We start from the raw sequence: 44761 nt of genomic DNA on the forward strand, positions 1-44761 counted from the left end.
CCCAGCATCTCGCCGCTTGCGTCCCTTCATCATGATATTCCACTTTTCTACGATGGCTCCGTATCCGTCAGCGAGTCCGGTCAAGAGGTGAGCTCGTCTTGTAAGGTTCTGAAGCCAAAATGTGGTTTGACCATAGACAAGGCAGCCATCGAGATACTCGATCGCCAACTTATCGGTGGTTCGCAGAGGTTCATCGCGAGCCTGTCATTCTCGGAGGGTGTCCCACTCGAATTCGAACTTCCTTTCGAACTCGCCTCGACGGGGACGATCGATAACACCGCTGCTAGCTAGCCACCGCTTGGACTGGATCTTTAATCAAGCCGCATAGCGATCCAGTTTTGGATATCGTCTTCTGCCCAAGCCACCGCATATCCACCCAACTGTACCGGCTTCGGAAACTTGCCCTCGCTCATCCAGCGGTAGATCGTCGATCGACCAAGCCCGACGCGGTGCTGGACTTCCTTGAGACGGATCAGTCGCGTCACCCGCTTCGGTTCGGGAACACTGTCCGGTGCCATCTCAGCCATGACGACCTCCCGCTCCCAGAGTGTCGCCAAGGAGCGCGTCCTTGCGTTCGAGCTCGTCGATATGATCGGCAAGCAGCCGGGCGACGCGGTGGGCGGTGCCCTTGGCCCAGCGCGGTTTCACATCGTGGACCTGGTTGCCGAGCACCCGCTCGAGCGCTCCGGGCAACTCCCCGATGAACTCCTCGAAGAACTGCGCGATGTCGGTCTGCAGCCAGCGCGTGGTGAGATCGCCGCCGGCACCGAGGAACAAAAGCAACTGGGCGTGCGGCGACATGCCGGCCGAAGCCAGGATGCGCAGCGCTTCGCCAACAGTTGGGCTGCGCTCGCCAACAAGAGTCCGGCGCAGCGCGTCCTTATGAATCTCGGCCTCGCGCGCGATTTCGCAGCGATTGCGGCCGCTCAGTTCAACGGCCGTATGCAGCAGCTGGGCGAGGTCACGCCTGATCTGGGTCTCGCCGAGCATTGCCATGTCGATCATTGGGTTCCTCCTGTCTTTGCATGATCGACTCGCCTGGTAAGCCCAGAGGAAGGGTGTAGGAAAACGAAAAGAACAAAAAAGGAACAGATAGGACAAGGCGAATCACCGCTGCCAGACGATTCGCGCAAAATCGGGTCAGCCAATCGCGCTAACCGGCTTGCCTGGCGCGATATCCGGCCGAATTGGCGCTCAGCGCGGCACGGTCCGCGCAGAACCACGCACTGACCGCCTCCAATGTCGCTTTTTGCTTGGCGACGGTTCCCAAATCGCAGCGCGGCATTTCCTACAGGGGCGGTCGCAGGACACCAAGAACAGACAGCGAACGGTTTGCCGCTTGCTGCTTCTTCAACCCTTGGAGTTCCTGCCCATGAATACCCCTCTGCAGCTTGCCCGGCGTCCCCGGCTCAAGGACTACATTGTCCCCGCCCTGGTCGCGCTGGCTTGTGCCGGTGCGGCCTATGCCGGCGCCGATACCACCTTCGATCCCGCGCTCACCAAATTCACGGATTTCCTGGAGGGTTCGGGCGGCAAGATCATCACCGTGCTGAGCCTCGCGGGCGGCCTCATCGGCCTCGCCTCGGGCCGCTTCACCCTCGGCCAGATCGCCGTCCCGGTGGGCGTCGGCATCGGCGTCGGCACTGGCGTGCCGATCGTCACCTCGGTCGTGACCGCGGTCATCTGAACAGCGGATCCGGTCACGCAACTGGAGGGCGGCACGCATGGCCGACAGGTACCTCGTTCCCCAACGCCTCGACGACCCGGAGCTCATCGGCTTCTGGACCATCGACGAGTTCGCGGGGCTTCTGGTCCCCTTCACCTGGGGGATCCTGGCGCAGCACATCTTCATCGGGATCGCTCTGTCCTTTGCGACCTGGTTCGTCTTGCGGAAGGCGAAATCCGGAAATGCGGGCTCGGCGCTGGTGCATGCTGCCTACTGGTACCTGCCGGGTGGTCTTCTCGGACTGAAGGCCACGCCGCCCTCCCACTGCCGCCTGCTGGCCGGCTGAGGGAGACACGCGATGCGCGCAGAATTCGCTTACGAGGAGGCGCAGAAGTACCTGCGCCAGCGCAACCAGCTGGCCCTGGTCGCCGGGGTGCTTGCGGTCACCACGCTCTTCGGCGTGGGGGCTGCCGCGACCCGGGACCGCGAGCTGGTTCTGGTGCCGGTCACCAGTGAACGGCTGGCGCTGTCGAGCGCCGGACCCGACGCGCACTACCTCGAGCTCGTCACCCGCGACACCGCGCTGATGCTGCTTAACCGGAGCCCGCAAGGCCTCGACTACTGGATGGCCGCGATCCTGGGGATCGCCGACCCGGCAGCGCATGGACGCCTCAAGGCGGAGCTCGTCAAGATCGTCGACGAGCAGCGCGGCTCGGACATCAGCCAGGCCTTCGTCATCCGCAAGATGGAGGTGGATCCTGCCGGCCTGACCTCAACCGTCACCGGGACCCTCAAGACCTTCGTCGGCGCCCAGGTGATCGCCAGCAACGATCGCAGCTTCCGCTTCCGCTGGACCAAGCGGGGCCTCGCCCTCGCGCTCTCCGGCTTCGAGCAGCTGCAAGACCCAAACCAGAAGGACTGACCCATGGCCCCGAGCTCTCTCACCCCATGCCTATCACCCGCGCTTGGCGCCGGTCTCGCCTGCTTCGGCCTTGGCGCGGCGCGCCGGATCGACCCCGGCTTCAAAGCTTTCGGCGCGGCGCTGTGCGTCCTCGCCTTCACAGCGAACCCGGCCTTTGCCGACCAGTTCGTCGAGGCGGCCGATAACGCCAAGGTCGACTGCGTGCTCTCGCGCGGCGAACTCACCCGTATTGCACTGGTCGGCGACGGCTTCGCCAATGTCTCGAAGATCGCCAGCGCTTACCCCTACAACGATTTCACGGTCACCCATGAGCCGGTGCGCGGTGACATCTACATCTCGGTCCCGCCGCAGTTCGCCGCCGACCGGGTGAGCTTCTTCGCGACCAGCAAGGCGGGCTACGTCTACAAGTTCGCCTGCAAGACCGCAGCCCAGGAAGCGAGCCAGATCTTTGTCACCAACCCGGCGCTCAAGGCGCACGAGGCGGGCGACTGGGAGCAGGCCAGCGGCCCCGAGGATGCGGCGCTGCGGCTGATCGAGGCGATGGCGGGCGATGCGGTGCTCCCCGGCTTTTCGGCGCGGACCGAACTCGGGCTGCCGCGCAAGACCGGCGGGATCGAGGTCCAGCTGGTCGCCGAATATGTCGGCGCCGAGCTCACCGGCCAGCGCTTCGTGCTGCGCAATCTCGGCAAGGAACCGCTCGATCTCGCCGCCGACCACGAAGGCCCGGCCGGCACGATCGCCTTTGCCTATGGCCGCGACACGCTCGGCCCGAACGAGGCAACCAGCGCCTTCCTGGTCTTCCGCAAGGGAGGGCTCGAATAATGGCCAACGATCCCAAACCGGCCCAGGCCGAAGTGTCCGCCGAGCAGGTCGAAGCGGTCACCACCCCGGAAAGCCGCCGCGAGCAAGGTCGGCGCAACCTCAATCGCCAGATCGCGCAGCGCCAGAAGCTGCTGCTCGTGGGTGTCGGCGGACTCGCGCTGATCGGCGGGGCGACCTTCCTGTTCAGCGGCGATGACGCCAAGCATGCCGGTGCCGCGGGTGATCCCGTCACCATCGATACGGGCGGCCTCGTCAATCGCAATCTATCCGAGCGCGAGTTCGTCGCGACCTACGGCAACCGCGCCGATGCGCAGGACCGCGAAATCAAGGCGCTCAAGGACGGCCAGGTTCCCCGGCCCGAGCTCGAACAGCAGCTCGCCGCGCTCAAGAGCGAGAACGCGCAGATGCGCACCGATGGCCAGCACGCGATCGATGCGATCTCGGCCGAGAACGCAGCGCTCAAGGCCCAGCTCGACCAAGCGGCGCGTGCGCCAGCGACACCCCTGCCGCCGCCGCCCGCCTATGGGCCCGGTGCTGGCGTAGGTGCCAGTGCCCGCCCGGCGGGTGCAGGACCAGGAAACGAAGAGCAGAAGGTCAGCCTGATGAGCTTCGAGACCGGCAATGCCGGCCCCAAGAAGCCCGCCACTGACAATGCGGCCCCGCAGCTGCTGCTGCAGGATAGCCCCGATTACCTCCCGCCCAACTCCTATGCCCCGGCGCGGGTAATCGTCGGGGTCGATGCCTCGACCGGCGTTGCCAGCCAGACCGACCCGCTTCCGGTTGTGCTCAGGATCACCGGCCCGGCGCGCTCGGTGATGCGCGGCGGCCGGGTGCTGACCACCGACCTCACCGGTTGCCTCGTCAACGGCGCGGCGCGCGGCGACCTCTCGAGCGAGAAGGTCTACGTCAAGCTCGCCCGGATGACCTGCGCGCAGCCCGATGGCCGCTACGCGGTCAGCGAGGTCAAGGGCTTCATCAGCTTCGCCGGCAAGTCGGGCGTGCGCGGCCGGGTCGTCAGCCGCGAGGGCAGCCTCGTCGGCCAGGCGCTGATCGCCGGGATCGTCGGCGGGTTCGGTCGAGGCTTCTCGGCCAACGCCAACTCGGTCTTCACCCAGACCACCGGCGCGGACGGCAAGCGCCAGGCGCTCTCGCCAACCGACATCCTCGCCGGCGGCTTCGGCCAAGGGGCGGGCGAAGCCGCCGACACGGTGAGCAAGTACCTCATCGAGAGGGCCGAACAATACCAACCCGTCGTCGAGATGCCGACCGGCATCGAGGTCGAGATCGTCTTTCTCGACGGCGTTCACGTCAGGAGCAATACGAAATGAACTACATCGAATTCCAACCCGGGCTCAAAGCCCGGGCGGCTACCGCCGCGCTCGCGCTTGCCGGAACCTTGACCGTGCTCGGTCTCGGGCTGGCGACACTGACCTCTGAGCCCGCGCTCGCGAGCGAAATGACTGCGGATGTGCGCGCCGCGCTCGCCGCGCGGCTGCCCAAGACGCCGATCGATGCGCTCAATTGCGAGGGCTTCGGCGGCCTTTGCGAAGTGGTTTCGGGCAAGACGCTGTTCTACGTCGACCAAGCTGCCCGCTACCTCGTCGTCGGCCGGCTCTACGACATGGAAACGCGCCGCGATGTCACCGCCGCGCGCCTGCTCGAGCTCAACCCTGACCTCATCGCCGCGGGCGCGGCGCGCGCAGGCAAGGACGCCGCCGAAAAGGGTGACGAGCCTGGCCCGGCGGTTCCCACGCATGTCGACCTCAATTTGCTGCCGACCGATGGCGCGATCCATTGGGGCAATCCCGCTGCTCCCAAGGTCGTGGTCTTCTCCGATTTCCAGTGCGGCTACTGCCAGCGCCTGACCGGCGAACTGGCCAAGGCCGGAGTTCGCGTCGAGGAACGCCCGATCTCGATCTTCGGGGCCAAGAGCCGGGCCTTGTCCGAGGCGGTGCTCTGCGCGGCCGATCCCGCCGAGGCGCTGCACCGGGCTTACGCAGGTCAGGCCCCGGCTCCGCGCAAGAACTGCAAGGCCAAGGGGCTCGAGGCCAACGAAGCTTTCGCCAAGGCGAATGGCTTCAACGGCACCCCTGTCATGGTCCGCCCGAGCGATGGCGCGGTGCTCCAGGGCTACCGCCCCGCTGCGGAAATCCGCCGCTTCCTCGGCCTCGACCAGAGCAAGGGAGACCGCTGATGGGCAAGATCGCCATCCATCGTCCGCTGGCGCTCGCCGCGCTCGTGCTTGCCAGTTCCGGCTGCGCTATGCTCGGCGGCAACGTCAAGGGCAGCTTCACCTGCAAGGCGCCAGCAGGCGACTGTGCACCGACCTCGGTGATCGACGAACGCGCGATCCGCGCAGCCATCAACGAGACGGTGACAACGCTCGCCGAGCACCGGGCCGACCGCCCGGCCGACCGTGGCCCTGGCGCCGACCGGCTCAAGGTCGTGCTCGCCGCCTTCCGCGATGCACAAGGCCGCACCCACGAAGCGCGGGTCGTCGAAGTGCCGCTGCCCGATCCGATCGGCAAACACTTCAAGGATCCGGCGAGCCGGCGCGAAGTCGCCCGGGCGCTCGCCCGTGTGGTCGCCGCCGCGCGGCAGCCGCAGGACCAGGCCGTTCCAGCGCCCGATCCCGAACCCACCATTTCCGCCTTGCCGGACGTGCTGACTGCCCCCTCGCAGCACGCTCCGGCCGGGGGACCCGGCCCCTCCCTCAGCCCCAGCCGGGTCCCCCACCTTGAACACCAGGCCGAAGCGCCGGTCGCAACCGAAAGTCCGAAGCCATGACCTATTCGCTCGCCAAGGCCCGCGACGCGCTGATGGGCTCGCTCTTTGCCGACACGGCCGCTGCCGAGAAACCGCGCGCGGGATTTGCGCTCGACATGCTCTCCGACTGGCTCCCCTACCGGGTCTACGACGAGAGCGCCGGGCTCTACCGCAATGCGCGTTCGAAAGGCTTCATCCTCGAGGTCACCCCGCTGATCGGCGCCGACGAACGTACCGGCGAGATCCTCGGGCAGTTCTTCTCCGAAGGGCTGCCCGAGGGAGCCTGCCTCCAGGTGCTCAACTTCGCCAGCCCGCGGATCGGCCAAGTCGTCTCGCCGTGGTTCGCCCCGCGCTACGAGCAGGGCGGGATCTACGAGGCGATCGGGCGCGAGCGGATCGCGCGGTTCTACGATCTCGTTTGGGAAAGCGGCTCGGTCCATGCGCCGTTCCATGTCCGCAGCACCCGGCTGATCGTCTCGCTCGGGGTGCCCGAAGGCAGCAAGGTCAGCGACGGCGAACTCGGCGAATGCCGCGAGGGCCTGCTCGGGCTGATCCATTCGCTCGGGCTCGAAGCCCATGCGCTCCGCCCTTCGGCCCTGATTGGCCTGGTCGACGAGCTCACCTCGCCGACCACGGCGCGCGAGCCCGAGCCCAGCCACTGGAACCCGCTCGAGCAGATCGACGTCCAGGCCATCCGCCGCGACATCGAGATCGAGGTCGAGGACGACCGCCTGGTCCTGCGGACCGAGCGGTTTCGCGAAGTGGGGCGCGACAAGACTGGGCACCCCCAGGTCGGCGAGTGCCTGCCCGACAGCTTTGACTTGCGCCATTTCGCGGTGCGCTCGTTTCCCGAGCGCTGGGCGCCGTGGGAATGCGCACGGCTGATCGGCGACATGTTCACCGACAAGCTGCGCTTTCCTTGTCCGACCGCGACCATGTTGTGCCTGGTCTATCCAGACCAGGAAGCCGCTTCGGCGCGCGCGGGCTACAAGTTCATGCGCACCACCAGTCTCAGCCAGACCAAAAGCGCGCGCTTCCTTCCCAAGCTTGCCGACCAATCGGCCGAGTGGCGCCACGTCCAGAGCGAGATCCAGGCCGGCAAGAAGCTGGTCAAGCTGTTCTACGGGCTCACCAGCTATTCGCCGCTCGGCCAGGGCGACGCGCATGAGCGGGTGATCAAGGCGATCTTCAAGGCCGCGGGCTGGGATTTGGCTGACGAACGATTCCTCCAGCTCCAGGGCCTGGTCGCGGCCTTTCCGCTGAGCCTCGCTGACGGGCTTGCCGACGACATGCAGCGCCTGAAGCGCATGCGGACCATGCTCTCGACCACGGCGGCGAACATTGCGCCGATGCAGGGTGAGTACCTCGGCCGGGCGGTGCCCCATCTCCTGCTCGTCGGTCGCCGCGGCCAACCATTCTGGTGGTCGCCGTTCGAGAACGGCGCGGGCAACCACAACATCGCGATTTGCGGCAAGTCGGGATCGGGCAAGTCGGTCCTGCTCCAGGAACTCTGCGCGGCGCTGCGCGGGGCGGGCGCCAAGGTCGTGGTGATCGACGACGGCCGTTCGTTCGAGCACTCGGTCAAGCTCCAGGGCGGGCGCTTCGTCGAGTTCACGCTCGCCGCCGGGTTCTCGCTCAATCCCTTCTCGATGGTCGATGATGCCCGCGCCGAAGCCGACGAGGACTACCGGCTCGATTGCTTCGCGATGATCAAGGCAATCGTCGGCCAAATGGCGCGCCACGGCGACAAGCCCAGCGACACCGAGCGCGGGCTGATCGACCGAGCGGTCACCACGGTCTGGGACACGCTCGGGAGCGGCGGCTCGATCGATGACATTGCCGCCACGCTGAGCAGCGGCGGCGGCGAGCTCGGAACAAACCTCGCGACCGCGATCGCGCCCTATTGCCGCGGCGGCTCCTACGGCGGGTTCTTCTCGGGGCGAGCCAGCTTCGCGCTCGACGATGATTTCACGGTCTTCGAGATGAGCGATCTCGCCAGCCGGGAGGAGCTCAGAAGCGTGGTCCTCTCGGCGATCATGTTCATGACCGGCCAGGCCATGACCCGGACCTCGCGCGCGACCAAGAAGCTGCTGCTGATCGACGAGGCCTGGTCGATGCTCAAGGGCGGGTCGATGGGCGAATTCGTCGAGACTTACGCGCGCACCGCGCGCAAGTACGGCGGCGCGCTCGCGACCGCGACCCAGAGCCTCAACGATTACTACAAGTCCGACGGCGCGCGCGCGGCGCTCGAGAACAGCGACTGGATGCTGATCCTCCAGCAGAAGGCCGAGACGATTGCCGATTTCCGGCAGAGTTCGCGGCTCGACATGGACGACCGGACCGAGACGCTGATCCGCTCGCTGAAGCGATCAGGCGCAGAATACTCGGAGATCTTCATCAAGGGTCCCGAGACCGAGGCGGTCGGCCGCCTGGTGCTCGATCCGCTTTCGGCGACGATCTTCTCCTCCGATCCCGAGACCTATGCCGCGATCCAGGCGCTCGAAGCGCGCGGGCTCCCGCTCGCCGATGCGATCCGCCAAGTCGCCGGCCTTGCAGAAAGAGCCGGCTGATGCCCTTCCACCAGACCCCGTTCGACCACATCGGCACCTGGTCGCCGCCCATCCGGCTGCTGCCCTTTCTCCAGGGGACCTGCTTCGTCCTGATCGAGGCGGCGCGGTTCGCGGTCTCGAGCCTGCTGATCGTGCTCGGCGTGCCGCTGTTCCTGTTCCTGCTGGTCGCAGGCTGGGACCTGTCGCTGCTCTTCAGCCAGCTCATGAACCTCGCCGAGCACTACCGCGATGCCGACGCAGTGCGCCGGCTCGGCTTCTCGCAGGACCTCCAGGGCGCGTTCGTGATCCTGACCCTTGGCGTGTTGCTGCTGCGCGCACCCCGGTTCCTGCGGCGCCTCGACGCCGCACTCGCTCCCAGCCCTTCCAAGGAGGCCGACCATGGCTGATGCTCCCCGACTGCCATCTTTCAATCGCGTGCTCGCCTTGCGTCTCGGGGCGGTTCTGCTCCTGGTCGGGCTCCTGCTTTGGGGCGCCTGGGTCAGCCGCGAGCTCGCGCGCCCGCGCGAACAGATCGTCACGGTGCGCCTTGCGGAAACCATCGCGCGCTTCGTTGATGCCGAGGCCCGCGCGCAGAAGGATCCCCAGGAAGGCCAAGCCCGCACGCTGGCCTACCTCAAGGCGGCCGAAGCCGCGGTCAAGGACATGGGCACGGGCGGACGGGTGGTGCTGGTCGCCGAAGCGGTCCTGGCCGGCGAAGTGCCTGACGCAACCCCAGAGCTCGAGCGGCGGATTGCCGCGCGCCTCGCTGCGGAGATGCAATGATGACCCAGCGCTTTGCCGCTCTTGCCCGGGCGCTCAAACGCCCTCTGATCCTCACCGGCCTGGTCGCCTTGCCCTTCGCCTGGGCGCCGCTCGCCGCGTTCGGCGAGAGCCATGCCTTCCTGATCAACACCAGCCCGAGCCTGCCCAACTGGGCGTTCTGGCTCGACAAGGCGGCGCCGATCGGCGCGGGCAGCCTGATCTTCTTCGAACCGCCGGCTTCGCCGCTGCTGGAGCGGCATTTCGGCAAGGGACCACACATGTTCGGCAAGCGCGTCCTCGGTCTACCCGGCGATCGGGTAAGCCACCAGGGTGCAGACGTCCTGATCAACGGGCGCAAGGTCGCCGTGCGGCTCTCGCGCACACGGCTCGGCCTCGCGCTCACCCCCGGACCCGAAGGCGAGATCCCGCGCGGCTGCTACTATGTCGGCAGCGACCATCCCCGCGGCTTCGACAGCCGCTACGCCGAGGTCGGCTTTGCCTGCCGCGGCCAGATCCTCGGCAGCGGAAGGGCAATCCTGTGAGGCGCGCACTTCTCTTGCCGCTCGCCCTCGTGCTGGCGGGTCCGGTCCAGGCGCGCGACTACGGCCAGCAGGGCACGGTCTTCCCGCTGATCGAACGCGACCTGCTTCAGCAGATCCATGCCCGGCTCCTCGCCATGGAGCAGTCGGGTGAAACCGCCCGGCTCAACGAGGAGCTGAAGCGGCGGACAGTGGCCCGGGTCGAGCGGCCCGAACCGGTCGCCGGGCTGGTCCGCGCCCAAGCCGCGCGGCAGTGGTCGTTCGATCCGACGATCACGCTCGAAACCGATATTCGAGGTGCCAAGGGCGAGCTCATCCATGCGCGCGGCACCCGGGTCAACCCGCTCGACAGTGTCGAGCTGCGCGCAGATCTCCTGTTCTTCGATGGCGACGATCCCGACCAGCTCGCTTGGGCGCTCCGCCAGTCGCCTGGTGCCAAGCTGATCCTCGTGCGCGGCGCACCGCTGCAACTGATGAAGGCCCGCCAGCGCCGTTTCTACTTCGACCAGGGCGGCAAGCTCAGCACGCATTTTGCGATCCGCGCGGTCCCGGCCCGCGTGCGCCAGCAAGGCCGGCTGCTCGAAGTGAGCGAGATCGTCCTTCCCCAGGCCAAGGGAGCCCGGCCATGAAACGTCTTCGCAAGATCGCCGCCGCCGCGCTTGGCGCGCTGGGCCTGGCGCTGGCCAGCCCGGCCAGCGCCGCTGCAGGTCCTGGCCGCTGCACTGGTAGCTTCGTCAATCCGATCACGGACATCTGCTGGTCGTGCCTGTTCCCGATCTCGGTTGGCGGGCTCAAGATCTGGCCTTCGAACCGGCCCGATCCCGACAACCCCGACCTGCCGCTGTGCCTCTGCGGCCTGCGGCCGGGGATCGCCCTGGGCTTCTGGGAGCCGGTCCGGCTCGCCGACGTCTCGATGAAGCCCTGGTGTTTCGTCAACCTCGGCGGGATGAAGCTCGACCCCGGGTTCGATATCGGCTTCCGCTCGATCAAGGGGCCCTCGGCGGTCGGCGGCGCAAGCCAGAACTATTCGAGCTGGCACGTCCACTGGTACGCCTATCCGCTGATCTACTGGATGGAGATCGTCGCCGACTTCCTCTGCCTCGAGTCCGGCTCGATCGACATCCTCTACATCTCCGAGATCGACCCGCTCTGGCAGGACAGCGAGCTCACCGCGATCATCAACCCCGAGGCGGTGCTCTTCGCCAACCCGCTGGCGCTCGCCGCCTGCGCGGCGGACTGCGTTGCCTCGACGGTGAAGCTGCCGATTGACGAGATGTTCTGGTGCGCGGGCTGCCAGGGCTCGATGTACCCGATGAACGGCAACGTCTCGGCTTCGATTGGCCACGTCCAGGCCTCGCGGCTCGTGCTGTCGCGCTTCGCCTACAAGCTCCACCGCGAGCTCGTCGCCTGGGGGACGATGGGCGGCAAGGGACTTTGCGGCAAGTACCTGATGCCGGTGATGCGGAAGCAGCAATACCGCTTCCAGGCCACCAATCCGAACCCGGCGACCAAGGGACGCTACGCCTGTCCCCCGATCGGGGCCGCCACCACCTTTCAATCGGCCGGACAGGTCATTCCCGCGATCGGCGAGGACATGGGCTACCTCGTCTGGCGCAAGCGGAACTGCTGCGCGCTATGAACCGGAAACTCCTCCTCTTGCCGCTCGCTGCGGGGATCTCGCTCGCTGGACTGGCGCTCGCGCAGAGCACGCCCGACGACATCGATCTTGCGGCAATTCGGGCCAATGCCGCGCAGCATGCCGAGGATGCCGAGGCGCTCGCAGCCACGGTTCGCCGCCGAGCCGAGGCTGTGCAGGACCAGGCGGTGCAAAGCCAGGGCGATGCACAAGCGAGCGCGGCGCGCTATGCTGAGAGCCTGCCGCCCTTGGTGCAATCGAGCGACACCTTCGACTTCGAAGCCATGGTCAAGAGCCGCGCCGAGGCGGAGAAGGCGCCGCTTTCCGAAGGCCCGCGCTTCATCGCTTTTGCCAGCCTGTCGATGCCGCCCGAAGCCTTGAAGGCGCTGGTCCGTGACATGGGCCGCGCGGGCGGGGTCACGGTTCTGCGCGGGTTTCCGGCAGGCGATGCCGCGCGGTTCAAGCAGACCCTGGCGGCCATCTGGCAAGGCGCGGACGCTCCGGCCGCGCTCGGGATCGATCCCCGGCTGTTTCGCGCCTTTCACATCGATGCGGCGCCAAGCTTCGTCATGACGGCCAGCGACTTTGCGCCATGCGACGGCTTCGACTGCCAGGACACGCCGCCGCCGCACGACCGGCTCACCGGCAATGTCACGGTGGCCCAGGTCCTCGAGACGTTCAGCCAAGGCGGCGGCCCGGGCGCCGCGCTTGCCCGCCTCCATCTCGCCCGGCTCGAGGGAGAGGATCGATGAAGGCCGTCTTCAAATCGCTCGCTGCTGCGCTGCTTGCCATCAATTCCATTCCTGCCGCCGCGCAAACGACCTCGGACGCCAAGGCCGATGGCAAGGCGTTCGGCGCGGCGATCATGGACCGCGCCAAGGATGCGGCAACGACCGCGCCCGACGCCGCGCGGGTGCCGGGGTTCGATCCCGCCGCCACCCAAGGTCTTGAGGGCCTCGCGAGCAATCCCGACCGGATCGAGGGCGCGGCCCGCAGCGCCGCAACCACCAACCCGGCAGTGCGCGCGATCGAGGGCAGCATGCGCAGCCGCGCGAAGTTCTCGCCGCAGGAGATCGAGAGCATTCTCGCGCGGTCGGGTGCGATCAGCGAGACCCCGCTCGACTACACCAGCGGCATGACGGTCTCGGGATCGGCGGGCAATTGCGTGCCATTGCCGCCCGGTACCGGTTCGGTCGGCACCTACATGGCGACCTGCAATACCGGCTATACCGCCGAGCAGAAGAGCGCGGGCTGCCAGGTGACGCTCGATGCGAGCGCCACTACCGTCACCGACTATCTCTATTACTGTCCGCGGCTTGATCCCGAGTGCACCACTTTCGATCTCCCGATCTGCCAGCTGACCGGCAGCCACCCCGGTCCCTGTCTGCAAGGTTACAAGGAGGGTACCCGGTTCATCTGCACCGAGCCGGGCGATCCGATTGCCGAATATACCTGCTCGGCGCCGGTGACCGGGGCCACCCCGATCAGCGTGACCTCTCGGCAGGTCGTCTCCACCATCAGGAACGAAAGCCAATGCGCCCCGCTCGCCAGCGATAGCAATTGCACGCTCGGCACCGAGGTCTGCACCGACAGCGATCCGGTTACCCGGATCGTCGACGGGATCGCGGTGACGCAGCCCTGCTGGGCCTGGCAGCGCGGCTATACCTGCACGGTCAGGACCCCCGGCAACGATTGCGGCGAGCTTGAAGCCAATGGCGCCTGCAAGTTCGTGCGCGAGGATTGCCTGACCGATGACTCGCCATGTTCGACCGCTGAGCGGGTTTACGCGTGCCCGGTCCCGGCCGGGCAGAACACCGGGCAGCAATATGTCTGTGACGGCGATGTCTACTGCATCGACGGGTCGTGCGAGACAATTCAAAGAGAAGCCAACGACGAATTCAAGGATGCCGTCGTCGCCTTGAACGCAATGGACCAGGCGCGCCGCGAGTTCGATCCGGCGACCATGACCCTGTTCAAGGGTACGCGCGAGACCTGCTCGTCCAAGGTCTTCGGGATCCTCAACTGCTGCAAGGGCAAGGGCTTCCCACTGATCCCGGGGATCCAGCTGCTCGTCATGCTCGGTTGCAGCCGCGAAGAGGTCCTGCTCCACGAGCGCGATGTCCAGGGCCTGTGTGCCTATGTCGGGACCTATTGCTCGTCGAGCTTCCTCGGGGTCTGCCTGACCAAGAAGAAGGTCTACTGCTGCTTCGAATCCAAGCTCAGCCGCATCCTCCAGGAACAGGGCCGCGCTCAGCTGCCCAAACCGTGGGCCAAGCCCAAGACCGAGCAGTGCCTTGGCTTCACCCTCGAGGAGTTCGCCCGGCTCGACCTCAGCCGCATGGATTTCTCCGAAGTCTACGCCGAGTTCACCGACGCCGCACGGCTCCCCGACGAGCTCCAGACCTCCGAGCTCATCCAGCAGAAAATCCGCGACTATTACGAAAGGAGCACTCCATGAGCGCGCTTCGCACCGGGCTTGCTGCCATACTGATGGCAGCAGTCTCCACCACGGCGATACCGCTGCAGGCCCAAGCGCCGCGCCAGGAACAGGCCGGAGCGCAGAGCGGCGACAGCTTCTACTGCGCCGAGCGCCGGCTCGGGTACTGGTTCTACTGCGTTCGGCCGAAGGCGCCGCCAGCAGACCAGGCGCCGCCGCATGCAAGCTCGGCCGCGGCCCAGCTCGACGCGATCACGACGACGCTGCGCGAACTCAAGGCCCGGGCGATCATCGAGCCCAGCCCGGAGAACGTGACCGCCTATATCCGTTTCCAGCGCGAGCAGCTCGACCGGGCCTCGCTATTCTCCGACGTCTGGCAACGCGCGATCTGGCAGGACCCGGAGCTCGACTACACGCTCGAGCGCCCGGTCGGGACGCTGGCCAAACGGCAATGGCAAGATGCGCGTACCGCCGAGCGTGACACGGTCATGTCACATCTCTCAGAGCGTTATGGCCTGTTCTACTTCTTTGCCCAGACCTGCGGCGCCTGCGAAGTCATGAGCCCGATCGTCAAGTCGGTGGCCGATCGCTGGCACCTCACGGTCCGGGCCATCTCGACCGACGGCGGTCCTTCGCGGCATTTTCCGAACTACAGCGTCGAGAACGGCCAGCGACCCCGCATGGGCCTCGAGCCCCGGATCACGCCGGCGCTGGTGCTGTGGGACAGTGTCGCCAAGCGCCCGATCCCGATCGGATACGGGGTCCTTTCGGCCGACGAACTGCAGGACCGCATCTTTCTCCTGACCTCCAAGGAAGCCGGCCATGATTACTAAGCTGCGCAAAGTGGCGCTCGCGCTCGCCGCGTCGAGCCTCGCTGTCACTCCGCTCCAGGCCAATGTCGGTGACAGCATGGACCGCTTCATGGACGACATGGGCGCGGCCGGGAACGTCACCGGACCGACCGCGTTCCAGGGCCAATCGGCGGGCTATTACAGCCTAGGCAATGTCTGGACGCGCTTTCCCCAGAAGACGACCAACTTGGCCAACCTGCAATTGCCCCGCGCCCGGGCGGGCTGCGGCGGGATCGACATCTTCGCAGGGAGCTTCAGCTTCATCAACGCGAGCGAGATCGTCGCGCTCCTGAAAGCCGTCGCCAACAATGCCGTCGGGTTCGCCTTCAGCCTGGCGATCGACACGGTCTGCCCCGAGTGCTCGAAGATCATGCAGGAGTTCGCGCAAAAGGCGCAGCTCATGAATAACCTCAACATCAACTCCTGCGAACTGGCGCAGGGGCTGGTGGGCGGGATCTGGCCCAAGGGCGATCTTGCCGACAAGGCGGTGTGCGAAGCGATCGGCAACAGCGAGGGCATCTTCACCGACTATGCCGCTGCCAAGCACGGCTGCGGGACGCGGGGGCAGCGATCGAGCACGCTCCAGAACGGCAACGGCAAGTACGATGACGTCAATCCCGGCGTGGCGCGGAACTACACCTGGACCATCCTCAAGAAGTCCGCGTTCTTCTCGCCGAACGGCCAGTTCGACCAGGAGCTTGCCGAATATGCGATGACCTTGCTCGGCACGATCATCTACGTGCCCCCAAAGGACGACGAGCCGGGCAAGTTCGTGCCGATCGTCGGCGAAAGCTCCTCGACGCTGGTCACCTCGCTGCTTGACGGCACCAGCAATGGTAACGTGCTGATCTTCCACTGCGACGAGCCCGATAAGTGCCTCGATCCCGGGTTCAGGTCGCTCAACCTGCCGATCTCGAAGTCACTGCGCCACCGCGTGTCGGTCCTCATCGACGGCATGGTCCAGGCAGTGCGGACCGATACGGCGATCACCGAGGCAGAAAAGGAGCTGCTCCAGGTCTCGAGCGTGCCGCTCTACAAGATCCTGACCGTCCAGGCCGCCTATGGCCGCGGCATGGCCACGGACGATCGCGAAACGCTCGCCGAACTGGCCAGCATCGACCTGTTGTTCGCCGTGCTCGACCGGATCGTCAGCGAGGCCGGCCGTTCGATGTCGAGCTTCATCGGGGCTGACGAGGCCAAGATCCAGATGTGGCAAGCCCAAGTCAACACGGTGCGCCAGGCGCTCGCCGACCGGCAGTCGAACACGCACCTCAAGGTCCTCGGGATCATGCAGATCATCGAGAAGACCGCGATGATCGAGAACATGCTGGCGGCCTCAATGTCGCCTTCGATGGCGGCATCGCTCGACTGGTCGCGCGCGCTCCAATCCCGTTCCATCGTTCCATAGGGGCCAACGGCCATGATCGAAATCTTCACGGTTGGCGGCGGCGAATACATCGTCAACGTTCTGAACGCGGTCGCCAGCTGGACGGGCGCAGGCGGCTACAAGAGCCTGATCCAGGTTGCCATGGTCATGGGGCTGGCGCTGGCCGTGATCGTGCTCGCGTTCAATCAGGACTGGCGTGCCTGGCTCAACTGGTTCCTTGGCGCGACGCTGATCTATATGTGCCTGATGGTGCCGCGCATCGACGTCCATGTGACCGACCGCGTCAATCCGGGCCTGGCTCCGGCCAATGTCGCCAATGTGCCGATCGGCCTTGCGCTGATGGCGAGCTTCACCAGCCAGGTCGGCGACTACCTGACGCACTCGGCCGAGCTGGTGTTCGGCCTGCCCGACGATCTCAACTATTCGCGCAATGGGATGATCTACGGCGCGCGGCTGCTCGAAGCGACACGGAGCCTGCGGATCTCCGACCCGGAATTTGCCGCGAACCTCGACGAGCATGTCCGGCAATGCGTGTTCTACGATCTGCTGCTCGGCCGATATTCGATGAAGCAGCTCGCCGAAAGCGACGACATCTGGGCGACGATTGCACCGGGGTCGGCGGCGCGCGCACAGAAGTTCCTGACCCGCCAGGCCGACGACAGCGTGACCGCTTCGATCGTTACCTGCCGCGAGGCCTATACCGCGCTGTCCAACCAGTGGGCCGGGCTGATCGATGCCATAGCGCTGAGCTCCGGGCGACAGCTCTATCCCCGACAAACCGCAGTACTCGCCAAGACCAAGCTGCTCGCCGACCTGCCGGTTGCCTACCAATACCTGTCAGGGGTTTCGAAGAGCGCGAGCGATATCTTCCGCCAGGTCCTGACGATCAACGCGATGAACCAGGCGATGCACGGCTTTGCCGGAGCCAGCGGCACCTCGGGCATCGATGTCTTCGCCCAGACCCGTGCCGACATCCAGACCGAGCGGACCTACGCCTCGATCGCCGAGAACGCGATGAAATGGGTGCCGATCCTCAATGTCGTGCTGACCGTCGTATTCTACGCGATGTTCCCGGTGATCTTCCCGCTGTTCTTGATGCCGAAGACCGGGCCGGTGGCACTGAGGGGCTATGTCACGGGCTTCTTCTACCTCGCCGCCTGGGGGCCCCTGTTCGTAATCTTGCACATGATCCTGATGTTCAAAGGGGCGGGTGATGTCACGGCGGCCGGTGGCGGGACCGGGCTTACGCTTGCAAGCTTTGCCGGCATGACCGACGTCAATCGCGATATCGGGCTCCTCGCTGGTTATCTCGTCGCCTCGGTCCCGTTCCTTGCCGGCGGCATTGCCAAGGGCGCGCTGGCGATCTCCGGGCACGCTACCTCCTATCTCAACCCGAGCCAGAACGCGGCCGAGGAAGCGGCGCGCGAGGCGAGCACGGGCAACGTCTCGCTCGGCAACAGCAATCTCGACAATTCGACGGTGTTCTCGCGGCAGTTTGCGCAAGGTGCGCTCAACCCGAGCATTTCCTATGGCGCGGCGCAGACGCGCGGTTTCAGCGAAGCGGGTACGCAGACGACGAGCTTCAGCGAAGCCGAGTTCGCGACCGTGCCAAGCTCGCAGTACCCGTTCACCCCAACGCTTGGGAAGGATTTCACCGGCCGGCTCTCGACCATGGCCAGCCAGAGCCGCGGCCAGAGCGAATCCTATTCGAACCTCGCCCAGCAATCGACCAGCTCGGCGATCACCAGCTTCAACGAGATCCGCAATGCCTACAGCCAGGGCCGGTCCTTCGAATCTGTCAGAGGCACGGGCAGCAGCGACAGCGTCGGCACCGCATTCAGCGAAGTCGACAATGCTTCGACTACCCTGCAGCGCCAGTTCGGCTTGTCGCGCCGGGCCGCGGACGACATCACCGTGTCGTGGTTCCTGAATGGAGATGCCTCACTTGGATTGAAGGCCGAAAGAGGTGCCGGAAGTGCTGCGATTGGAGTCAAAGGCGGACGCAATCAGAGCTGGACGGACAGCGACGTCGGCATTGCCTCTGAGGACCGCAACCGGATCGCGGGGACCCTGCAGCAGCTCTCGGAAAGCAGGAACTGGTCGAGCACGCGCGATGGGTTCCTGCGTCAGACCAGCTCGAGTTCGAACTCTCAGATCGCTACCAGTTCTGCTGGGTTGACCCGCTCGCTGACCGAAGGACAGTCCTACACGGTCGAAGCACGCCGCTCGGAGGAGCTCGCCAGCCGCCTCGATCATCAAGCCACGTGGTACGAAGGCTCCAATGCCGCAGGCTCACTCAACCTCAGTCAGGCCTATCGCGAATGGGGCATGGCCGAGATCGAGGCGAACCGCGACTACTATGGGCCGGTCCGGTTCGACGACATCAACTTCCAGATGAGTCCGAAGGGACAGCAGCTCCAGGCCCGGTTCGTCGAGACCTATGCCGACCGCCTGCACGACCAGATCGAAGGCGATTTGAGCCTGCCAGCCTTTGCCCCGGTCGCGCGTCCAGGTGTCTCGGGTCCAGGCGATGTGCGGTCACAAGGACCGCGTGGCGGCGGCTCGGGCGGAGTGGTTCCGACGGTCGATCCGTCCGGGATCGGTGATGAGGTTCGCGCGGCTCAGTCCGGCGGCAGAACCCGTATCAATCAGTCCCGCGGCAATCTCGAAACTGTCACCCGCGGCGCCAAAGGTGCGAGTGAGGAAGCGGCAGACGGGGTCAAGGAATGGTAGCGATCAAAGGATGAGGTCATTGATGACCACAAATATTGCAAACGCAGCCAAACCTAGGAAGATTGTGATCAGTTTGACGCGCCCCCAGGGATCAGCCCAGGTCTTCTTCCACGTGTAGGCTGTGAGGCGGTTTTCCGCGATTGCCCGATCGATCTCCTTGAGACCCTTCCAATCGTGACCTTCTGGACGGTCGTCAGGTTGGTCATTCATAGCTCACCTCTTTGACATCAATTTATGTCCCAATTTCGCGCCATAAACGCAGATTTGCGGCATTGCGGTTCGATATTGACACATAATCAATCTAAATGTAAAGGGTCAAAATCGATACCCAAACGGTGATTCGGCGGTTAAAGTCTCGAAAATGGATCCTAATAACCCAACCAATGAGCGGCCACTGATCGCCCTGCTTGCCGACCTCGGTCAGCAGCTCGAAACTTACCGCATTTCGCGCAATCTTAAACAGGCCGAATTGGCCGAACTGGCGGGGATCGGACGTTCCACCCTGGTCCGCATGGAAGCGGGCAAAGGCGGCACGATCGATAGTCTCGCGCGGGTGATGCGAGCGCTCGGCCTTGGCGAAAGACTGCTCGAGATCGTGCCCGATGCCAAAGTGAGCCCGCTCGATCCGCGCTCGGAAACCGGCAAACCCCGTAAACGCGTGCGACATGCAATCAGAAGCAGCAGGGCCAGCAAATGGACCTGGGGTGACGAAGCGCCATGACACGCGCCGTCGTCAATCTGTGGGGCCGTCAGATCGGGGCGGTCCTCTGGGATGAGAGCCGCCAGCTCGGTGTCTTCGAATACACCCCGGATTTTATCGCCACCAACTATGAGGTCGCACCGCTGACCATGCCGCTGCGCAGCGGCGTCTATGATTTTCCCAGTCTCTCCAGCGAGACGTTCAAAGGGCTGCCCGGAATGCTGGCCGACAGCCTGCCAGACAAGTTCGGCAACGCCGTAATCAATCGCTGGCTCGCCGAGCAAGGCAGAACGCCGGAGAGCTTCAACCCGGTCGAACGGCTTTGCTATACCGGCAGGCGTGGCATGGGCGCTCTCGAGTTCGAGCCGTCGGCGGGCCTCCACCGCGACAAAGGCGGCAAGGTCGACATTGCCCCGCTTGTTGATCTCGCCAACCGGGTCATTGCGGCCCGCGAAGAACTGAACGGTGTCCTCGAAGGCCAGGACGACCAGAAGGCCCTTGAAGAAATCCTGCGCGTTGGCACCTCGGCCGGCGGTGCGCGGGCAAAGGCGGTACTCGCCTGGAACGAGAAAACCGGCGAGTTTCATTCCGGCCAACTGGATGCGGATCCCGGCTACACCTACTGGCTGATGAAGTTCGATGGGGTCTCGGGCAACGCCGACAAGGAAGTGGCCGATCCACTCGGGTTCGGGCGGCTCGAATATGCGTGCTACCTGCTGGCCAAGGAGGCCGGCGTCGATATGGCGCGCTCGCGTTTGCACGAAGAAGGCGGCCGCGCGCATTTCATGACGCAGCGCTTCGACCGGACCGCGGATGGCAAGAAGCTGCACATGCAGTCGCTATGCGCCATGCGCCATTTCGACTTCAATCTGGCCCGGGCCTACAGCTACGAACAGGCGGTCGAAACGATCCGGAAGCTGGGACTTGGCCGCGACGCAATCAGGCAGCAAGTCCGCCGCACCTTCCTCAACATCTTCATCCGCAACCAGGACGACCACACCAAGAATATCGCGTTCCTGATGGACAGCACCGGCCAATGGAGCCTCTCGCCGGCCTTCGACGTAGTCTATGCCTACAATCCCGATGGCGCCTGGACGAGCCAGCACCAGATGTCACTCAATGGCAAGACCGATGGTTTCGACCTCGACGACCTCCTAGCCTTTGGGAAGTTCGCGGATATGAAAACCGTTGAAACAAAGGCGATTATAAGAGAGATTGAGATCGCAATATCCAAATGGTCTGAGTGCACTGACCGAGCTGGATTAGCACCGGATATGGCCCGGCGAGTAACGCAAGGATTCCGGTCGTTCTAGCGCGAGCGCTCGCTGACTCTAATTCAAATCCCGCAAGAGCACCTCGGCCTGAGCTAGCACCGTCTGGACAGCTTCATCGGCCAAATCAGGGGGATAACCAAACCGCTTTAAGATTCGCTTCACCAAGACGCGCATCCTTGCTCGAGCGCTTTCCCGATGGTGCCAGTCGACAGTCACGTTTTGACGCAGCTGTTCGAGTAGCTCATGGGCGATCAGCCTGAGCTGTTCGCTACCCATGGCTTCGACCGCGCTCTCGTTCTCGGCCAGCGCATCGTAGAATGCTAGCTCTTCTGGCGTGAGGCCTTGGTCTTCGCCGCGTTGCTGGGCTGCCTTCAAGTCTTTCGCGAGCGCGATCAGCTCGTTGATCATTTCAACCGCTGACAGAGCACCGGCATGATAGCGGGCTACAGCATCTTCCAGCCGCCTGGAGAAAGCTCGGCTCTCGACGACATTTGTGCGCGTACGGCTTGAGATTTCACCAGCCAGCAGTTTCTTCAGGGCCTCGAGGGCAAGGTTCTTCTTCTCCATGCCCTGAATCTCGAGCAGGAATTCCTCGGATAGGATGGAGATGTCCGGGGAATCGATCCCTGCCACCTTCAGGATATCGACGATCTCGGCCGAGGCAACGGCACGGTCGATCAGCTGCTGGACTGCCAGCGTCTTGTCCGCCTGGCTGAGCTTACCTGTGGCGGTGTTCTTGGCGATGGCGGCACGGACGGCCTGAAAGAACCCGATCTCGTCGCGGATCTCGCGGGCCTCGTCACTGGCCGAGGCCAATGCATAGGCCTTGGTCAGCTCAAGCACGAGATCAAGATAGCGCCGATGAGCCTTCTTCTTATCTTCCGGCGATTGCGCTTTTCCGGCTTCAGCCTCCGCCCATTTGAGAACCCAGTCGATGGCTCCGGCGAGGCAGGTCAGCCTTTCCATCGGCGCGCCGTGGATGCCGGGCTTATAGTCGAAGCCGTGGAAGATCCCACTGACGATCTCGTAGCGTTCCAGCAGGAGGGCGATCGCTTCCGCCTCATCGATGCCGGTCTTTTCCTGATCGGAGTCGGTGTAATCGCTCAGCGCCTTCTTCAGGTTCTGGGCGATGCCGATGTAATCGACAATCAGGCCGCCGGGCTTGTCACGAAACACTCGGTTCACGCGCGCGATTGCCTGCATCAGGCCATGGCCGCGCATCGGCTTATCAATGTACATGGTATTCATACAGGGGGCGTCGAAGCCGGTCAGCCACATGTCGCGCACCAATACCAGCCGCAAAGGATCTTTCGGGTCACGGGCCCGCTTCGCCAGCCCGTCGCGACGTCGCTTGTTACCGATGTGCTGTTGCCAGTCGAGCGGATCCGACGCTGCCCCGGTCATAACAATTTTGATCACGCCGGTCGCATCGTCATCAGAGTGCCATTCCGGACGAAGCGTCACGATCTCGTTGTAAAGGTCCACGCATATCCGCCGGCTCATGCAGACAGCCATGGCCTTGTATTCGGTGCCATCGGTGCGCGCCTCAAGGTGCGTCACCATGTCGACCGCGATCTGTCTCAGACGCTTTTTCGAGCCGACCAGAGACTCAACGGTTGACCATTTGGCCTTAGCTTTCTCTGCCTCGGTCAGGGTATCGTCCTCGACCAGAGCCTCGATCTCAGCGTCGATCAGCGGCTTCTCGTCCTCATCCAGTTCAATCCGGGCAAGCCGACTTTCGTAATAGATCGGCACCGTCGCGCCATCTTCGACCGCTCGGCTGATGTCGTAGATGTCGATGTACTGGCCAAAAATCGCCGGCGTGTTCACGTCGGCCGCTTCGATGGGCGTTCCAGTAAAACCAATGAACGAAGCATTGGGCATCGCTTGGCGGATGTAATGGGCATAGCCATACCGGCGGGCACCAGTTTTCGCGTCCAGCTTGGCATCGAAGCCATACTGGCTTCGATGGGCTTCGTCCGCCATGACGATCACATTCCGGCGATCCGTCAGCATCGGGAAGCTCTCGTCGCCGCGCTCGGGCGAGAACTTCTGCACAGTCGTGAAGATTACCCCGCCGGATGCGCGCGATAACAGGCGTTGCAGATCTTCGCGGCTCTCGGCCTGCTCAGGATTCTGACGCAGCAGATCTTTGCACAAGCTGAAGGTAGAGGCGAGTTGATCATCAAGATCGTTTCGATCGGTCAAGACGACGATCGTAGGGTTCTCAAGCTCGGGGGACTTGACCGCCAGACCGGCAAAGAACGCCATCAGGAAGCTCTTTCCCGAGCCTTGCGTGTGCCAGATGACGCCGATCTTGCGGTCGCCGTCGGGGCCGCTCGCATCGACGGCCTCGCGGATGGCTTTGCGTGCGCCGTGGAACTGATGATAGCCAGCAACGATCTTGAATGGACCTGCGCCCGCATCGCCAAACACGATGAAATCGCGGATCAAGGCGAGAATGTTTTCTCGGGTAAATACGCCGCGCAACAGGGTTTCTAGTTCGGGTTGGCCGCGATGAGCAAAGTCTTCGCCGGTCACCGTGCGCCAAGGCATGAAGCGTTCCTGATCAGCCGTCAGTGAACCGATCCGCGCCTCGATGCCGTCAGACGTCACTAGCACGGCGTTGGTCCGGAACAGGCTGGGGATCTGGACAAGATAGGTCTGCAACTGATGAAAGGCGTCAACAATGGTGGCGTTCTCTGCCGCCGCGTTTTTCAGTTCGAGCACCGCCAGCGGCAAACCGTTGAGGAACAGGATCACATCGGGCCGCCTGTTTTGGCTGCCTTCCACGACAGTGAACTGGTTGACCGCCAGCCAGTCGTTGGCATCGACCTTATCGAAATCGAGTAGCCAGACCTTGTCGCCTACGATCCGCCCGTCGCCGTTGCGGTACTCCACAGGGACACCATCGGTCAGCAGGCGGTGGATGCGGCGGTTTTCCTCGACCAGCGAACCTGTTTCGCTCGTCAGGAGCCGACGGATCGCTTCCGAACGCGCCGCTTCAGGCAGCGTAGGGTTAAGAGCGGCCACGGCCCGTTCCAGGCGTGGCAGCAGGATGACATCGGAAAAGGCCTGCCGTTCGGCCGCCGCGCCGTCTGGTGCAATGACTGTGCCATGCAAATAGTTCCAGCCCAGATCCTGTAGGATCTCGATGCTGGCCTGTTCGACCACATCCTCTGAGAAGCTGGTCATGCAGGGACGCCCTCTTCCACCACCGGGACGTCCCAGACGCGGCAAGCAAGCTTGGTAAGGAAAAGCTGACGCGCTTCCACGTCCGTCACGGTCCAGTTGGGCCAGCATTCTAGCGCTTGCACCGTCTTAGTGATCTGATCTGCCACTCCAACAAGCTGGGCCTGCTTGTCAGCCTGGCAGCGGGTCAGGAGGAACTTGGACTGCCCGTAGCCCTTGATTTTTTCCGAGTACCGGGTGTTCGAGATGGAACGATTGATCGACTTCTCGATCAGCAGCAAGTTGCCCAGGCTCTGGATCACTTCCTGATCCTGCGCGCGATCACCGAATTCCTGCTGGGCTTCGGCATCCGCATTATCGGCCAAGATGTGCTCGATGTCGTTGCCACCAGAGGTGTAGTCCATCAGGCGGTCGCGAGAATCGCTGGAACCGTAAGCCTGCAGATCGACATATTGGGTGATCTTGGCGATCAGGTAACGCAGTCGGAACTGCCTCAAATCATTTGCCCGTAGCTCCTTGAGGGCGCGGAAGAAGCTGCGCGCTAGTTCCGCGCGCTCCTTAGAGAAAACGTCCTCAACAAAGCCATCGAAATTGTCCTGGCTGACGGTCCGGAGCCTATGGGCCGCATCAACAAGCTTTCGCTCATAATCCTTGCCCGGCGTTCCCGTAATCAGCCAGACGAACATGATCTTCTCGATTTCAGCAGCAAGTCGCGAAAACAGCGGAGCCGGAAGGTGGCGGCCGGCCAATAGCAACATGAAATGCTGTTTGATCGATTGGCCGCCCAGCAGTCGCGTGTTTTCGATCCCAGGCTCGGGGCTGCCCGCCGCGTTCATGCCTTTTGCGAAGTGAGCATAGGCCTTCGCTGCTGCCTGCAGGCGTTTGGCGAAGGCTAGCGGCTCGGTGGTGTGACCTGTCGTGCCCGGGTTCTTTTGGAACCAGTCATAGATCGCGTCTTCACGCAGACGATTATCAAGATCGAATGTGGCTAGGAGATAATAGCGCAGGAACCGCAGCGGCTTTTCGCCGACCGCATAGATTTCATCGGTCAGCGATTTCCAGACGCTCTTGAGCTCGGCAAACTCATGACCCTTGGCGTTCATGAACAAGAGGTTTTTCAACAGGTCCATGGCATCAAGCCCGGCCCCGCGATCGTTGATCGTCTCGAAGATCTTCAGCGCCTTTGTGATCGTCGGCGTCTCGATCCGGATCACCTTCACCTTATTGGTGAGATAGCCATAGAAGCGTAGCAGCGCAGCCCGATCAGTTCCGAACGTGGTCGTCAGAAACTCCCGGATTGTGTCATAGGCACCGCCTAGATTGCGGATTGACCGAGAGCCATCCCGAACGGTCTGCGCGGCATTGCCTTGTGCATATTCGGCAAGAACCCCTCCGGCATCATCATACTGGACTTCCAGCCGAAAGCGGTGGGTAGTCACGCCTTGCCAGTCAGTGGAACTTGCCGCGATCTGGCTGGAAAGATCGTCAGGCAAGTTGCCACCAAGCTCATGAAGGGCATCCCTGATGGCGCACAGAGTGAGATACGAGGTAGTTGTGCGTTGCTGCCCGTCGATCAGCTCAAACACCTGATCCTGCCCGGCACAGACCACTATGGTGCCGATGAAGTATTCTGGTGCGAAATGCTGTGTCGCCCCTTCATATTCGGTATGGATGTCGGCAAGGAACTGGTTGACTTGATCGCCGCCATCCCCCTTGGGATCGCTTTCGCCCCAGACATATTCGCGCTGATAATCGGGCACGCGATAAAAGTCCTGAAACAGGCGCTTCAGCGTCATGTCCTGGGAAACGATGCTCTGTTCGGTCATGCGGCAATCTCCAGCGCGGCATCGCCCACGCGCACTTCGCCTGACATCAGGCGGGGAAGCAGGTAGTCGCGAGTTTCCGCAAGGGTGAGGTTTTGGAGGTCATTATGGATTGCCCGCTGCCAGAGCGGATCCATGACCTTGGACATCTCGTCGAACAGATTGTCCGGAGGGCAGACAGTCGTTGCAGATGAAAGATGACCGCGCTGGATATGGCCCATGGTTGTCGCCTTTGACGCCGCGATACTCTGGAATTCTGGCATGTGGTGGTGGACCCATCGCGCATAAAACCACTGCGGGTATTTGGTAGAGCTTACCTTGAAAAGGTGCTGATTCAGCGCTCCTTCGCCCTCTGTCCACACCTTCGCCATCAGGCTGCCTGACCAGGAAAACAGGAAGTCGCCGTCGCGGATGATATAGCGCTCCGGCAAATCACGAGATGCTCGGTTGGACTTGTCACTGATTCCGCCGCGAAGTTCGGCAATCTTGATCACCGGCAGACTGGGCTCACCGGGCTGCGCGGGAAACTTCTGCAGTGCGAGCCCGTTCAGAAAGTCCGCGATCTGGTCCAGCGGCTTCTCGCTCCACCCAACAGGCAATTCATCTTCACCGAGAGTATCGGGGAACAAGTTGGCCAATTTGGCCGCGGTGACGGGATCGGGCGATAGCCCGCCCATGATCGCTGCTGGGTCTGTAACCCCTGCCATCTTCCGGCGGACAGGCCCGAAATCGACGAACCAGTCGCGGAAGATCGCCTGCGCCATCGCCTCTAGCGTCTCATTCATCCGCCGGTTGAGTTCGATCTTTTCGTCTAGGGCTGAAAGCGTGTCTGCAATCGCGCTCTGCTCTGGCCTTCCAGGCGCAGCAATATGAAAAGACTTGAGCTCAGGAAAATAAATAGTTTGATGAACGCTCCCGCTCGCAAAATTGAGCAGAGCGTTCCCTTCTGCGATCAAAGCATATTTGAGGTAACGATAGTCAAGATCAGGCCCACAAATCCAGTTTGCAAAATCCTGACTGGTGGCCATATCTCGCCCCATAACGACTACGTAGCCCACCGACGCGGTTCGCGACAGGCACACAGTGTCTTTCGGTAAAACGCGAGACGCTGAATTGGCGATGCCAAGTTCATTGGTGTTTTCGTTAGTTTCGTAAATTGTGCGTCCGTGATTGCCGGTTGCGTCGCGGATACCGATCCAAGGAATGCTTCCGCCCCAATACTCCGGATGCCGTCTACTTGGCGTATGGCCGCTTTCCATCCGGGCTAAGTCAGATAGCAAATGACGCTTCCAGCCCTGCGGCAGCGGTGCGCCAGTATCTCCAACGGAGATCGCATATGCGCCCGGAATTTGCGCAGCGGTCGCCTCGCGCCCGCCCAATCGCCTGCGCTTCTCGCCTGTTTCTGTCACGCGAAGTCACCAAGCAGAAGTTGGGCGATGCGCTGCTGCATTTTGGTGGACTCTTCAAACTGCGTCGCAAGCTTTTCGCGTAACTGCGCAATGCGATCGGCGAACAGGATGCCGTCATCCTCCTGATCTTCAGTCCCCACATAGCGACCAGGTGTCAGCACGTGACCCTTTTTTCGCACATCCTCTAAGGTTGCCGATGCGCAGAAGCCGGGAGTGTCCAGATACTCGCCAAGCCCCGCTTTCGGCTTGCTACGCCAACGGTGATAGGTGTCTGCAATCAGAGAAATGTCCTCGTCGGAGAACTCCCGCCGGGTACGGTCCACCAAATGGCCCAGCTTACGGGCATCGATGAACAGGATTTCACCACGGCGGTCGCGCAGGTCATTGGCGCTCTTATCTCGCGCCAGAAACCATAGGCAGGCCGGGATCTGGGTGGAATAAAACAGCTGGCCAGGCAGGGCGACCATGCAGTCGACGTGGTCCGCCTCGATCAGGGCCTTGCGGATCTCACCTTCGCCGGACTGCTGCGAGGACATCGAGCCATTGGCCAGCACTACGCCCGCCGTTCCGCGCGGCGCAAGATGATGGACGATATGCTGGAGCCAGGCAAAGTTGGCATTGCCCTGCGGCGGCGTTCCGTGGGTCCAGCGCGCGTCACCTTCCAGCTGCGGCTGCCACCAGTCGGAAATGTTGAATGGCGGGTTGGCCATGATGAAGTCGAACTTCGTCTGGGCGAACTCATCGCGTAAGAAGCTGCCTTCGTTGTTCCAGCGGATGTCGGCATCAATCCCGCGCACCGCCAGGTTCATGCGGCAAAGACGCCAGGTTGTGTGGTTGCGCTCCTGCCCATAAATGGCGATGTCAGACCGGCGGCCTTGATGGCTCTCGATGAAGCGTTCCGACTGCACGAACATGCCGCCTGATCCGCAGCACGGGTCGTAAACGCGGCCTTGGGTCGGCTCGAGCATCTCTACAATGGTCTGCACGACCGAACGCGGCGTATAGAATTCGCCGCCGCGCCGGCCTTCCGCGCCAGCAAATTGCGAAATGAAATACTCATAGGCCCGGCCCAGCCGGTCACGCGCTTGCCCATGATCGCCACGCATGTCGACCTTGGAGAACAGGTCGATCAGTTCGCCCAGCATGGTCTTGTCGAGCTGGGGGCGCGAATAGTTCTTGGGCAGAACGTCTTTCAGGACCTTGATGTTGGCCTGCTCAATCGCCTCCATCGCATTGTCGATCAGGCCCCCGATATCGCCCTTCTTCACGCGCCCGGTGGTGACATCAACGAAAGTGATTTCCGGCCGCTTGGCATTGGCCTGAAGGTGCGCCCAGCGGGCTTCGGGCGGCACCCAGAACACATTAGCAGCGAGATACTCCTCCGGGTCCTCCGGATCGGCATAATCTTCAGCTTCCAGCCGGGCATGCTGTGCCTCGAACGCTTCGGAGATGTACTTGAGAAAGATCAGCCCAAGCGCGACATGCTTGTATTCCGAAGGCTCGAGATTGCCGCGCAGCTTGTCTGCAGCCTTGAACAGGTCCGCCTCGAAGCCAAGATCACCGCCGGTGTTGCCGTTTGCCTTGGCAGCCTTTGCCTTTGCCGGTTTGGGCGCGGAGGCTTGGCGTTCCTGAACTTCACTGGTCCCACCGGATGCCAGCAGGACGGAGCCACCACGGCCACGGCCGGTTAGGATTGCGCCGGACTCAACCAGCGCATTCTTTACGGCAGCATAGGCTTCCTCCTCCCACTGAAGGGTTTCGCGCAGACGCACATTGCCGGCAGATCCGCCTAGCTGCGTCAACGCTTCCAGAAACCTGTCTTTGCCTACTTGATCAACCATTCTGCCCCGCTTCAATCGCCTTCAGGCGTTCGTATTCTTCAACTGACAACACCACCACGACCGCCCGTCCGTGCTTTTCGACTGTAACCGGCTCCGCGCGCGCGATGTCGATCAGTCTCCCAAAGTTATACTTCGCATCCTTGGCAGCTAGTATTTGCATTGTTCAACAACCCCAAGCCCGAACGGCTACTTTTGGCCAAAATAGCCAAAAAGGGAAGTGCCTTGAGATCACTGCCTGGTGACGCCTTCCTCGCAAGCCTTGCGAGGGCAACGCGAGATCATTGTTTGGTAACCGCGAAGTAGCTTTCACCGGTCCCCGACACTGCCGCGTTTGACCTATAGAGATCACTCGCTTGTGCTGCTGGTGCTGCGCGGAAGTCGTGCCTCGGCGGGTTGCCAACGATACGCCAGTACCCAAAACCTTGATCAAGCAGGACGAGAGCCTTGCGCCCGTCCGCATACTCCAACTCGAGCTTCCGCCCGTGAATGGCGCTTTCGGTCACCTCGAGGGCGACATCGAGACCAAGCTTTTCACCCAGAAACTGCGCCACGTCCTCCCGGTCGCCCTCATGATCCCAGTCGTTGAAGATCCGATACGGCACACGGTCTTTCTTCAACGGCTGTACAACCACATCGACTTCGACTGTGTCACCGGCCTTGAGTTCTGCGGCAAGAGTCTCGCAGGTCCTTAGGAACAGAAGCATGGGCAGCGGCGCATTGAGGTAGCGGTCTGAGTAGGAAATCCTGATCAGCTTGCCCGGATGCCAGATGCCTGCGGCTTCCATTTGCTGCTTCAGTTTTGCGCCGAAGCGCTTGCCAAACTGTCCAACCGGGCATTGGCCAAAGCTAAGCATGACCTCCACTTTGTCCCCGGGAGCGACTTGGCGCTCGAGGTCGTCGGCAGCGATCAAAGTGAAGGGCGTTGGCGGATTAACGCTACCGGAAACGACAGCATGGGTTTCACCAACGCCCCATCGCTCGCCGGGTTGCGCCGCATTCTCGTCGCGTGAAAAGAAACCCTTGGTGCTGTCCTGAGAGACCAATTCAGCGATACGATGGTTTCCGAAACGGCCTCCTGCAGCTTCGCCCAGTGCAAGCCGGAAGTCGTTGCGTACTGCCGTGTCGCGCAAGAACCGGCGCTCCACCTCAGCCAAGCTATCGGACGATTTGCGGGACAGAACCAGCGTCACCGGGACGCCGCGGGCGGAGGCAGACGAGAAAAACGAGCGCATCTTGATCGAGGATAGTTCGGCAAGGTCGAATGCATCGGGCAGGAATACAGTTACGCTATCCCCGCTACGGGCGCGCAGCAGAATTGTGTTTGCTGCATCGTTGACAGCCTTCGCATCCGCAACGGCCCGGTCCTCCTCAGGCAACTCGGCATTCGTCTCAAGGAAGGCACGGACAGCGATCAACGCCGCGTTGCGGTCCAGGCGCCCTTGCTGTTTGTAGAGATCTGGCGCCAGCACACAGGCCGAGCACCCCATTTCGCATCCCTTGGGGCAGTCGAGAACATGAGAGGCCCGTTCAAACACATGATAGATGTCGTCGAGCAACCTCGGCGCATACCCGGCGCCGCCAGAGGCTTCGTCAAACAGGTGAACCGAAGGCGTCTTGCGGCCCAACTGGCCATCCCTTGCCGCAACTGAAATTCCCAGCTCGCGTGGCTCGATGCCAAGCCAGCGGGCGAGACTTTCACGCAGAGCAGCGCCGAGTGCCCAGGCTGCGCCGTCGCTTTCGAGCCCCGGCAACTGGACTTCGACCACGTCGGTCAGAACCTCGTGCCCCAATGCCAGGGCACGCGTGATCGCGTACCCTTGATCGTTCCCCGAACAACGATCAATCGCCTTCTTGTCGCGTGGCGTAAGCGGCCAGTGATCCTTAAGCGCGTCAGTGCCGGCTTCCCCGGCTCGTCCGCACTCGAGGCAAATCTCGTAACCCTTGTCGTTGGGCCCGCGCGAATGGTGGTAGATGTAGCCATCGTGCGAAGCACGGATGCGACCGCTGGCCGGTTGCAGCAAGGGTTGCCACAAGGCGTCTCCCACGCTGACCTTTGGTGACTTTGGTTCGATGTAGACAGCCTGATCGGTGTCGGCATGGGGCTGCGCGTTCCAGTCGACCCTGAAGCCGGCCGGCTCGAGGAATTGCTCCGTCTTGACGTGCGGATCGCCGCAATGGTTGCAACGCTCGGCCATCTGGTGATCGGAACCCGCCCCACCGCATTGGTCGCACCACCAGGCCCAGCGCAAGTTCTGTGGCTCGCGCTGCCCGCTATCAATCGGGCTCAACCAATTGAGAGTTACGCCGGCCGACTTCCAGACGAGTCCATCGACCACAACCTCAGCCCCCGGAGCATATTCTCGAATGGCAATGTCAGCATTGCGGGTCGGGCACTCATAGCGCCGATCCCGGGTTCCCTCCTCGTCGGAGCGAAGACGCTCCTGCGCTTTCTGAGTTTCTGCACACAGGGTATCGAACGGGACAACGGCTGTAGGGAACCCGCTTCCCGGGATCAGGGAGCGGTTGGCCAGCTCTTTGAGCAGGAACTCCTTGCACAAGCGCCGAGCCTGGAACTCGATTGCCTTCTTTGCTGGCCCATCAAGCGCATCGGCATCGTCCTTCAGGCGCTGCCAGGTCCGTTGGAAGTTTGCAGTTTCCTGTTCGAACATCACGGCCGTATGCTCTCGAATCTCAGTGTCGAATTCGAGCCCCGTGCCCTTCAGCAAGCGTCCAAGGCCAGCGTCCGTCGTCGCTGCGGTAGCCGGCAGTCGGAGCCATTCACAGAAGGCCCCTACGGGCGGCAGCCCTTCGAAGGGACGAAGATCAGCCCTGGAGCCGAAGAAATCGCCCGTCTTGGTCCGCGCGAACTCACCGTCCACCTCCCGGAACCATTGGGCGAGCAGATAGGCGTTCGCGTGGCGCTGGGCGATACGGTCGGAATCCAGAGACACGCGGGGAGAAGCGAGCTTGCGTCCGAGGTAGCTGGCAGGATCGGCGAAGGTTTCCTGATCGAGCGGGGTGTTGCGGGCAATTGTCAGGCTCGTCGAAAACCCTTGGCCCCGTCGACCCGCTCGTCCCGCGCGTTGGTTGTAGTTGGCAATCGAGGGCGGAACATTGGTCATCAGGACCGCCTCAATCGAGCCAATATCGACGCCCATTTCCATCGTCGTCGAGCAGGCAAGGAGGTTGATGTCGCCTTGCTTGAACTGCTCCTCGAAATCCCGCAGCCGGTGCGGCGGCTGCTGCGCGCTATGTTCTTCCGCGCGCAGATAGGGTGTCGCTCTTGCCGCTTGGTCGTGAATATCGGTCCATAGACGCTGGCTGCGAAGAGAGCTCACCAACTCGTTGTCTGCGAGCCAGTCGGCTAGCCTTTGCTTTGCTTCGGAATTGAGTGGGCGGGTGTAGGGTAGCTTCGGGAATTCGACTTCCGCGACCACCTTGCCGTCGAACCTTCCAGTCCCAGTCGTGACTAGGTTTGGCGAACGGCCGAACACGAGCCGGGGCAACACCCGCCGTGTGAGCGGGCATTGCCAGGCTTTGGTCACGGCTTCGATCTCTGCGGTTTTCTCGAGGCGCAGACTGAATGTGCCGCCGACACCGGAGAGAAGCGGCGCCATGTGTTCCCATGCTGTGCGAAGGAGTTGATTGATCTCGTGGCGATCGCGCGGCTCCGAGATATCCAACCTCAAAGCGGTAGCAAGGAGGAGGACAGCCGCCGGTTGCCCACCTTTCGTGTTAACCGATGGCCAGAGGATATCCCTCTTGGAACCGGGAGGTTGATCAGGTCCGATGACATTCCGGGGACGCGCCCGCCCGGGCATCCAACGGGCGTCGCCGTCATCTACGTCCAACGCAAAATAGCTTCGGAGATAGTCGACCATGAAGTAGAGGAAATCGCGCCAGTCCTCGATTGAGTAACTTTTTGCCGCAACAGCCTCGGGCAGCTTTTCCTTGCCGATCCGCTCGATGTCCGGGAAGCGCAAGCGTGCAAGTCCCAGCGTTTCCATAGCATTGGCGTTGCGTGGCCGGCGAGCAAGTTCACGGAGTAGCATGAAGCGGGCAAGCGCTTCACGATTGTCATGATAGCGCTCGCTGCGATCCAGGTCCCAGACTTTGGCCATCATGCTGATGGTCGGCTCGGAGGCCAGAGCCGATATCAGGTCCTTCCACGCAATGCCGGCTGCGCCCCCACCGTTGAGCTCGGCATCGATCTTTGCGATGTCGTCTTTGAACGATGGCATTTCATCGACCAGGCTCGCGAGCTTGGCGCGCTTCTGGATTAGCTCCTGCCGTTTCACCTCGGGCAAGTCGCTTCCTTGAGCCGCCTTCTGCACCGCATGGTAGATGAAACCGCGAACAAATCCGCGCTCACCGTTGGTCTCGATATTGGCGGCAAACCGGGCCGTGCCCTGTCGGCTGTCGGAGAAGCTGATCAACTGGCGGCCATCAAAAGGCAAGGCATGCTCTGCCTTGTGCGGTGAAACGCCTTCCAGGAGTATCGGCGCCGCATTTTGGGTCAGGAACGGCGTGCCGAAACGGAAAGACAGCATCGCGGGCCGTCCATGGCGCTTGTTGCTGAGGCAGGCCGGGCAACGCCCCTCGTTCAACTGCGTCAGCGAGAATTGGCTCGTGTCGTCGGTCAATTCGCCGCTGATGACGTCAAATCCAACAGGCGTCGACTGGGGTTGCGCGTTGATAGCGATCAGGCGTGGATGCCCGATGCCGTCCGGTTGCCGCTCTTCCTCGTCGTCTTCATCATGGTCCCGATCGCGGTAACTATTTTCGCGAAACTCATCGGTGTCCTGATCGCTGCGCCGCGGCAAGACCCTGTCCCCCAAATCGTCCGCAGGCAGGAACGGCTCGCCACAATCCGGGCAGCTCTGAATCTCGAACACCAGCGACTGGCAGTGTGGGCAACTGTCTTTCTGTTCAAACAGGACTGGGCCGAATGGCCAGCCGTCCGGCCGTGTGCCCCCGGTGCAGCCCGGATTAATGCAGGTCCACAGGCCAGGAATGGCGCGTGTAAAACTGTGCGCGCGCATCGGCAGGACCGGTCTCACCTCTTTGGCATTGTGCGCAGACAGGTCGAGCAGGATCTTGTCTGCAGACGTCGTCACAGATGACAGAGATGAAATGGTCTGCGGCTTCTTTTCGAGCATCTCGGCCACCACGCGGGCCGCCGGATCGTCGGATGCAGTCAGGACCTTCGAAAGATCCACAGGTTGCGGCTTGCCGATTACGACATGCGTGCGCTCAAGCGGGACGCCAGCGATATCGGAGAGGAAGCGCTGCAGTGAAGCGACTGCCTCCGCGTCATCTGCCGAACCTATGGTGGCCGAGGTCGCTACAAATCGAACCTGATCGGGCGTCACATCGAACGCATTCATGACGCGCCGAAGCAGCAACGACAGCTCCGCAGCGGCTGAACCGATGTAGCTATGTGCTTCGTCGATCACGATCCAGCGCAGCTTGCCCCTGGACGCATCGAGTATCTTACGGTCCTCACGCCGGATCGTCATGTATTCCAGCATCGTCTGGTTCGTGACGAGAATGGGTGGAGGGTTCACGCGGAGCGTTTCGCGGTAAAGAACCTGATGCGGGACATCGTGCTCGGCCTTGTCGCGGTTTGATTTCCGCGCCGTGCCCATCAGCCCGTTGTAGAGGGCGAAGCGGACATCACCGGTGAGCGGTCTGGTCCAGGCCGTCAGACGCTTCTCCTGGCTCGCGATCAGGGCATTGAGCGGATACAGCATGAGGGCTCGCACACCAGTCAGCTGACCTTCTGCTTCAGATGCGCGGACCAGATCATCAAGCAGCGGAACGAGGAAGCACTCGGTTTTGCCAGAACCGGTCCCACTAGAGACCAACACTGATTGCGGGTCTGCATTGCGCAGCAGTTCCCAGGTCCTCAGCTGGTGGGCGTAGGCAGGATAATCGAACCGCAACTCCGCATCGGGCGTTTTCGTGATTGCGTCGATCGTGCGCGGATGAAGTAGTGAAGTGAGTTCGTCAGGGCGCTTGCCTGACGAAACATAGCCGGGTGCTGCCTGAAAGAGCTGTTCCGACAGCAAGGCACCCTTGGAGGAATCCGTGCCAGCGAGGTTCTGCCGGAGAAAGGCATTCAGGCCCTCATGCCTGATGCCAGCACGAGACACGACCGCTTCTGCGAGGCCAGCCTGCAAGCGCCGATGGACATCCATCGGCGACAGACGGGTAGGCTGGGACATATCATCAGCGGTCATTCTTGAGCTCCGTAAGCACGTAGCCATAGGCCTTGGCGAAGTATGTGGGATGACGTCGCTCGACGTCTTTCACCGTTAGAATCTGTACCTTGTCGAGCGTGATCCGCCCCATAGCAGCAAAGGCTGCGACAAACGGGGCGTCGAAGACGCGCATGAGGGATTCGAGAAAATTTTCCTTCGGGAGTAGCTCGCGGAAAGCGGGGCGAAATGGATTGAAGCCACCGGCATCTGTGCTGATGCCCTCGCTCGTGTGGTCGGTGAAGTGACTGCGCACTTCTTCCCAGGTCGACGGCGAAAAATCGCGGCAAATCAGAGGAGCCAGCTGGGGAGCACGTGCCGCAATTTCATTCTGGCGCTCAGTGAGTCTGGTCAATGCCCACTGGGGATCATCCAGCCGGGTAACGAGATAGTGCCCTTGGGCCTGGAAAGCTGCATCCCATGCGCCGTATGGCAAGAGGATCCAGCTCGAGCAAAGCCCGTCGAACAATTCGAGAATGGTCGACAGGTGCAGCTCTTCACAGCGGTACAGTAGCAGGGGAGCCAGTGCACCGGCGTGAACCAATTTGCTGAAGATCTCGAATGTCTGCGGTGGAAGGCCGTTGAGCGACAAGGCCAGTTTCATAACGACCTGGATCGTCTGACTGGCCTCTGCCGTCGTCGGATCTTGCGCTATTTCGGTAAGGAGGGACTGCAGGTCCTCTTGCGCCTTAAGGAATGGCTGGGCCATGGCCCGGCCGAGCCGGTGCTGCGGAAGTTCGGGATCAGGATCACCTGAGACAAATTTGGGTCTAGTGAAGACGCGCGAACCCTCACGAAGATAGACGAGCCAATCACCTTTGAGACGCGGCAAGTGAATAAGTTGGCCACCAAGGCCACTTTGCAGGCCGTCGTAACTGCCAAATTCGAGCTCTTTCTCGGGAGCCCCAAGTGAGCGTCCACACACCCTCACATCCTCACCGACTATAGCGGTTTTTGGGCGCAAGCCTCCATTTGGCTCCCACTCTAAGCTGTTACCAAACTCCGTTACATACCAGTTATCATTGCTCCCGTTGTGGAAATCGAGCCTGACCTGAGCGTCGATGCCAAGGGGGCGCATGAGAGCTGCAATGTCCGTTCGCAATGCGGACAGGCCAAGCTCCCCATCAATTCGCCAGTTGGCGTCCAATGCTGCGTCAGCATTATGGGCAACTTCCCCCATCAGGATCGAAGTCGAGGGGACGCGGGCCACCGTGTCACGAAGATCGGCCAGGCCAAGAACTGCGTCGCGCGGGAGGAGGTCTCCGTCCCAGGTTGTGAGCCATTCCTTCGATTGGAGCGGAACCTTCAGATCGAACGCAGGAGTTTGCGCGGCGGCCAAGCGTAAGGTCAACACGGCCCGGCGTGGAGGATCAATCCGTATCCGCCAGCTGTGCTTCGAACTCGGTGCTTCGTCGCCAAGTACAGCTGCCCCGTCCCAACCGCTCAGCTCAATCTCCGAATGAGTCCCGTTGCTCCGCTGCGTCAGCTCAAAGTCAGCGGGCAGAACGAACGCAGTCTGCCGATCGCGCACATGACCTGTTGCACCATCGAGCCAAGCGAATTCGCACAACCCAGGTCCCGCAGCGGCCAGGTCTTCCGACCAGCTGCGTTGGCCTGCAATCCGCCAGCGTACCTCTCCCCGAGATGCGACCCGGTTTGAAAGACCATCTGACACCTGCGCATGGAGCGGGTGCTTGAACAGCTGTTCGCCATCCGGTGCCTGTACTCCGGCAATGGCATTGGCCACGATCGAGAGGCGGTCTTTGCGGTCCGCACTCTGTCCGGTTCGCACAAGGAAACTGTCGCCGTTGCTCTTCTGAGCTATGATTGAGCCCGCGCACCGGTAAAGACTGCGCCCGGGAGAGAAGGCAAAATCTTCGGGCTCAATCTCGGCGTTGTCGTCTTTTCCTCGAACTGACCAGTCCTCGGGAACATCGATAAAAACAGGCTCCGCTTTGTAAGCGCCGGAGCCTTGGCCGATGAGAGCAAAGGTTGTGCGCTGGGCATCTGTGCCGCGCGGTTCGAAGACACGCAGCCCGCCGCTCACGGGCTTACCGCCGGGCAGCATAAAACCGCGTGCAAGCCGGTCTCCGCGTGCGTGAAATTCGGCCGTAACCGGTAGGTCGAATGGAAACTCGATTGCCGCCTCACTTCGCATCGGTCTTGCGATCCAGCGGTTCGCGTCCTCGTGCTCAAGATAGGCAAGTCTGCCGGAAATTCGGTCCGCCAATCCATCGGAAGGCTGGAGGAACACGCGTATGTGATCGCTGGGTGAAAGCACGTGGTCCTTGTCGTCCCACCGTCCATCGAGGTGGAAGTCGAGGCACTCACGCCAATCTTCGCCGTGCCGAGACATCATCCGGCCAACGCGAATGCTGCCGCTGCTAGAGAGCTTTTTTGCTTCCAGCAGCGTATCGATCAAACCCGCCGCCGCCCCATCCAGGGTCATTGGCAATTCATCGCGCCAATCCTCGTAGGCCTGGTCCAGCCGCGCCGAGTAAGGACGGCCATCGGCCGGCACTTCCTTGGCAACGAATGCACGCAATTCGACGATCTTGAGCGCCAGCTCGCCGCAGATCGCGTACATTTCCTGGCTGCGCCAGATCGTCGGCAGCAGGTATTCATTCCGTTCGCAAATGGCGACTGCGGAGCCAATGTCCTGCACATCAGCGCCCAAAAGCTCGCCAACAGCCCGTTCGAGAAACTTTCTTGGCCAGCTTGCGCCACTTGCCATTGCGGCGGCCGGGAACCCGCCCTGACGCGCGAGATTGGAGAGACGCTGGTTTCCGTGCGCCGTGATCAGTGGTTCAACGCCCCAGGCATCGAAACCGCGATCTGCGAGTGCCCGCCATTCTGACTGTGAGAGCTGAAGCCCCAAAACCGCTTCGATATCGGCCCATCGTTGCATCCCGCCCTGGTATGAGCGCCGGAACCAGTCTGCAGCCCACATGACGAAAGCTGGAGCAAGTGACGGCCGAAGCAAGTCTGATGAGAGATTGGCAGAGAGCTTCGCTTCGATCCGCTGAAAAATTCCCGGTCCGAGCTTGTAGCGATAAAGTGGGACGCCAGTTGGGCGCGGTAGACCAAGGTCCCCGCAGGTCGCACCCAAAGGATGTGGTCCGCTATCTGCTGCCCTGGCCAGCTGGATCGCCCGGATCATCATAATACGCGAACCGCCGCTTGCGTGAATGTCTGCGGCAATCTTACGCAATTGAGCTGAGTCGTAGCGCGCAGCTTCGATTTCAGACTTGAAATCGCGTCCGTCCATTCCCGCGCTCACCCCTGGCACCTTCGCATTTTCGGATGCCAAACAACACCCACACTTACCGCAACATCTCTGAATGTTACTTCGTAATCAATGATGACGGTCAGGCTTATCAGTTCATTGCCCGAGAACCGGAAGTCGAACCTTCGTAAAAGGCATTCACAACACAAGACCAGCGCGCATTCATGACGCCGTCGATACCCCGTCCAAGATCCCAGATGACGGTATCGCCTTTCTCAAGCCTAGCCCTGACAAAGCGATCGTGCAGGTCACCTACCGACCGCCGCGATTTCTGCGCCAGATGGAGGGGAACGGAGGCCAGCATCCGCTTCCAGCGATTTTCTAGGTCTTCCCGCTGGTCACGCGTGCTCTCTGGGTCACGGGTCTGCACGGAATCGGCGTCGAAAGTCACGATTTGCACCGCAGCGATTTCCGATGCGAGCTGTTCAAAGCGGCCGATGAAATTGATCAGGCGGCTCCGAGCTTGTTCGTCAGCGCAACAATAAGGATCCTGGATTTCGAGCCGATCAATGCGTGCGTTGCGCACGTACTGCTCGAAAATCGTCCAGTCGCGTTGTCCATATTGTTCAAACACGACTCGCTGAACAAAAGGAACGCGCGCTTCGGCTGTTTCCACGGGGCTGCGGACTGAAAGAATGGGCCGCCGGTTCGAGCGCTCGGCGCCATTAGGCGCAGCATCTTCAGGATCAGATTGGGATTGTGAACGCGACGTTCCGCCCAAAGCCGGTTCGGCCGCGCTCGCAGAATTCGGGCCATGGCCCGGATCACTGGGTGTGCTTTCGCTCGAGAATCCAAGAGTACGGGCAATTTCCTCCTCGCCAGTCGGATCTTCGATCGCCGGGTTCGCCACTTGAGGCGCAGGCTCGTCTGGCTCTCGAGTGCTTGCGCTGTGATGGAGGTCGTCAATGTCCGTTGCCGCTTGCGCGGCGGCGGCAAACGAACTGCTCTGATCCCGGCTTTCCGCAGGGCGTCCGTCAAGAACGTCGGAAAGCAGGTCCTCCACGTCACGATCGCTCTCCGGCGGCATGAGCAGGCCGCGGCTCAGCAAACGCTTGCGTTCCATCAGAGCGTCGAGACGCTGGTCGAAACTCGAAGGGCCGATCACTACATCCGGATGGACAGCCATCGGGATGTGGATGGTCACTGGTCTCGTCTGACCGATCCGGTAAGCCCTGTCAGTCGCTTGATCCTCGACAGCCGGATTCCACCAGCGGGACAGATGGATCACATTGTTTGCGGCGGTGATCGTGAGGCCTACGCCGCCAGCTTTGGGAGACAGGATGAGAACGTCGAACGAGGCCGGCGAGCTCTGGAAGGTGGTGACCATTTCCTGACGCTTATGGCCCGCAACCTGCCCGCTGATGCACATCGGGCGACGTTCAAGGGCAAAGCGCTCCTGAATTGCCATCGCGAGGAAGGCCTGCATCTCGAGATCTTCGCAGAATAGCAGAGCCTTTTCGCCGCGCTGCTTGACCTCCTCCAGGATTTCGAAGGTCTTCTTGAGCCGCGCAGATTGCCCGATGTAGTCGTCGATGTTCGAAATTCCGCGCGGCGGCGACGGATGGAGCGATGTGCCGCGCAGCATATGCAGCACTTTGAGCATCGCACCCTGTTCGCCGCTCTCTCGTAGCGCTCGCGCTCTGGCCAACACGAGGTCGTAGGCCTGCGCTTGAGCCGCCGGCATTTCGACCGGATATTTGCGAGCCCTTTTCTCCGGCAGCCCGGTCAGGATTTCGTCCTTCATCCGACGCAGCATGAAAGGCGGAAGTTCCTTGTCGCGCTCAATCAGTCGGTGCTGCAGTTCGCCAAGGCACTGAAGATCGTTGGCCGGGAAACTATTCTCGAATTCCCGGCTTGAGCCGAGGAAGCCTGGATAGACGGTATCGGTAATCGACCACAGGTCCTGCAACCGGTTCTCGACCGGTGTGCCCGTCATGGCGATCTGGATTGTGCCGTTCAGTGCCTTTGCCGCGCGGGTCATTTGGCTGGCAGGATTCTTGAGTTTTTGAATTTCATCGTAGACGATTGCCGCGAATGGAATGCGTGCGAAGCTCATGTGGTAATCGCGCATTGTCTCGTAGGTCGTCAGGACGATCCCAGCGTCATTCCATTCGGACACATCGAGGCGCGAGGTTCCCCCGCGAATGTCGCTCCCAGCTTCAAGACGAAAATTGCGCAGGTTATCACCGAAGGCTTCGACGACAGGACCCAAGAGCTCTGCTTCGATGTGCTGCGAAAGCTCCGTCTGCCAATTTCGCAGAAGACCGGTAGGTGCGATGATCAAAACGGGCTTCTGTTGAGGCGACCTGCTGCGCAACCAGAGAAGGAATATGAGTGCCTGGAAGGTCTTTCCGAGCCCCATGTCATCGGCGAGCAAGACGCCTGGCATTCGGCGTTCCCAGGCCTCGGCAAACCAGGCAAAAGCCTCTACCTGGTGAGGCTTTGGCTCTGACTTCAGGCCCTTGGGGAGTCCGGGAGCTTTGAAATCCTGCACTTCTTTGTCGGGACGAGGCAGCCGCGCATAGTCCAGCTGCTCGAAATTCTCTCCGACCTGAAGGAAGAAGATTTCGACGCTCTCGCGCTCGGTTCTATCCGAAGCGCGTCCCTCGACCTCAAGAGAAATCTCACGTTCGAGATCAGCAATTGCCCGCGCAGCCTGCAGTGTCGCAGGCGTTGCGGGTATGCTTTCGTCACGCCAGGCGATCGCTTCCTTGCCTGCGTCAATCGCTGTCTCGACTTCGCTTGCAATCGTCTCGGCTTCACCTGGAGCCAACTCGACATGCCGAGCATCGGGAGGTTCCCCGATCCGTAATCCGAACCCCTCGGGCAACCAGCTATTCGGCTTGGGCTTGATCCAGGGAAGGACGGGCTTTTGCCAGACTTCGATCCCGCTGACGCGCTCTGAAAATTGCTGGGTCTCAATGAAGAGCCGATCAGCCGCCTCGTCATCGCCTGCTGCGTCCAGCTTGAGCTCTTCGCGCAAGACACGTTGTGGCGAACGCAGAAATTCGCGCTTTTCCTGGGAGGTGCCCACCTGCTTCGCGCGGACGATGTCGAGGGCTTTGCCCAGCATCGGGTCGAGGAACAGGAGCGTCCCGTCTGAAAGCAGGTAGCTTCGCCGCCCACCGTCCTGGCCCCGGAATCTGCGTTGGAAGTGCAGATTTTCCTGCGGAGTTAACAGCGACGCTTCTTCTTCGTTGACCAGGTCACCTTCAGCGCTTTCGCCTGCGTTTCTCGAGAAGAGGACTGGGTCGAAATCGAAACGCCCATGGTCGGTTTTCGCGTTGAGTGAAAAATTTGCGGCATAGGCAATTCGGACACGCTCGAGAAAGCCGTCGGCCTCGATACCGGTGCCGATGCTGTCTCCGAGCTTGGAACGAAGCTCGGCGAAGGCAGCGCGGCGCTGATCGGCATCATCAGTCGCATTGACCGCAAGTGCGGACTGAAACACCGAGAAGATCGGCTCGGGGATTCGTCCGACACGCCCGCCCTCGCGCAGACGTGCTCCAGCAATGTCGGCGCGAACCGGCAGACCACCACGGCGGACCCATTTCGTATCGACTTTGATCGTTCCTTCAGCGAGCGAACCTCCCGAGTTGAGCTGAAGGGTCAAAGGAGTGGCTGGCGGAAGGCCGAGAGCGAATGCGTCAGCCTCATCAAGTTGTGCGACGATCTGCGGAGGAATAACCATTCCTTCCGCTTCCTCGCAAATCTGTTCGTCAGCATCGAGTGCGCGAGCCAGCGCAAGAGCGGCTTGACCCGCTTCGGGTGCAACTCTGGTCCAATCCGCGACCGGAACCATTACACTTGAAGCGCGGCGAAAGAGCCCACCCGGCTGCTCGAGCAACAACGCAATCGTCTCGCCACCGCTCTCATGCTGCGTGGCAATGAATTTGGTCGTCACCATCTGTCGTTCCAGTTGCGCCCGCGGCCTCTCCCGAAACGGGGATGCGTGATTGAGGTGCGCCGATGAATGATGCCGGCGAATTTTCCTTCCCAACCCGGGCTTGCTGGGACATGCGACTCGTATTCGAAATCCGAGCGCCCTTGAGTGGTACGCAGCTTTCCGCCGTCATAAATCTTCGCGTAGAGTTTTGGAGCTCCGGGGTCGGTGTCGGTCCAGAAGCGACAGGACCCGTTGTCGCTCCACTCAGAGATACGCAGATCGCCAATCTGCATGATAATTGAGGAGGACGAGGCGGGCCCACCCCGGATCATGCCATATTCCGGTCGTTCGCCGCTCTGACGAATGAGGTCTTCGATCGTGTTTCGTGCCCGGATCCCGAGGGCAGGCCAGGCATCGCTCACAAGGCCCTCGTCGAGATATGCCATCCAGAATTTCTCACGTTGCGCCCACTGATCCGGTCGATCCGTCGTTTTTGCGATCGCGCGAAAGAACTCGCGCATGGCAACTTCAGTAAGCCAACGCTTGAAAACCTGCGTGACCTCGCGCGCACGTTCTTCGCCAATCGACGCGGCGAGCGAACGCTTGATCTGTTCCCAACGGTTCGATTTGAGCTGAAAGCGCGGGTCACCGACCTGAATGAGCAGAAACTCGGAAATTGCCTTTCTATGCTCGGGTTCAGGTTTGGTCCCGATCCATGGTTCGAGTAGGGCGCGGACAACCAACTCCAACTGTCCCGCCTGCGCCTCTTTATCAAACATACGGAGAATATTGCGCTGAGGGCCGACTGCTTCGGAAGGGCGAAGCACTGCGGTGGCTTTGCAGGCTTCGGCAAAAGTGGCCTGACCAAACCCGCTCGCTGAAAGGTTTGAGCCAAGGCCCGTCTCGCGCATTAGAAGGGCTATGCCATCCGCATCGCGCGCAACAAAATCGCGCGCCACTTTCGTTGGTCCGATTTGCGGTTTGAACAGGTCCCATCGAGCGCCGCGCTCGCACCAAGCCCAGTCATGCCGCCCGGCAGCGCGGGAGGCCGCTTCTGCAAGCTTGGGCATAATCGAGCGGCCAGTAGGGAAATAGGTAAAGTAGCCATCGATCACAGCCTGGTCGGAACTGCGCCGATGATCGACATCGGCGCGTTCAAGCGCTGCCACGCCCAGATCATCGAATTCCGAGTCACACCAAGCACCGCGCAGGACCCGGTTAAGCTGAAACCGCGGCAAACTATTTGCGCCCGTATCGGCCGCTCCTCGCAGAAATGGCTTAAGCTCAACGACGGGCTCTGCTTCGCCGACACTTGCATCGAGTTTAGCCAATTGCCGCTGCAACTCGGTCTGTATCGTAGGAGGTTTCGCCAGTCCTGCCGATGCCAGGGCCTCCATTCTCGCGATTGCGGACCGCAGCGAGCTCATTTCTCCCGCCTCAGTATGTTGCGATCGAGCCCAGAGCTTGGTGTCGTCATCAGGAAGCGCAAGTCGATCCGGCGATTTCGCTTCTTGGCTTCTTCACTGTCTCCTCGATCGACAGGACGGTCGGGGCCATAACCGCTGAGACTCAGAATAGGCGCCGAGCCGTCCTCACCCTCCGGCTTGTTCAAGAAGCCACGCAATGCCGGTTGATTGCGTTGCAGCATGGTGAAAGTGGTTTCGGCTCTGCGCACCGAAAGCCCATAATTGTTCATGCCGCCGGACATCGCGTCGGAATCCGTGTGACCCTCTACGAAGACAGCATCTATCAAGTGCGGCGAGCGTTCCCCCTTGCAGAGATTGGATGTGGTATAGCAGGGCAAGACCTCGACCATTGCACCTGCGACCTTACTTATGGCTATTTGTCCTCTTTCGGTCAGATCCCATTGTCCTTTGTCGAACAGCACGTCGTCAGGCAACCGCAGCACACCTGTCTTCGTGTCGATCTCGACTTGCAGTCCTTTGTCCTTGAGCGATTGCTGGAGATCGTTGAGGATCTCTGCGCGAGTTCGGTTCGCTCCAGTCAGTTCCTCGGTTTT

34 protein-coding genes are annotated in these 44761 nt (G+C 62.0%); 21 read left to right on the forward strand and 13 right to left on the reverse strand.

Translation table 11 applies throughout. From position 1 onward, the window contains the following. On the forward strand, positions 1 to 291 hold a 291-nt coding region (locus tag NSE01_RS21590), incomplete at its 5' end, for a hypothetical protein (RefSeq protein WP_218033308.1). Positions 292 to 311: 20 nt separating this feature from the next. Here the strand turns inward: NSE01_RS21590 and NSE01_RS19315 are convergent. After that, entirely contained in the window at positions 312 to 527 is a 216-nt protein-coding gene (locus tag NSE01_RS19315; protein WP_147161236.1) for a helix-turn-helix transcriptional regulator, read from the reverse strand. Then, positions 520 to 1005 carry a hypothetical protein gene (locus tag NSE01_RS19320; RefSeq protein WP_147161237.1) on the reverse strand — a complete coding sequence of 162 codons (486 nt, stop codon included), beginning with the start codon at positions 1003 to 1005 and terminating at the stop codon, positions 520 to 522. Before NSE01_RS19320 ends, NSE01_RS19315 begins: the two co-directional genes overlap by 8 nt. 367 nt (positions 1006 to 1372) lie before the next feature. Here NSE01_RS19320 and NSE01_RS19325 point away from each other — a divergent pair, with 367 nt between their 5' ends. From NSE01_RS19325 to NSE01_RS19410, 18 genes are read left to right on the forward strand one after another with little or no spacing between them, the layout of a single operon-like run. Further along, entirely contained in the window at positions 1373 to 1687 is a 315-nt protein-coding gene (locus NSE01_RS19325; protein ID WP_147161238.1) for a DUF2523 domain-containing protein, read from the forward strand. Between the two features lie 37 nt (positions 1688 to 1724). Further along, positions 1725 to 2012: a type IV conjugative transfer system protein TraL gene (gene traL, locus NSE01_RS19330; protein WP_147161239.1), complete on the forward strand. Its 288-nt coding sequence runs from the start codon at positions 1725 to 1727 to the stop codon at positions 2010 to 2012. A 12-nt stretch (positions 2013 to 2024) separates the two neighbouring features. Further along, positions 2025 to 2588, forward strand: a complete 564-nt coding sequence (locus NSE01_RS19335) for a type IV conjugative transfer system protein TraE (protein ID WP_147161240.1) — start codon at positions 2025 to 2027, stop codon at positions 2586 to 2588. 3 nt (positions 2589 to 2591) lie between these two features. Beyond that, positions 2592 to 3410, forward strand: a complete 819-nt coding sequence (locus tag NSE01_RS19340) for a type-F conjugative transfer system secretin TraK (protein WP_147161241.1) — start codon at positions 2592 to 2594, stop codon at positions 3408 to 3410. Further along, positions 3410 to 4738 carry a TraB/VirB10 family protein gene (locus NSE01_RS19345; protein WP_147161242.1) on the forward strand — a complete coding sequence of 443 codons (1329 nt, stop codon included), beginning with the start codon at positions 3410 to 3412 and terminating at the stop codon, positions 4736 to 4738. Before NSE01_RS19340 ends, NSE01_RS19345 begins: the two co-directional genes overlap by 1 nt. Then, the gene (locus NSE01_RS19350; RefSeq protein WP_147161243.1) at positions 4735 to 5604 is read left to right on the forward strand and encodes a DsbC family protein; all 870 of its coding nucleotides are present in this window, start codon (positions 4735 to 4737) and stop codon (positions 5602 to 5604) included. Before NSE01_RS19345 ends, NSE01_RS19350 begins: the two co-directional genes overlap by 4 nt. Further along, the gene (locus NSE01_RS19355) at positions 5604 to 6197 is read left to right on the forward strand and encodes a hypothetical protein (RefSeq protein ID WP_147161244.1); all 594 of its coding nucleotides are present in this window, start codon (positions 5604 to 5606) and stop codon (positions 6195 to 6197) included. Before NSE01_RS19350 ends, NSE01_RS19355 begins: the two co-directional genes overlap by 1 nt. Continuing rightward, positions 6194 to 8746: a type IV secretion system protein TraC gene (gene traC / locus NSE01_RS19360; RefSeq protein ID WP_147161245.1), complete on the forward strand. Its 2553-nt coding sequence runs from the start codon at positions 6194 to 6196 to the stop codon at positions 8744 to 8746. Before NSE01_RS19355 ends, traC begins: the two co-directional genes overlap by 4 nt. Continuing rightward, entirely contained in the window at positions 8746 to 9132 is a 387-nt protein-coding gene (locus tag NSE01_RS19365; RefSeq protein ID WP_147161246.1) for a hypothetical protein, read from the forward strand. Before traC ends, NSE01_RS19365 begins: the two co-directional genes overlap by 1 nt. Continuing rightward, complete coding sequence (locus NSE01_RS19370; RefSeq protein ID WP_147161247.1) at positions 9125 to 9508, forward strand: TrbI F-type domain-containing protein; 384 nt, start codon at positions 9125 to 9127, stop codon at positions 9506 to 9508. Before NSE01_RS19365 ends, NSE01_RS19370 begins: the two co-directional genes overlap by 8 nt. Beyond that, positions 9508 to 10029, forward strand: a complete 522-nt coding sequence (locus NSE01_RS19375) for a S26 family signal peptidase (protein WP_147161248.1) — start codon at positions 9508 to 9510, stop codon at positions 10027 to 10029. The genes NSE01_RS19370 and NSE01_RS19375 overlap by 1 nt, the downstream gene beginning before the upstream one ends. Continuing rightward, positions 10026 to 10655: a type-F conjugative transfer system protein TraW gene (gene traW, locus NSE01_RS19380; protein ID WP_147161249.1), complete on the forward strand. Its 630-nt coding sequence runs from the start codon at positions 10026 to 10028 to the stop codon at positions 10653 to 10655. The genes NSE01_RS19375 and traW overlap by 4 nt, the downstream gene beginning before the upstream one ends. After that, positions 10652 to 11665, forward strand: coding sequence for a conjugal transfer pilus assembly protein TraU (gene traU, locus NSE01_RS19385; RefSeq protein ID WP_147161250.1), 1014 nt, complete (start codon positions 10652 to 10654; stop codon positions 11663 to 11665). Before traW ends, traU begins: the two co-directional genes overlap by 4 nt. Further along, complete coding sequence (gene trbC, locus NSE01_RS19390) at positions 11662 to 12414, forward strand: type-F conjugative transfer system pilin assembly protein TrbC (protein WP_147161251.1); 753 nt, start codon at positions 11662 to 11664, stop codon at positions 12412 to 12414. Before traU ends, trbC begins: the two co-directional genes overlap by 4 nt. After that, positions 12411 to 14120, forward strand: a complete 1710-nt coding sequence (locus NSE01_RS19395) for a conjugal transfer protein TraN (protein ID WP_147161252.1) — start codon at positions 12411 to 12413, stop codon at positions 14118 to 14120. The genes trbC and NSE01_RS19395 overlap by 4 nt, the downstream gene beginning before the upstream one ends. Continuing rightward, complete coding sequence (locus NSE01_RS19400) at positions 14117 to 14932, forward strand: conjugal transfer protein TraF (RefSeq protein WP_246135295.1); 816 nt, start codon at positions 14117 to 14119, stop codon at positions 14930 to 14932. Before NSE01_RS19395 ends, NSE01_RS19400 begins: the two co-directional genes overlap by 4 nt. After that, positions 14922 to 16358 carry a conjugal transfer protein TraH gene (locus tag NSE01_RS19405; protein WP_147161253.1) on the forward strand — a complete coding sequence of 479 codons (1437 nt, stop codon included), beginning with the start codon at positions 14922 to 14924 and terminating at the stop codon, positions 16356 to 16358. Before NSE01_RS19400 ends, NSE01_RS19405 begins: the two co-directional genes overlap by 11 nt. A 12-nt stretch (positions 16359 to 16370) precedes the next feature. After that, on the forward strand, positions 16371 to 19070 hold the full coding sequence (locus tag NSE01_RS19410) for a conjugal transfer protein TraG N-terminal domain-containing protein (RefSeq protein ID WP_147161254.1): 2700 nt from the start codon (positions 16371 to 16373) through the stop codon (positions 19068 to 19070). A gap of 3 nt (positions 19071 to 19073) precedes the next feature. On the opposite strand, the gene NSE01_RS19415 is transcribed toward NSE01_RS19410, so the two are convergent. Next, entirely contained in the window at positions 19074 to 19280 is a 207-nt protein-coding gene (locus tag NSE01_RS19415; RefSeq protein ID WP_147161255.1) for a hypothetical protein, read from the reverse strand. Positions 19281 to 19431: 151 nt separating this feature from the next. Between NSE01_RS19415 and NSE01_RS19420 the strand changes: the two genes are divergently transcribed. Continuing rightward, complete coding sequence (locus NSE01_RS19420; RefSeq protein WP_147161256.1) at positions 19432 to 19791, forward strand: helix-turn-helix domain-containing protein; 360 nt, start codon at positions 19432 to 19434, stop codon at positions 19789 to 19791. Then, positions 19788 to 21083, forward strand: coding sequence for a type II toxin-antitoxin system HipA family toxin (locus tag NSE01_RS19425; protein ID WP_147161257.1), 1296 nt, complete (start codon positions 19788 to 19790; stop codon positions 21081 to 21083). The genes NSE01_RS19420 and NSE01_RS19425 overlap by 4 nt, the downstream gene beginning before the upstream one ends. An 18-nt stretch (positions 21084 to 21101) precedes the next feature. Here NSE01_RS19425 and NSE01_RS19430 read toward each other — a convergent pair whose 3' ends face one another. The 10 genes from NSE01_RS19430 to NSE01_RS19475 all read right to left on the reverse strand — a co-directional run. After that, positions 21102 to 24239, reverse strand: coding sequence for a type I restriction endonuclease subunit R (locus tag NSE01_RS19430; RefSeq protein WP_147161258.1), 3138 nt, complete (start codon positions 24237 to 24239; stop codon positions 21102 to 21104). Continuing rightward, on the reverse strand, positions 24236 to 26062 hold the full coding sequence (locus tag NSE01_RS19435) for a DUF262 domain-containing protein (RefSeq protein WP_147161259.1): 1827 nt from the start codon (positions 26060 to 26062) through the stop codon (positions 24236 to 24238). The genes NSE01_RS19430 and NSE01_RS19435 overlap by 4 nt, the downstream gene beginning before the upstream one ends. Further along, positions 26059 to 27468: a restriction endonuclease subunit S gene (locus NSE01_RS19440; RefSeq protein ID WP_147161260.1), complete on the reverse strand. Its 1410-nt coding sequence runs from the start codon at positions 27466 to 27468 to the stop codon at positions 26059 to 26061. Before NSE01_RS19440 ends, NSE01_RS19435 begins: the two co-directional genes overlap by 4 nt. Beyond that, entirely contained in the window at positions 27465 to 29309 is a 1845-nt protein-coding gene (locus tag NSE01_RS19445; RefSeq protein ID WP_147161261.1) for a class I SAM-dependent DNA methyltransferase, read from the reverse strand. The genes NSE01_RS19440 and NSE01_RS19445 overlap by 4 nt, the downstream gene beginning before the upstream one ends. Beyond that, the gene (locus NSE01_RS19450; RefSeq protein WP_147161262.1) at positions 29302 to 29469 is read right to left on the reverse strand and encodes a type II toxin-antitoxin system Phd/YefM family antitoxin; all 168 of its coding nucleotides are present in this window, start codon (positions 29467 to 29469) and stop codon (positions 29302 to 29304) included. The genes NSE01_RS19445 and NSE01_RS19450 overlap by 8 nt, the downstream gene beginning before the upstream one ends. A gap of 118 nt (positions 29470 to 29587) precedes the next feature. Continuing rightward, entirely contained in the window at positions 29588 to 35551 is a 5964-nt protein-coding gene (locus tag NSE01_RS19455; protein WP_170233912.1) for a DEAD/DEAH box helicase, read from the reverse strand. Continuing rightward, the gene (locus tag NSE01_RS19460; RefSeq protein WP_147161264.1) at positions 35541 to 38837 is read right to left on the reverse strand and encodes an STY4851/ECs_5259 family protein; all 3297 of its coding nucleotides are present in this window, start codon (positions 38835 to 38837) and stop codon (positions 35541 to 35543) included. The genes NSE01_RS19455 and NSE01_RS19460 overlap by 11 nt, the downstream gene beginning before the upstream one ends. Positions 38838 to 38946: 109 nt before the next feature. Then, positions 38947 to 42762, reverse strand: a complete 3816-nt coding sequence (locus NSE01_RS19465; RefSeq protein WP_147161265.1) for a DEAD/DEAH box helicase — start codon at positions 42760 to 42762, stop codon at positions 38947 to 38949. Continuing rightward, complete coding sequence (locus NSE01_RS19470) at positions 42756 to 44168, reverse strand: EH signature domain-containing protein (protein ID WP_174812067.1); 1413 nt, start codon at positions 44166 to 44168, stop codon at positions 42756 to 42758. Before NSE01_RS19470 ends, NSE01_RS19465 begins: the two co-directional genes overlap by 7 nt. Continuing rightward, the coding region (locus NSE01_RS19475) for an OmpA/MotB family protein (RefSeq protein WP_147161266.1) at positions 44165 to 44761 on the reverse strand (597 nt) is incomplete at its 5' end. The genes NSE01_RS19470 and NSE01_RS19475, both read right to left, overlap by 4 nt.

The organism is Novosphingobium sediminis, assembly GCF_007991615.1.
Lineage (GTDB): Bacteria > Pseudomonadota > Alphaproteobacteria > Sphingomonadales > Sphingomonadaceae > Novosphingobium > Novosphingobium sediminis.

Bases quoted from the DNA above. Each gene is read 5' to 3' on its own strand.
- NSE01_RS19410 (WP_147161254.1), top strand. From the start codon at position 16,371: ATGATCGAAATCTTCACGGTTGGCGGCGGCGAATACATCGTCAACGTT.
- NSE01_RS19415 (WP_147161255.1), bottom strand. From the start codon at position 19,280: ATGAATGACCAACCTGACGACCGTCCAGAAGGTCACGATTGGAAGGGT.
- NSE01_RS19465 (WP_147161265.1), bottom strand. From the start codon at position 42,762: ATGGTGACGACCAAATTCATTGCCACGCAGCATGAGAGCGGTGGCGAG.
- NSE01_RS19325 (WP_147161238.1), top strand. From the start codon at position 1,373: ATGAATACCCCTCTGCAGCTTGCCCGGCGTCCCCGGCTCAAGGACTAC.
- NSE01_RS19395 (WP_147161252.1), top strand. From the start codon at position 12,411: ATGAAGGCCGTCTTCAAATCGCTCGCTGCTGCGCTGCTTGCCATCAAT.
- NSE01_RS19400 (WP_246135295.1), top strand. From the start codon at position 14,117: ATGAGCGCGCTTCGCACCGGGCTTGCTGCCATACTGATGGCAGCAGTC.
- NSE01_RS19375 (WP_147161248.1), top strand. From the start codon at position 9,508: ATGACCCAGCGCTTTGCCGCTCTTGCCCGGGCGCTCAAACGCCCTCTG.
- NSE01_RS19425 (WP_147161257.1), top strand. From the start codon at position 19,788: ATGACACGCGCCGTCGTCAATCTGTGGGGCCGTCAGATCGGGGCGGTC.
- NSE01_RS19455 (WP_170233912.1), bottom strand. From the start codon at position 35,551: ATGACCGCTGATGATATGTCCCAGCCTACCCGTCTGTCGCCGATGGAT.
- traL (WP_147161239.1), top strand. From the start codon at position 1,725: ATGGCCGACAGGTACCTCGTTCCCCAACGCCTCGACGACCCGGAGCTC.
- NSE01_RS19405 (WP_147161253.1), top strand. From the start codon at position 14,922: ATGATTACTAAGCTGCGCAAAGTGGCGCTCGCGCTCGCCGCGTCGAGC.
- NSE01_RS19320 (WP_147161237.1), bottom strand. From the start codon at position 1,005: ATGATCGACATGGCAATGCTCGGCGAGACCCAGATCAGGCGTGACCTC.
- trbC (WP_147161251.1), top strand. From the start codon at position 11,662: ATGAACCGGAAACTCCTCCTCTTGCCGCTCGCTGCGGGGATCTCGCTC.
- NSE01_RS19470 (WP_174812067.1), bottom strand. From the start codon at position 44,168: ATGAGCTCGCTGCGGTCCGCAATCGCGAGAATGGAGGCCCTGGCATCG.
- traU (WP_147161250.1), top strand. From the start codon at position 10,652: ATGAAACGTCTTCGCAAGATCGCCGCCGCCGCGCTTGGCGCGCTGGGC.
- NSE01_RS19365 (WP_147161246.1), top strand. From the start codon at position 8,746: ATGCCCTTCCACCAGACCCCGTTCGACCACATCGGCACCTGGTCGCCG.
- NSE01_RS19315 (WP_147161236.1), bottom strand. From the start codon at position 527: ATGGCTGAGATGGCACCGGACAGTGTTCCCGAACCGAAGCGGGTGACG.
- NSE01_RS19435 (WP_147161259.1), bottom strand. From the start codon at position 26,062: ATGACCGAACAGAGCATCGTTTCCCAGGACATGACGCTGAAGCGCCTG.
- NSE01_RS19340 (WP_147161241.1), top strand. From the start codon at position 2,592: ATGGCCCCGAGCTCTCTCACCCCATGCCTATCACCCGCGCTTGGCGCC.
- NSE01_RS19450 (WP_147161262.1), bottom strand. From the start codon at position 29,469: ATGCAAATACTAGCTGCCAAGGATGCGAAGTATAACTTTGGGAGACTG.
- traC (WP_147161245.1), top strand. From the start codon at position 6,194: ATGACCTATTCGCTCGCCAAGGCCCGCGACGCGCTGATGGGCTCGCTC.
- NSE01_RS19420 (WP_147161256.1), top strand. From the start codon at position 19,432: ATGGATCCTAATAACCCAACCAATGAGCGGCCACTGATCGCCCTGCTT.
- NSE01_RS19350 (WP_147161243.1), top strand. From the start codon at position 4,735: ATGAACTACATCGAATTCCAACCCGGGCTCAAAGCCCGGGCGGCTACC.
- NSE01_RS19460 (WP_147161264.1), bottom strand. From the start codon at position 38,837: ATGGACGGACGCGATTTCAAGTCTGAAATCGAAGCTGCGCGCTACGAC.
- NSE01_RS19430 (WP_147161258.1), bottom strand. From the start codon at position 24,239: ATGACCAGCTTCTCAGAGGATGTGGTCGAACAGGCCAGCATCGAGATC.
- NSE01_RS19335 (WP_147161240.1), top strand. From the start codon at position 2,025: ATGCGCGCAGAATTCGCTTACGAGGAGGCGCAGAAGTACCTGCGCCAG.
- NSE01_RS19370 (WP_147161247.1), top strand. From the start codon at position 9,125: ATGGCTGATGCTCCCCGACTGCCATCTTTCAATCGCGTGCTCGCCTTG.
- NSE01_RS19345 (WP_147161242.1), top strand. From the start codon at position 3,410: ATGGCCAACGATCCCAAACCGGCCCAGGCCGAAGTGTCCGCCGAGCAG.
- NSE01_RS19445 (WP_147161261.1), bottom strand. From the start codon at position 29,309: ATGGTTGATCAAGTAGGCAAAGACAGGTTTCTGGAAGCGTTGACGCAG.
- NSE01_RS19355 (WP_147161244.1), top strand. From the start codon at position 5,604: ATGGGCAAGATCGCCATCCATCGTCCGCTGGCGCTCGCCGCGCTCGTG.